Origin of the sequence: Halogranum amylolyticum (genome assembly GCF_900110465.1) — an archaeon.
Taxonomy (GTDB): domain Archaea; phylum Halobacteriota; class Halobacteria; order Halobacteriales; family Haloferacaceae; genus Halogranum; species Halogranum amylolyticum.
The window spans coordinates 57,672-113,800 of record NZ_FODV01000010.1 but is presented as its reverse complement, the minus strand read 5'-3'; the positions used below and the strand labels follow the sequence as shown (position 1 = coordinate 113,800).

General features: G+C 55.8%; 55 protein-coding genes and 1 pseudogene (1 of these 56 only partly in view). 30 read left to right on the top strand and 26 right to left on the bottom strand.

Annotation, left to right across the window (positions count from 1 at the left end; translation table 11 throughout):
• The 4 genes from gcvPB to BSG17_RS16570 all read left to right on the top strand — a co-directional run.
• A protein-coding gene (gene gcvPB, locus BSG17_RS16585) for an aminomethyl-transferring glycine dehydrogenase subunit GcvPB (protein WP_089826080.1) crosses the window boundary here: on the top strand, positions 1-981 show its 3' portion. The gene continues 447 nt to the left of window position 1, outside the view; only the last 981 of its 1,428 coding nucleotides appear in the window; its start codon lies off the left edge, out of view; its stop codon occupies positions 979-981.
• Positions 982-1,208: 227 nt separating this feature from the next.
• Positions 1,209-2,459 carry a serine hydroxymethyltransferase gene (locus tag BSG17_RS16580; protein ID WP_089826079.1) on the top strand — a complete coding sequence of 417 codons (1,251 nt, stop codon included), beginning with the start codon at positions 1,209-1,211 and terminating at the stop codon, positions 2,457-2,459.
• 101 nt (positions 2,460-2,560) lie between these two features.
• On the top strand, positions 2,561-3,808 hold the full coding sequence (ilvA, locus tag BSG17_RS16575) for a threonine ammonia-lyase (RefSeq protein WP_089826077.1): 1,248 nt from the start codon (positions 2,561-2,563) through the stop codon (positions 3,806-3,808).
• Between the two features lie 115 nt (positions 3,809-3,923).
• Positions 3,924-4,733, top strand: a complete 810-nt coding sequence (locus BSG17_RS16570; protein ID WP_089826075.1) for a lipoate--protein ligase family protein — start codon at positions 3,924-3,926, stop codon at positions 4,731-4,733.
• 128 nt (positions 4,734-4,861) lie between these two features.
• On the opposite strand, the gene lpdA is transcribed toward BSG17_RS16570, so the two are convergent.
• Both lpdA and lipA read right to left on the bottom strand, forming a co-directional pair.
• On the bottom strand, positions 4,862-6,286 hold the full coding sequence (gene lpdA, locus BSG17_RS16565) for a dihydrolipoyl dehydrogenase (protein WP_089826072.1): 1,425 nt from the start codon (positions 6,284-6,286) through the stop codon (positions 4,862-4,864).
• 317 nt (positions 6,287-6,603) lie between these two features.
• On the bottom strand, positions 6,604-7,536 hold the full coding sequence (gene lipA / locus BSG17_RS16560; protein ID WP_089826070.1) for a lipoyl synthase: 933 nt from the start codon (positions 7,534-7,536) through the stop codon (positions 6,604-6,606).
• Positions 7,537-7,661: 125 nt separating this feature from the next.
• On the opposite strand from lipA, the gene BSG17_RS16555 reads away from it, so the two are divergent.
• The 5 genes from BSG17_RS16555 to BSG17_RS16535 all read left to right on the top strand — a co-directional run bounded on the left by BSG17_RS16555 (position 7,662) and on the right by BSG17_RS16535 (position 13,565).
• Positions 7,662-8,039 carry a Rid family detoxifying hydrolase gene (locus BSG17_RS16555; protein ID WP_089826068.1) on the top strand — a complete coding sequence of 126 codons (378 nt, stop codon included), beginning with the start codon at positions 7,662-7,664 and terminating at the stop codon, positions 8,037-8,039.
• Between the two features lie 765 nt (positions 8,040-8,804).
• Positions 8,805-9,554: a DUF5058 family protein gene (locus BSG17_RS16550; protein ID WP_244531567.1), complete on the top strand. Its 750-nt coding sequence runs from the start codon at positions 8,805-8,807 to the stop codon at positions 9,552-9,554.
• A gap of 1 nt (position 9,555) precedes the next feature.
• Entirely contained in the window at positions 9,556-10,323 is a 768-nt protein-coding gene (locus tag BSG17_RS16545; RefSeq protein ID WP_244531566.1) for a hypothetical protein, read from the top strand.
• Between the two features lie 86 nt (positions 10,324-10,409).
• The gene (locus tag BSG17_RS16540) at positions 10,410-11,675 is read left to right on the top strand and encodes an amidohydrolase (protein WP_089826065.1); all 1,266 of its coding nucleotides are present in this window, start codon (positions 10,410-10,412) and stop codon (positions 11,673-11,675) included.
• Between the two features lie 960 nt (positions 11,676-12,635).
• Entirely contained in the window at positions 12,636-13,565 is a 930-nt protein-coding gene (locus BSG17_RS16535; protein ID WP_089826063.1) for a carbohydrate kinase family protein, read from the top strand.
• On the opposite strand, the gene BSG17_RS16530 is transcribed toward BSG17_RS16535, so the two are convergent.
• Positions 13,562-14,356, bottom strand: coding sequence for a BtpA family protein (locus BSG17_RS16530; RefSeq protein WP_089826061.1), 795 nt, complete (start codon positions 14,354-14,356; stop codon positions 13,562-13,564). The two genes, BSG17_RS16535 and BSG17_RS16530, sit on opposite strands and share 4 nt — an antisense overlap.
• A gap of 597 nt (positions 14,357-14,953) precedes the next feature.
• Between BSG17_RS16530 and BSG17_RS16525 the strand changes: the two genes are divergently transcribed.
• Positions 14,954-16,210, top strand: a complete 1,257-nt coding sequence (locus tag BSG17_RS16525; RefSeq protein WP_089826059.1) for a chloride channel protein — start codon at positions 14,954-14,956, stop codon at positions 16,208-16,210.
• 148 nt (positions 16,211-16,358) lie between these two features.
• On the opposite strand, the gene BSG17_RS16520 is transcribed toward BSG17_RS16525, so the two are convergent.
• The 5 genes from BSG17_RS16520 to BSG17_RS26120 all read right to left on the bottom strand — a co-directional run bounded on the left by BSG17_RS16520 (position 16,359) and on the right by BSG17_RS26120 (position 19,818).
• Positions 16,359-17,573: an MFS transporter gene (locus tag BSG17_RS16520; RefSeq protein WP_139246665.1), complete on the bottom strand. Its 1,215-nt coding sequence runs from the start codon at positions 17,571-17,573 to the stop codon at positions 16,359-16,361.
• A 140-nt stretch (positions 17,574-17,713) separates the two neighbouring features.
• The gene (locus BSG17_RS27110) at positions 17,714-17,872 is read right to left on the bottom strand and encodes a hypothetical protein (RefSeq protein ID WP_170864831.1); all 159 of its coding nucleotides are present in this window, start codon (positions 17,870-17,872) and stop codon (positions 17,714-17,716) included.
• A gap of 413 nt (positions 17,873-18,285) precedes the next feature.
• A complete protein-coding gene (locus tag BSG17_RS16515) occupies positions 18,286-19,146 on the bottom strand; it encodes a VOC family protein (protein WP_089826054.1) in 861 nt (286 codons plus the stop codon).
• A gap of 10 nt (positions 19,147-19,156) precedes the next feature.
• Positions 19,157-19,576 (bottom strand): DoxX family protein, encoded by a 420-nt coding sequence (locus BSG17_RS16510; RefSeq protein WP_089826053.1) that lies wholly within the window; start codon positions 19,574-19,576, stop codon positions 19,157-19,159.
• A complete protein-coding gene (locus BSG17_RS26120; protein ID WP_139246663.1) occupies positions 19,576-19,818 on the bottom strand; it encodes a hypothetical protein in 243 nt (80 codons plus the stop codon). The genes BSG17_RS16510 and BSG17_RS26120 overlap by 1 nt, the downstream gene beginning before the upstream one ends.
• Positions 19,819-20,116: 298 nt before the next feature.
• Here BSG17_RS26120 and BSG17_RS16505 point away from each other — a divergent pair.
• A pseudogene (locus BSG17_RS16505) lies at positions 20,117-20,542 on the top strand (RNA-guided endonuclease TnpB family protein); the annotation flags it as partial.
• A 68-nt stretch (positions 20,543-20,610) separates the two neighbouring features.
• On the opposite strand, the gene BSG17_RS16500 reads toward BSG17_RS16505, so the two are convergent.
• Together BSG17_RS16500 and BSG17_RS16495 are read right to left on the bottom strand one after the other, a co-directional pair.
• Positions 20,611-21,102, bottom strand: coding sequence for a DoxX family protein (locus BSG17_RS16500; protein ID WP_089826051.1), 492 nt, complete (start codon positions 21,100-21,102; stop codon positions 20,611-20,613).
• The gene (locus BSG17_RS16495; protein ID WP_280141187.1) at positions 21,102-21,782 is read right to left on the bottom strand and encodes an SDR family NAD(P)-dependent oxidoreductase; all 681 of its coding nucleotides are present in this window, start codon (positions 21,780-21,782) and stop codon (positions 21,102-21,104) included. The genes BSG17_RS16500 and BSG17_RS16495 overlap by 1 nt, the downstream gene beginning before the upstream one ends.
• Positions 21,783-21,865: 83 nt before the next feature.
• Between BSG17_RS16495 and BSG17_RS16490 the strand changes: the two genes are divergently transcribed.
• Positions 21,866-22,222 (top strand): winged helix-turn-helix transcriptional regulator, encoded by a 357-nt coding sequence (locus BSG17_RS16490; protein WP_089826049.1) that lies wholly within the window; start codon positions 21,866-21,868, stop codon positions 22,220-22,222.
• 142 nt (positions 22,223-22,364) lie between these two features.
• Here BSG17_RS16490 and BSG17_RS16485 read toward each other — a convergent pair whose 3' ends face one another.
• Complete coding sequence (locus BSG17_RS16485; RefSeq protein WP_089826047.1) at positions 22,365-23,036, bottom strand: trimeric intracellular cation channel family protein; 672 nt, start codon at positions 23,034-23,036, stop codon at positions 22,365-22,367.
• A 328-nt stretch (positions 23,037-23,364) separates the two neighbouring features.
• Between BSG17_RS16485 and trpD the strand changes: the two genes are divergently transcribed.
• Both trpD and folP read left to right on the top strand, forming a co-directional pair.
• Complete coding sequence (gene trpD, locus BSG17_RS16480) at positions 23,365-24,366, top strand: anthranilate phosphoribosyltransferase (RefSeq protein ID WP_211609169.1); 1,002 nt, start codon at positions 23,365-23,367, stop codon at positions 24,364-24,366.
• 47 nt (positions 24,367-24,413) lie between these two features.
• The gene (gene folP / locus BSG17_RS16475; RefSeq protein WP_211609168.1) at positions 24,414-25,253 is read left to right on the top strand and encodes a dihydropteroate synthase; all 840 of its coding nucleotides are present in this window, start codon (positions 24,414-24,416) and stop codon (positions 25,251-25,253) included.
• A gap of 150 nt (positions 25,254-25,403) precedes the next feature.
• Here the strand turns inward: folP and BSG17_RS16470 are convergent, their stop codons facing one another.
• A complete protein-coding gene (locus BSG17_RS16470) occupies positions 25,404-26,465 on the bottom strand; it encodes an NAD(P)-dependent glycerol-1-phosphate dehydrogenase (protein WP_089826045.1) in 1,062 nt (353 codons plus the stop codon).
• A gap of 981 nt (positions 26,466-27,446) precedes the next feature.
• Between BSG17_RS16470 and BSG17_RS26115 the strand changes: the two genes are divergently transcribed.
• The 3 genes from BSG17_RS26115 to BSG17_RS28625 all read left to right on the top strand — a co-directional run bounded on the left by BSG17_RS26115 (position 27,447) and on the right by BSG17_RS28625 (position 31,791).
• Complete coding sequence (locus tag BSG17_RS26115; RefSeq protein WP_139246661.1) at positions 27,447-27,827, top strand: hypothetical protein; 381 nt, start codon at positions 27,447-27,449, stop codon at positions 27,825-27,827.
• A 970-nt stretch (positions 27,828-28,797) separates the two neighbouring features.
• On the top strand, positions 28,798-30,462 hold the full coding sequence (locus BSG17_RS16465; protein ID WP_089826043.1) for a transposase: 1,665 nt from the start codon (positions 28,798-28,800) through the stop codon (positions 30,460-30,462).
• A 1,188-nt stretch (positions 30,463-31,650) separates the two neighbouring features.
• Positions 31,651-31,791, top strand: a complete 141-nt coding sequence (locus tag BSG17_RS28625; RefSeq protein ID WP_089826041.1) for a hypothetical protein — start codon at positions 31,651-31,653, stop codon at positions 31,789-31,791.
• Between the two features lie 457 nt (positions 31,792-32,248).
• On the opposite strand, the gene BSG17_RS16455 is transcribed toward BSG17_RS28625, so the two are convergent.
• Together BSG17_RS16455 and BSG17_RS16450 are read right to left on the bottom strand one after the other, a co-directional pair.
• Entirely contained in the window at positions 32,249-33,061 is an 813-nt protein-coding gene (locus BSG17_RS16455; RefSeq protein ID WP_089826039.1) for an enoyl-CoA hydratase/isomerase family protein, read from the bottom strand.
• Positions 33,058-33,942: a 3-hydroxyacyl-CoA dehydrogenase family protein gene (locus BSG17_RS16450; protein ID WP_089826037.1), complete on the bottom strand. Its 885-nt coding sequence runs from the start codon at positions 33,940-33,942 to the stop codon at positions 33,058-33,060. The genes BSG17_RS16455 and BSG17_RS16450 overlap by 4 nt, the downstream gene beginning before the upstream one ends.
• Before the next feature lie 145 nt (positions 33,943-34,087).
• Here BSG17_RS16450 and BSG17_RS16445 point away from each other — a divergent pair, with 145 nt between their 5' ends.
• Both BSG17_RS16445 and BSG17_RS16440 read left to right on the top strand, forming a co-directional pair.
• Positions 34,088-34,594 (top strand): gamma carbonic anhydrase family protein, encoded by a 507-nt coding sequence (locus BSG17_RS16445; protein WP_089826129.1) that lies wholly within the window; start codon positions 34,088-34,090, stop codon positions 34,592-34,594.
• A gap of 55 nt (positions 34,595-34,649) precedes the next feature.
• Positions 34,650-35,612, top strand: a complete 963-nt coding sequence (locus BSG17_RS16440; RefSeq protein WP_089826036.1) for an MBL fold metallo-hydrolase — start codon at positions 34,650-34,652, stop codon at positions 35,610-35,612.
• A gap of 434 nt (positions 35,613-36,046) precedes the next feature.
• Here BSG17_RS16440 and BSG17_RS16435 read toward each other — a convergent pair whose 3' ends face one another.
• The 4 genes from BSG17_RS16435 to BSG17_RS16420 form a co-directional block, all read right to left on the bottom strand.
• Positions 36,047-36,823 (bottom strand): enoyl-CoA hydratase/isomerase family protein, encoded by a 777-nt coding sequence (locus BSG17_RS16435; RefSeq protein WP_089826034.1) that lies wholly within the window; start codon positions 36,821-36,823, stop codon positions 36,047-36,049.
• Positions 36,824-36,902: 79 nt separating this feature from the next.
• Positions 36,903-37,718 carry an enoyl-CoA hydratase/isomerase family protein gene (locus tag BSG17_RS16430; RefSeq protein ID WP_089826032.1) on the bottom strand — a complete coding sequence of 272 codons (816 nt, stop codon included), beginning with the start codon at positions 37,716-37,718 and terminating at the stop codon, positions 36,903-36,905.
• 60 nt (positions 37,719-37,778) lie between these two features.
• Positions 37,779-38,486 carry an ABC transporter ATP-binding protein gene (locus tag BSG17_RS16425; protein ID WP_089826030.1) on the bottom strand — a complete coding sequence of 236 codons (708 nt, stop codon included), beginning with the start codon at positions 38,484-38,486 and terminating at the stop codon, positions 37,779-37,781.
• Positions 38,483-39,241 (bottom strand): ABC transporter ATP-binding protein, encoded by a 759-nt coding sequence (locus BSG17_RS16420; protein WP_089826028.1) that lies wholly within the window; start codon positions 39,239-39,241, stop codon positions 38,483-38,485. The genes BSG17_RS16425 and BSG17_RS16420 overlap by 4 nt, the downstream gene beginning before the upstream one ends.
• 124 nt (positions 39,242-39,365) lie before the next feature.
• Here BSG17_RS16420 and BSG17_RS16415 point away from each other — a divergent pair, with 124 nt between their 5' ends.
• The 4 genes from BSG17_RS16415 (at position 39,366) to BSG17_RS16400 (ending at position 44,326) form a co-directional block, all read left to right on the top strand.
• Positions 39,366-40,622, top strand: a complete 1,257-nt coding sequence (locus tag BSG17_RS16415) for an ABC transporter substrate-binding protein (protein WP_089826026.1) — start codon at positions 39,366-39,368, stop codon at positions 40,620-40,622.
• A gap of 1 nt (position 40,623) precedes the next feature.
• Positions 40,624-41,499, top strand: coding sequence for a branched-chain amino acid ABC transporter permease (locus BSG17_RS16410; RefSeq protein WP_089826024.1), 876 nt, complete (start codon positions 40,624-40,626; stop codon positions 41,497-41,499).
• On the top strand, positions 41,499-42,578 hold the full coding sequence (locus BSG17_RS16405; RefSeq protein ID WP_089826022.1) for a branched-chain amino acid ABC transporter permease: 1,080 nt from the start codon (positions 41,499-41,501) through the stop codon (positions 42,576-42,578). Before BSG17_RS16410 ends, BSG17_RS16405 begins: the two co-directional genes overlap by 1 nt.
• Before the next feature lie 101 nt (positions 42,579-42,679).
• Positions 42,680-44,326: an acetate--CoA ligase gene (locus BSG17_RS16400; protein WP_089826020.1), complete on the top strand. Its 1,647-nt coding sequence runs from the start codon at positions 42,680-42,682 to the stop codon at positions 44,324-44,326.
• 438 nt (positions 44,327-44,764) lie between these two features.
• Here BSG17_RS16400 and BSG17_RS16395 read toward each other — a convergent pair whose 3' ends face one another.
• Genes BSG17_RS16395 through BSG17_RS16385 form a run of 3 tightly spaced genes read right to left on the bottom strand, consistent with a single transcriptional unit; the run spans position 44,765 to position 46,458 of the window.
• Positions 44,765-45,046, bottom strand: a complete 282-nt coding sequence (locus tag BSG17_RS16395) for a 2Fe-2S iron-sulfur cluster-binding protein (RefSeq protein WP_089826017.1) — start codon at positions 45,044-45,046, stop codon at positions 44,765-44,767.
• 1 nt (position 45,047) lies between these two features.
• A complete protein-coding gene (locus tag BSG17_RS16390; RefSeq protein ID WP_089826015.1) occupies positions 45,048-45,530 on the bottom strand; it encodes a GNAT family N-acetyltransferase in 483 nt (160 codons plus the stop codon).
• A gap of 40 nt (positions 45,531-45,570) precedes the next feature.
• Positions 45,571-46,458, bottom strand: coding sequence for an amidohydrolase family protein (locus BSG17_RS16385; protein ID WP_211609166.1), 888 nt, complete (start codon positions 46,456-46,458; stop codon positions 45,571-45,573).
• Positions 46,459-46,575: 117 nt separating this feature from the next.
• Between BSG17_RS16385 and BSG17_RS16380 the strand changes: the two genes are divergently transcribed.
• Genes BSG17_RS16380 through BSG17_RS16360 form a run of 5 tightly spaced genes read left to right on the top strand, consistent with a single transcriptional unit; the run spans position 46,576 to position 49,022 of the window.
• Positions 46,576-47,496: a Phenylacetic acid catabolic protein gene (locus BSG17_RS16380; RefSeq protein ID WP_089826011.1), complete on the top strand. Its 921-nt coding sequence runs from the start codon at positions 46,576-46,578 to the stop codon at positions 47,494-47,496.
• Entirely contained in the window at positions 47,493-47,867 is a 375-nt protein-coding gene (locus BSG17_RS16375; protein ID WP_089826009.1) for a metal-sulfur cluster assembly factor, read from the top strand. The genes BSG17_RS16380 and BSG17_RS16375 overlap by 4 nt, the downstream gene beginning before the upstream one ends.
• Positions 47,864-48,073 carry a phenylacetic acid degradation PaaB family protein gene (locus tag BSG17_RS16370; protein WP_089826006.1) on the top strand — a complete coding sequence of 70 codons (210 nt, stop codon included), beginning with the start codon at positions 47,864-47,866 and terminating at the stop codon, positions 48,071-48,073. Before BSG17_RS16375 ends, BSG17_RS16370 begins: the two co-directional genes overlap by 4 nt.
• Positions 48,070-48,834 carry a Phenylacetic acid catabolic protein gene (locus BSG17_RS16365; RefSeq protein WP_089826004.1) on the top strand — a complete coding sequence of 255 codons (765 nt, stop codon included), beginning with the start codon at positions 48,070-48,072 and terminating at the stop codon, positions 48,832-48,834. Before BSG17_RS16370 ends, BSG17_RS16365 begins: the two co-directional genes overlap by 4 nt.
• Positions 48,835-48,839: 5 nt before the next feature.
• A complete protein-coding gene (locus BSG17_RS16360) occupies positions 48,840-49,022 on the top strand; it encodes a PaaD-like zinc ribbon domain-containing protein (RefSeq protein WP_089826127.1) in 183 nt (60 codons plus the stop codon).
• On the opposite strand, the gene BSG17_RS16355 is transcribed toward BSG17_RS16360, so the two are convergent.
• Positions 49,019-49,453, bottom strand: coding sequence for a pyridoxamine 5'-phosphate oxidase family protein (locus BSG17_RS16355; RefSeq protein WP_089826002.1), 435 nt, complete (start codon positions 49,451-49,453; stop codon positions 49,019-49,021). The genes BSG17_RS16360 and BSG17_RS16355 overlap by 4 nt on opposite strands.
• An 80-nt stretch (positions 49,454-49,533) precedes the next feature.
• Here BSG17_RS16355 and BSG17_RS16350 point away from each other — a divergent pair, with 80 nt between their 5' ends.
• Positions 49,534-50,379 carry an enoyl-CoA hydratase/isomerase family protein gene (locus BSG17_RS16350; RefSeq protein ID WP_089826000.1) on the top strand — a complete coding sequence of 282 codons (846 nt, stop codon included), beginning with the start codon at positions 49,534-49,536 and terminating at the stop codon, positions 50,377-50,379.
• Positions 50,380-50,596: 217 nt separating this feature from the next.
• Here BSG17_RS16350 and BSG17_RS16345 read toward each other — a convergent pair whose 3' ends face one another.
• The 4 genes from BSG17_RS16345 to BSG17_RS16330 all read right to left on the bottom strand — a co-directional run bounded on the left by BSG17_RS16345 (position 50,597) and on the right by BSG17_RS16330 (position 55,362).
• Entirely contained in the window at positions 50,597-51,751 is a 1,155-nt protein-coding gene (locus BSG17_RS16345) for an acyl-CoA dehydrogenase family protein (protein WP_089825998.1), read from the bottom strand.
• A 102-nt stretch (positions 51,752-51,853) separates the two neighbouring features.
• Positions 51,854-53,236, bottom strand: a complete 1,383-nt coding sequence (locus BSG17_RS16340) for a UbiD family decarboxylase (protein ID WP_089825996.1) — start codon at positions 53,234-53,236, stop codon at positions 51,854-51,856.
• Positions 53,233-54,732 carry a UbiD family decarboxylase gene (locus BSG17_RS16335; protein ID WP_089825994.1) on the bottom strand — a complete coding sequence of 500 codons (1,500 nt, stop codon included), beginning with the start codon at positions 54,730-54,732 and terminating at the stop codon, positions 53,233-53,235. The genes BSG17_RS16340 and BSG17_RS16335 overlap by 4 nt, the downstream gene beginning before the upstream one ends.
• On the bottom strand, positions 54,733-55,362 hold the full coding sequence (locus BSG17_RS16330) for a hypothetical protein (RefSeq protein WP_244531563.1): 630 nt from the start codon (positions 55,360-55,362) through the stop codon (positions 54,733-54,735).
• Positions 55,363-55,429: 67 nt separating this feature from the next.
• Here BSG17_RS16330 and BSG17_RS16325 point away from each other — a divergent pair, with 67 nt between their 5' ends.
• Entirely contained in the window at positions 55,430-55,867 is a 438-nt protein-coding gene (locus BSG17_RS16325; protein ID WP_089825993.1) for a MaoC/PaaZ C-terminal domain-containing protein, read from the top strand.
• Positions 55,868-56,129: the final 262 nt, after the last annotated feature.

Genomic DNA, 56,129 nt, shown 5'->3' with positions numbered 1-56,129 from the left:
AAAGCGTACCACGAATACAACGGCGAAGCAGCACAGCGAAACGAAATCATCGTTCCTTCTAGTGCTCACGGGACGAACTTTGCCAGCGCTGCGATGGCCGGGTACGACATCGTCGAGCTTCCGGCAGACGAGGATGGACGAGTCGATCTCGATGTCCTCTCTGCAGCAGTAGGCGAGTCGACGGCAGCATTGATGTTGACCAATCCGAACACACTCGGACTGTTCGAACGAGAGATCGAGGAGATCGCGGACCTGGTCCACGAGGCTGGAGGGCTCCTGTACTACGATGGTGCCAACCTGAACGCGCTTCTCGGTCGTGCTCGACCAGGTGACATGGGGTTCGACATCATGCACTACAACGTTCACAAAACGTTCGCCACACCCCACGGCGGCGGAGGTCCGGGGGCGGGACCGATCGGTGTTCGTGAAGGCCTTGACAAGTTTCTCCCGAACCCCCACGTGAGAAAGGAGGAGGGAGAGTATGTTCTCACAACCCCCGAGGAATCTATCGGAAAGGTCCACGGAGGAATGGGTAACTGGCTCGTTCTTCTCAAGACACACGCTTACATTTCTCGGCTCGGTGACTCAGGCTTGTCCGATACGAGCGCGAAAGCAGTCCTCAACGCGAACTATCTCGCCTCTCAGCTCGAGTTGGACGTCCCGTTCGAACCGTTCCACCACGAGTTCGTAGCAAGTGCCGGTGAGAAGGACGCTGCAGACTTTGCGAAGAAAATGTTAGATTATGGAGTACATCCTCCGACAACAAAGTGGCCCGACATCGTCGACGAAGCTCTGATGACAGAGCCTACAGAGGCCGAGAGTAAAACGACGTTGGACCGATTGGCAGAGGCCTTCAACGCGGTACTCGATCAGAGTGACGACGCAATCGAGGCAGCACCAAACGAAACCACTGCGAAACGCATAGATCAAACGCAAGCCGCACGAGATCCGGTCCTGTCCTGGCACCAGATCTCGGATTGATCTCCCGTTTCTGAACTTCTACTCGTCCCCGCTATCTGAATAAAATCCGCGTCCTAGAGGTCGGTAAGATACGGTTGGGACTTCCCGTCGATTCGCGTCTTTCCGTGACATCTACCGAATGGGGTCCCGTAGAGCGTAGCCGGCGAGAGTAACGTTTGTATTCAAATTTAGAGGGTAATACTGCCTATTCACAACGATTTGTATAGTATCGATTGAAAGTGAGTTCTATGGTTCGTAGTAACCACCTTGAGGAGACTGACCCAGCGGTCTATGCTGCCGTTCAAGACGAGAGACGTCGTCAGGAAGAGAGTCTCGGGCTGATCGCGTCGGAAAATCATGTTTCGGAGGCGGTTCTCGAAGCACAGGGTTCGGTGTTGACGAACAAGTACGCCGAAGGATATCCCGGCTCTCGATACTATGGTGGTTGTGAGCACGCCGACACTGTCGAACAGTTGGCGATCGACCGTGCGAAAGAACTCTTCGATGCAGAGCACGCGAATGTTCAACCTCACAGTGGCACGCAAGCGAATATGGGTGTCTACTTCGCGATGCTCGATCCCGGTGACCGAATTCTGTCCTTGGACCTTACTCACGGTGGACACCTCTCACACGGGCACGACGTCAACTTCTCCGGCCAACTCTACGATATTGAGCAGTATGGCGTTGACCCTGACAGTGGATACATAAATTACGAGTCGGTGGCTGAACACGCTACAGAATTTGATCCCGACCTCGTCGTCAGTGGAGCGTCGGCGTATCCGCGGGAGTTCGACTACGAGCGTATCCACGAAATCGCATCTGACGTCGACGCGTATCACCTCGCGGATATTGCTCACGTTACTGGTCTCATCGCGGCCGGTGTACACACGAATCCGATTAGCAACGCAGACTTCGTCACTGCAAGCACTCACAAGACGATCCGAGCAGGCCGAGGAGGATTAATTCTCACGTCGGATGAATTTTCTGAACAGATTGACAAATCTATCTTCCCCGGAAGTCAGGGTGGACCGCTCATGCACAACATCGCTGGAAAAGCGGTGGGATTCCAAGAAGCACTGACGCCCGAGTTCACTGAGTACGCTAAGCAGGTAGTAGCGAACGCAGAAACCTTAGCTACCACCTTTTCCGAACACGGGCTGTCCCTCGTGAGCGGAGGTACTGACAAACACTACGTCCTCGCGGATCTGCGAGACTCTCATCCAAACGTGACTGGAAGTGACGCCGAAGAATACCTTCAAAACGTAGGAATCACTGTCAACAAGAACACTGTTCCCGGTGAGACCCGATCGCCTTTCACCACCAGCGGTATCCGAGTTGGGACACCGTCGCTCACAACTCGTGGGTTCACGCAATCAGAGATGGAAACTGTCGGGCACGCGATCGTCGACGTCATCGAACACCCTGAGGACCAAGACGTGATCGAGGATGTCTCATCGTTAGTTGATCGCCTATGTGAAGAGTATCCAATCTATGATTGACCGACAGCGTCACATCCTACGGAGCTGCCACGGTGATATCAAACTCACCGTTAATCGCGTAACGACTGAGTCCGTTTCAAAAGTTCCAATCCAGACCACCGATGACCGTCTCAATTGAAGACATAGAGCGTGCGAGAAAGCGTCTCGATCAATCAGCGGATATTCGTCAGACTCCTGTCGAAGAGAGTTCGACGCTTGGCAGAGCAGTGAACGCTGACGTCTGGTTCAAGTACGAACACTTCCAGAAAACAGGGTCGTTTAAACCCCGTGGGGCATTCAACAAAATTTCGCAAGTAGCGCAAGGAGACGCGACCCGGGTGGTCGCCGCGAGTGCAGGGAACCATGCACAGGGTGTCGCATTCGCTGCAACCGAACTCGGACTCGAGTCGCTCATCGTTATGCCGGAGACTGCTCCGCAGGCAAAAGTGGATGCAACGGAAGGGTACGGGGCAACTGTCGAGCTCACAGGGAAGACGTTTGCCGAGGCGATGGACGCTGCACGGTCGTACGCTAACGATTCTAACACGGAGTTCGTTCACGCATATGATGACCCCGCTGTTGTCGCTGGTCAGGGTACGATTGGGCTCGAATTGACCGAACAAGTGCCGGACCTAAGCGTTCTCACCGTCCCAATCGGTGGTGGGGGCTTGATCAGTGGTATCGCAACGGCGGTGAAGTCGTACGACGAGTCAATTCGCGTTGTCGGTGTTCAAGCCGAATCCGCTGCTACGGTCCCTCAAAGCCTCGACAAAGGGCACCCAGTCGAGAATGAGACTCCCGACACGATTGCCGACGGAATCGCCACGGGGGGTATCTCAGACCTCACATTCGGGATCATTCAGAACCACGTTGACGACGTAGTCACGGTTACGGATACCGAAATTGCGCAGGCAACATTGTGGCTGTTGGAACGCACGAAACAGATGGTCGAAGGGGCCGCTGCGACGTCCGTTGCGCCACTTCTCTCGGGGGCGATCGACTGCCGAAGTGAAACGGTCGTTCCGCTCCTCTGTGGCGGTAACATAGACATTGCAACGCTTCAAGATATGCTCACGCGAGCTCTCGTCGATCGACGTCAGTTCGTTACGCTTTACGTTCGTATCGACGACCACCCCGGAGTTCTTGGGGAAATCGCGGACATTATCGGTCGCCACGATACAAATATCCGGAGCGTACGCCACGATCGCTCTGAGGAGGGACTCCCCGTCGGCAAGGCAGACCTGGTCATTCGAACGACGACTCCTGGTGAGAATGCGATGAGACAAGTCGTCTCCGATATCAAGGAGGCCGGGTATACCATCAAGCGGGTTGTTCCCACTCCGGAATCAGTCGGGAGTCACGATATCTAACGTCGATTCAGCGAAGGATTCTCTTCCGATTTCCCATTGATTCCACTGTTATTGTCACCGTATTGACGACGACACTGACCAAACAATTTTACCCTACCGACATGGAGTAAGCGTGATGCCAGACATGGCCGAGTACGAGTGGCGACTCATTCGAGAAGAGCCCCGGTCGGGCCCGATGAATATGGCACTTGATGAGATTGCTGCAGAGACAGCTGCATCAGGGGGGCCGAGGACGGTACGAGTCTATCAGTGGGAGCCGAGCTGTCTCTCGTTGGGTTATGGACAAGATCCGACTACCGTCGATTGGGACTACTGCTCACGCGAAAAAATCGACGTGACGCGACGTCAAACCGGTGGTGGTGGAATCTATCACGATCACGTCGGTGACATCTCCTACTCGATTACCGCCCCGAAGGACGAACTCCCGGGTGACCTCTTGGAGTGTTACCATTTGCTCTGTAAACCCGTCCTCAAAATGTTCAGAAACCTCGGAATACCCGCCGGTTACGCCGATGAACCCCGTCCAGCGATCTATCACCCGGCGTGCTATCTGCGGGACCTCCATCCGGCCCACGATATTCTCGCTCAGGGACGGAAAATATCCGGCAATGCCCAATATCGACAGAACGATGCAGTGATTCAACACGGTTCGATCACCTTCTCGTCGCTCCCAGAAGACCACCTAGCGGTGTTCTCCGAGCCAGATGTGGTGGATGAGAGATTCGACAAACGAGTAGTCGGTATCGACGAATTCGTGGACATACGTCGGGGGCAGGCCGTTTCAGAACTTGAATCCGAACTCGCAGCGTTCGTTGATGCGACCGAGGGTTCTTGGACCGACGGTGAACTGGAGCAGGCCCGAGAGCGCAGTACAGCAAAATATGAGGCCGACGAGTGGGTTCACAAGAGTTCACCCGAACCCTGACAGAGTCTACGCGTACGGCGTGAAGGTTTCATTCGAAGGGTTCACTGGACTCGTCTCTGATATTCACGCTTTCTCACACTATCGGTCGTGTGCCGTAGTTCGCTCCGGCTCTCTCACCGAAGTTCGAATTATCGATTCAGCGTATGAATCGCGTGTCCCTGTGCGTTCTCGGCAGCCTCCATGACTGCTTCTGAAAGCGTCGGGTGTGTGTGAACCGTCGTTGCGATGTCCTTCAGCGTCGCTTCCATATCGATAGCCAACGCCACTTCAGCAACAAGTTCTGAGGCTTCCGAGCCCACGATTTGTGCGCCGAGGATAGCTCCACTCTCACCATCAGCGACAAGACGGGCGAATCCGGCCGTGTCACTGGTCGTTAGTGCACGCCCCGATGCTCTGAAGGGGAACTTCCCAACAATGGGATTGTAGCCTTCCTGTTCCGCTTCATGTTCTGTTAGTCCGACAGTTCCTATCTCGGGGTCCGTGAACACCGCAGCAGGAATTGACCGAGTGCCACTGGAGGGTGAGTTCTCTGCCAGGGCAGTGGCTGCAATGATTCCTTCGTTGCTGGCCTTATGTGCAAGCATCGGCTCCCCAGCCACGTCACCCACAGCGAAGACGTGTTCGAGGGACGTACGCCCATGACGATCGGTCTCTATGAACCCCTGCTCGTTCAGTTCTACTCCGGTATTCTTCAATCCGAGAGTATCGGTTACAGGCTGACGACCGACTGCGACTAAGACCCTATCCGCCGAATAGATTGATTCCTCTCCATCCTTGGTTTCGGTAACGACTTCCATACCGTCGTCAGTATCGCGCCATTCAGTTGCACCTTCACCGAAGTGGAAGTCGATATCCAATTCGCTCGCACGTTTTCGTACGACACGTGTGATGTCGTCTTCATATGCAGGAAGGGCGTCGTCGAGCATCTCGACGACATCGACTTCCGCTCCAAGCTTTGCAAACACGGTTGAGAGTTCCATTCCGATGTAGCCCGCTCCGACAACTACGAGACGGTCTGGAACCGATTCTGCCGCGAGTGCATCCCGTGAAGACCACACTTTGCTGTCTGCAAAGTCGAACCCTGGAATCTGAATTGGGCGTGACCCTGTCGAGATAACGCAGCGGTCGAACGTGATCGAACTCTGCCCCGACTTTTTGCCCTCAGACGTAACTTGTATTTCATTCTCGTCGACGAACGACGCCAGACCTTCGACGAGGGTAACCCCGTTTGCCTTGCAGAGTTTTTCGACGGCACCAGTGAGTTTGTTAGTTACGTTCGACTTCCACTCTTGCATCTTCGCCATGTCGATTGTCGGGTCTGCAAAAATCCCCATCTCCGACGCTCCTCTCGCCTCGTACGCAAGGTCTGTGGCACTGATATAGGCCTTCGAAGGAATACAACCATGATTGAGGCAGACGCCGCCGTACGCGTCTTTTTCGACCAGAGTTACGTCGAGACCGTGTTGTGCGGCGCGAATAGCAGCGACGTAACCTCCGGGTCCTGCGCCGATAACCAGTACATCTGTTTCGATTGAATCATTTTCAGCTGTCATTTTTTGACATTATCTTGAATTAGTTGAACGCTCTGTCTGAGGTCTGCAAACGTGAGGTTTGGTGGGTTTTCGCTAGCTTTGATCTTTCGGCCACTTCGCTTCCGAGTATCTGTCGTGCTGCATGCCCCTTGTCTGTGGACACATCAGTCGTTATGATGGCTCTTTCACGACAGATACTGAGTGGCTGTACTTGGTCCATCTTGTACATTTCGGTAGACACCAACGATACTCTGCTGACGCTCCGTACCTCTCTCCTCTTCTTTCGTTTACCACTCGGACATGATCGTGGTTCTATTCAATCTCGTTGGATAGCGGCATCAATCGCTGCTGACACGTGCCTGCTTTCGTGCTTGTTCGACACTCCTGCCGTCTCGGAGCAGTGCATCAACGAAGAGTTCACCCGCTCTGTAGGACGAGCGAACCATTGGCCCCGAGGCACAGTACAGAAAGTTCATTTCTTTTTCTGCGACCTCGCGCCATGTTTCGAATGCGTCGGGGTGGACATACTCGAACACATCTATGTGTGAACGTGAGGGTTGAAGATACTGACCGAACGTGACGATATCGACGCCGACTTCGCGCAGGTCAGAGAGCGTCTGATAGACCTCGTGATGGTACTCGCCGAGACCGAGCATGAGGCTCGTTTTCGTGTATACGTCGGACTCTTCACTTGCTTGCTGAAGAACGTCGAGAGTCTGTTCGTAACCCGCGCGACGGTCTCGAACCGGCCATTGAAGACGCTCTACTGTCTCTATGTTATGAGCAAATACATCAGGGCCCGCGTCGAGAATCCGCTGAACTGCATCCGGGGACCCTTGGAAATCCGGGGTAAGTACCTCGACGAGGATACTGGAATCACGTGTTTTAATCTCTCGAATTGTCTCGGCGAAGTGAGCCGACCCCCCGTCAGCTAAATCATCTCGGTCAACGGAGGTCAAGACGACGTAATCCAAGCCAATCTCGGAGACCGCCTCTGCCACGTTCGCGGGTTCGTTCGGATCAAGTGGTTCCATGCCTCCAGTCTGGACGTCACAGAAGTTGCAACCTCTTGAACAACGATTTCCCATCAGCATGAACGTCGCCGTTCCCGGCCCCTCGCGTCCACTCCAGCACTCCCCAAGATTCGGGCAGTTAGCCTCCTCACAGACTGTATGGAGATTACGACTCCGAAGATTCTGCTTTATTTCGGTGAAGCGCTGACCAGATGGCGGACGCATCTTGAGCCAGTCGGGCTTTCGCCTACCGGTCATACCGGAATCTATCGTCGAATCGTGATAAGCTTGCGGGTGGGCTCAATCGGTTCCTAGCTTTTCTTTTTCTGCATCTGAATCGACATCTGCAGGAAATTTTATGTGTATTCGAGCAACTGGACCAAATGATGCGCGTTATCCAAACAGCCGAAGCACCCTCTGCAGTCGGAGCCTACAGTCAAGCGACGACGAACGAAGAGATTCTGTTTACATCGGGTCAAATCCCGATGACGGCAGATGGGGAATTACTGGCCGAAGCGAGTATCGCCGAACAGACCGAACAAGTTTTTGACAACATCGTGGCCATACTCGATTCGGAAGGGGGCACACTCGAAGATGTACTTAAAATGACAGTCTATCTCAACGATATCGATGATTTCGATGAGATGAACGAAGTCTATAGTGGTTTCTTCGACGATTCTCCACCTGCCCGAAGCGCTGTCGAAGTCGCTAATCTCCCGAAAGGCGTTGACATCGAGATTGAGGCCATAGCGAGTCTCTGAGACACTCTTTTTGACTCGGTAAGGTCCTGTTTTTCGAATAGACCTCTGTAATCTGATTCCCGCACCACTCTACCTGGCGTTCTCATAGAACGTGTTCGTCATACGGTCAGGTTCAAAGTAGTCAGGGGACGATCATAGGCGAGTCGCGTCGTCTGGCCAATCTCGCTATCGCTATTTACACATTAGAATTTCCCACACTGGGAAATTACTCTCTGCTGGTTCTGAAAATCTGCAATCTATTTGAGTAAATCATTCTGGTACAACGGGCTCGTATTTGAGCTATGGATAAAGATGACACCGCTAGTGCTGTAATCCTATCCGTACTGAGCTGCCATCAGAATCGAACGGCCACGATCCGAGTAGATGACACACAGACCTTCCTCCGTGTATTTCCCAACAGCCGAAACAGGTGCCTACACGGTTCTTCTCACCAAGTCATGTACTCCCTGACGAGTTTACGGTAGACGTTTACATGTGTACTCAGATTATCGGGAATGCTCTACTTCCAGTAAGATCGTTACCCAGAGTGCTGAGTGAAAGTCATCACTCATTCAGTCGCATGCATGCGGTCGGGTAAGTGACCAGTCGCACGAACCCTTGTGGGGGTCGTATATGTGAAGCTTATCAATGTTGACGGTTGGTGCCTCCCTCTGATCAGCATCGATGACGTCCTGCCGCTTGATTAGCTGTTACTGAGATGCGACAGAAAATGGCTGAATCTCACCAATAATTATTTATAGATTGGGTCGAATGGGACTATTTAGCATGGTCGGATACCAAACAATAGCGACGGTGCCGATTTATATGGACATTGCCAATAGCACTTGGCTATGGCTTGCAACGGTACCGGTAGTACTAGTTGTCCTATTACAAGCTGGGCTGTTCCTCCAGCGTGCGTGGAAAAACGGGAACGAGATGGGACTGTCAGATGAACAGTTAAAAACCGGGCTCAAAACGGGAGTGATCTCGGCTATTGGCCCTGCTGTAGCTGTTTTAGCCGGTATGCTCGCTCTGATTGCAACCGTAGGTGGTCCAGTCGCGTGGATGCGACTCTCTGTGATTGGATCAGTAGCATTCGAGTTACCGGCTGCCGAACTCGGTGTCTCTCAATTCGGCTACAGTTTGGGTGATGACGGCATCTCCGAACAAGCGTACGCAACCGCAGTATGGTCAATGACTCTTGGTGGAACAGGCTGGCTATTGGTCTCGGCACTAGGCACCCCGCACATGGAGAAGGTGAGACAAAGGATCGGGGGCGGGAAAGAAAAACTCATCCCGATTATCAGTTCGGCGGCTATGCTCGGGGCCTTCGCTTATTTCCTCACAGGAGAGGTGACGGCCGGTACCCCGGAAACTGGATCTGTAGCCGCTGGTGGTTTGGCGATGCTTGGGCTGTTACAAGTCGCAGATAAAAAAGATGTACAGTGGATCAGAGAGTGGGCGTTAGGAATTGCAATGGTAGTTGGTTTAGCCGTCGGAATCATTATTCAATTATCGATTGGAAGTTTGTGGTAGTATGTCTGAACAACAACAACAGCACGATACGATTGACGCCAGCGAAGTAGTAGAGGAGGCAGCACAGGACAAAAGCATCTACCAAAATCGGTTCATCCCGTATATCAATAAGTGGGGACGACGGACCAACCTGCTTGCGGTAGCACTATCTTTGGGACCTGCGCTAGTCTTGCTCACAGTTTTCGAGATCGTTCCTCCAGTGGGAGCGATCACTGGGGCGTTTGTATCGGTAGTCGCCACATTCGGGATCTTTTGGATCGTCGAACCGGTATCTTACTACCCCGTTTTGGGGATTCCGGGTACGTACATGGCTTTCTTGTCTGGGAACATCTCGAACCTTCGGCTGCCATGTGCCGCCGCTGCCCAAGAGAGTGCCGACGTAGAACCCGGCACGCCACAGGGTAGTTTGATTTCGACAATAGCGATCTCTGCATCGATAGCTGTGAATATCACGATATTAGCAGTGGGCGCAGTTGCCCTCGTCTCCGTCTTCCAAGCACTTCCAGAGCTGTGGCAAAATGCACTCGACTCCTATCTCGTCCCCTCCGTATTCGGTGCGATATTCGCACAGTTCGGAAGAGATTATCCAAAGCTCGCGGGTGTAGGGTTTACAATTGCACTGGTCATGACGCTGTTGATGGACTTCGGCCTGCTCTCGTTCCTTCCGGGCCTTCCGCTGTACGCCGTAATAATAGCCTCTGTATTCGGAACGATGTACGTTGCGCGGGCGATGTGGGAGAGAGGTATGATCAGTTCGTCAGACGAGTAAAGGAATCCATGTTGTGATATCTTTCAATTAGAATATATCCGATTACATCGATAACTAATATATGGGATATCGATATTAGTTTAGATATGCCAGAGGAGATGGATTTGGTTGAGCTGCGACGACAGTTCCATCAGTACCCGGAGCCGGGATGGTGTGAATTCCTAACCACGGTGAGCATCGTCGAAGAACTTGAACGTCTCGGAGTGGATGAGATACACGTAGGCCCCGACGCGTTGGAAACCACCGAGCGATTAGGCGTTCCGGACGAGGAGGAACTCTCACAGTGGTTCGAAAAAGCGAAATCCGAAACCGACCGGATGGATATTTTAACGCACATCGAAGGAGGAAATACGGGTGCCGTTGCAGTCGTCGATCGCGGTGAGGGACCTACTATCGGGCTTCGCGTTGATATCGATGCACTTCCGATTGAAGAGTCACGTGACAGCAAACATACACCGGCGGCCAAGGGATTCCGGTCAAATAACGTCGGGTTCATGCATGCTTGTGGGCACGATGCGCATATCACATTTGGTCTAGGTACGCTTAGGGCGGTTTTGGAAAGTGATTTTAGCGGAACGTTCAAGGTATTCTTCCAACCTTCTGAGGAACTCCTCGGCGGCGGAAAACCGATGGCTGCAGGACCACATATTGACGACGTAGAGTATCTGATCGGTGCTCATATTGGACTTGATTACCCAACAGGGACCGTTGTTGCGGGACTCGACGGGGCACTCGCTCTATCTCGGTTCGATATTATTTTCGAAGGAGAGTCTGCGCATGCTGGGTTCGCACCTAACGATGGTCGGAACGCAGTACAAGCGTTAGTGACCGCTGCGAATGACATGTATGGGATTCCTCGGCACAAAGAGGGTTCAACGCGGGTGAACGTCGGGAACATCCACTCCGAGAATCCCGCTAATGTGATTGCCCATCGAGCGACCGCCAATGCGGAGGTTCGTGGGGAATCGACCGAACTGATGGAGTATATGCGTGATGCCGTCTATCGGTGCCTTAATTCGGCTGCGGATCTCCACGAATGTACTGTGGAGGCCTCGCTTATCGGAGAATCGATTCGGCAAGATTGCGATGAAGAGTTGGTCAGTCTCGTGAGTGACGTCGCAGAGAGTATTGATAGTACTTCCACAGTTCTCCGACGTGATAACTTAGGAGCCAGTGAGGATGTTACGTATCTACTGAAAGCAGTCGTTGAAAATGGAGGAAAAGGAACGTACATCGGTATCGGTGGCAGTAACCCCAGTGGACACCACACCCCCACGTTCGATATCGACGAAGAAAGCCTTTCAATCGGAGTGTCGGTACTTTCCCAGACAGCACTCGAACTGCTCTCCTAACTACACTGCGACACCATTTCTCGTCGCTAACGTGACACACCCTCGGGTTTTGAGATACCGTACGATGCGGTTATCATGGTCCCCGTGTCATTTTTGTCTCAACTTCTAGCTGTATATCGACCAAACTGAATTCTCGGACTTGGCTCAGACTTACTTTCAGTACGCCTGTTACGTTATAACCCACGTATTAGACAAATATTCTAGGATATATCGAAACGTTATTTTTTGATTCAGTCTCTGTGATGAGTGTGGTTGAGTTAACACCTCCGTACTGGTTGGCACAACGAGGATGATTCTAAGCAGATCGCCTTTATCTATCGCTGACCGATGCTTAGATTGCCAGCAAACCCGATGCCACATCATCAGGAAGAGAGCAACATCTGTTTCTCTCTTCCACAGTGAAATAGTAAAAAGCCTCTATCGGTACCAGAAACCTCCCTGTGAACGAGAAGGATAACGAGACCGTCTACTTCGAGGATATCGAAAAGGACCGTAGTATCGTGTGGGTCAACGATAGTTTCGGAACAGGAAGTCATCGACTTCGCAACGGAGTTCGGCCCGCTGGATCACTACACTGATTCCGACTCGGTAGCAGAGAGCCGGTAGGATATGTGTCGTTCACCACATCAAGTGTGCCGCGAAACAGTGAACTCAACCGCTGTCTATCGGTTCACTAGTGTCAATTTTCTTTATACTCTGAGCCTCTCGTCCCGAGCTTTGAGAGTGGTTCGCTACAGATACGGTCAAATACCGATTTGTCGGTGTGAACAGTAGGAATGTACATAGCCCAAATCTATGTTAGTATCTAATATCCTTGGTCTCAATGGAGATGCTGTTCGATAATTCATCTGCCTCTACTGTGAGAAAGCGGATAGTCAGCAACCGACTCCCACGCTGTGTCGGACAACCCGCAGAGAGAAGAACCACATATTCAAGCAGACAGCGGAACGAGTAGGTGTCATGGCTTCACTGGATGTCGTTACGGTTGGAAGCGCTCTTATCGACCATGTTTACACGCTTTCAAACCTACCGAAACCAGATGGCGGGGCGTTCGTCCACGACTATACCACTACTGTCGGTGGCGTCGCAGCAAACGTTGGCTCTGGACTCGCCGCGCTCGACCGTGACGTCGGGATTGTCACGCGTCTCGGAGAGGATGCCACCGAAGAAATCAAAACCACGTTGCGAACGCGCGGTCTGGACGTCACCCAGGTTCGCTCCGGTTCGGAAGAGTCCTCGTATACGCTAATCTTGCGGGGCCCTACCGGAGAAAAGATGATCGTTGCTGGCGGGCAGAGTGTGCCACAACTTCAGCTTGATACCACCGACGGAGAATATCTCACCGACGCGAACGTCGTTTTCAGCAGCGCTTATGCTCCTGACGCAGTCGTCACCGAGCTCGTGGCGGCTCGGGAGCGTGGTGAGATTGCACACCTCGTGTTCGACCTCGCAGGACCACTCTCGGAACTCGAGGGACGTGGCACAACTCCGGAAACTATCGACCGAGTGCTCTCAGTTGCTGACCTGTTCGTAGTCGGTGAGGTGGCTGCTCGCTCATATTTTGGTGAGGATTTCGAAGATACTATCGCCGCTCTCAGACAGCGATCTCTCCCGCGTGCGGCCGTCACTCGTGGGGACGAGGGAGCAGTTCTTCTCGATGGTGATACAACAGTCGATATCTCAGCTATTCCTGTCCCAGTTGCGGACACGACGGGCGCGGGCGATGCATTCACTGCAGGACTCATCCATGCATGGGTACTTGGTGAGGCTTCTCCAGCAGATGCGGGACGGTTCGCTGCTGGCGTCGCTGCGCTTAATTGCAGTGCTGAGGGTGCTTGCGGCTGTCTTCCCGATGAAACCAGCGTTCAAGCACTCATTGACGAGTACTAATGGATAGACGCGACGAGGCGTTCGACCGCCGCTTCGTCGACTGGAGCGGTCGTTCTTCTGTCGCGTTTCAGTGCCGTTCCGACAATCGCGCCGTCGGCGACCGAGAGCAGATCGGATGCCGTCTCCGGTGTGACCCCGCTCCCAATCAAGACTGGGACGTCAAACCCGTGGTCATCACGACACTCGACTACTCGATCGAGAACCGTCGTATCAACGGTCGCGCCGGTGCCCGTCCCGCTCACGACGACGGCGTCGGCACCGCCACGCTCGATTAAATCGCCGAAGGTTTCCTCGAGAGTACGTTCAGCAAGCGCAGCGGAGTGTTTCACGTCGATATCGGCGAGGATGGCAACATCGGTATCCAGTCGATCGCGAAGCCGCAGCGTCTCGTGGGCCATTCCCTCGATGATCCCCTGATCGGTGAGACGCGCACCTGTATGTACGTTCACACGGACGAACGTACCCCCCGTCGCAGCGGCGATACCGAGTGCGCTCTGCACGTCGTTTCTAAGGATGTTTACTCCAAAGGGGACCGATACTTGATTGCTGAGTGTTTCAGCAAGTGCAGTAATATCGGCAACGACGTGTCGAGGAACACGGTCTGGATAGAACGGAGTGTCACCGAAGTTCTCGAGCATGATACCGTCGACACCGCCTGCTTCGAGTGCAGTAGCGTCTTGTAAAAGACGCTCACGAATCGCGCTTCGATCCTCATCGTAACCGGGTGCGCCCGGAAGTGCCGGCAAGTGAACCATTCCGATAATCGGCGTTTCGCTACTGAAGACGTCCATATGACTCCATAATCGCCTAGTGGCTTAATTGTACAGAAACTCTTCTCCCGCCCACAGGAAGGATGAAAATAAGGCGGAATACACTGAAGACGAAACCCGGAGGTTTCCGAGACACTTCTCGCATCTTCGGACACTCAGACTCTTGTCGACCTGGGGTGACCGCCTACTCAGCGTCGCGTTTGGCACCGCAATCCTGGCAGACGGGCGAAACCCGTCGTCACCAGGCACCGCTCGCGTGTTGTCGTCTACGTTGTCAATGGAAACTTTCTCCATGTCACATAGTTCGGATATAACCACGGTCTATCTGTATATTCGAAACTTGTTCGCTCAAGTACACCGATTACAGATGGACGCCGCCGGCAACATCGTTCTTCCCCGAATGCAGTAGAGGACGAAAAAAAGGTGATTCAACAAGGTTTCCAGAAGCGTGTGCTCTGTGCAGATCTGAAACCACCGCACAGTATTCAGACAGTGACCTGAATTTGACCCTCTCTTTTTCAGCAGCAGCTGTTCATCCACTGTTCAGAGATATCATTCTACGTTGTCTAAAACGGAACTGATTTGCCCCCATATCCCGTTCGTCTAGAGTGCAAAACGATGGTAGGTGAATCGAAACACCACCGCCAAGGAATCGCCATACCGCTCGCTGTTCGTAACCTCTCTCGCGTTCTTGTTGTGGTGATATGTCTCGCTATACCCGTTGGTCTCGTTACGGGAATATTCCTTCGAGCTCTCTATTGGCTGATGACTATCCTCTGGGAAACGATTCCGGAGGCAATCACAGTGTTGCCGGGTCACCCATTATATACGATTCTTGTCTGTACTGTCGGAGGTGTCACGCTCGGGCTGGGGCGCATCCATCTCGGCGACCATCCAGGCGACGTCGAGAAGCTACTGTCGGAAATCCGCGGTGGCCGTACCATCGATCACGACGAAATCTCAAAAGGAGCAGTCAATTCTCTGATATCACTCGTCTTCGGTGCGAGTCTCGGTCCTGAACTTGCGTTAGTGGCCATCGGAGGTGGATTGAGTTCACACGCTCTCGCGAGGCTGAACACCGCGATTCGTACAGCGTGGTCTGCGACAGTGGCAAATACGAGTGTGTCACTTCGAGATCTGTTCTATCCTGCGACCGACCGATCTGCCCAACCCATTGGAAAGAGTGACATCCCACCCATCCCACGATGGTGGCGATGGATTCCGGGGCTCGCGGCTATCGTCCTCGGGCTCGTGGCTCTTAAAGTAGCTGCTGGAAACGGACTGAAGTTCGGATACGCTGTCCCGGAATTCCAATCGGCGAATCTGATGTGGCATCTAGGAGGGGCAATTCTCTTTGGGGCAATCGGTGGTCTCGTTTCGGTGTTATACCTCCGATTTCGACATCAGTTACAAGACCGTCGAGGAAACGAGAATCGCCTCGTTCGATCGGCAGTAGGAGGTTTTACATTGGGATTCGCTGGAGCTGTCGCGCCGGGTATTCTTTTCTCCGGCCAGAACGCCATCAATGCGCTCTTTACTGGACTCCCACTTCCAACAGAGGCATTGCTCGTAGCCGGTCTCACCAAAATCATGATGGTGAGTGTGATGCTGGAGACGGGCTGGAAAGGCGGTCCAATCTTCCCGCTCTTGGCCGGAGGTGCTGCCATCGGCGCAGCACTCGCTCAGGTACTCCCTGGCATTGGTACTATAGTCGGATTAACCGCAACGATGGCAGGGGTGCCGACCGGCGAATTGCCTCGACCACTGATAATCGCTGGGTCTGTGGCCCTCTTCTACTCGAGTTCGCTGTTCGTTGTTGCAGTTCTCGGTGCGGTTGCTGGCACGCTTGTCGTTCGAACGACGCGGATGATGTAATATCCTCCTCGGTGTAAATTCGGGGCTTCTCGTACCGCAGGTGGTTATTTGCCGGTCTCCGACTGCGGTTACGCACGGATCAAGAGATTCCTTGTTGTATGCGTATGAGAGAACATGAATATGCTGAGCGGCGATTAATATGAATGGTTTAATCTTCATCACTGCTCGCCGAGTTTGTACCCCAGTAAAAGAGGGCAGCTCCGAGACCGACAATGGCACCCAGCACGACGAAAGGAAAGATAGATTCGTCGGTCACGCGGTGGAGTGCACTTACGATGAGCGGTGCGAGGAACGCGGAGCCAGCCACGGCAATATTCATCAAGCCGACCGTCGCAGTTGCATTCTCGGAGCCGAAACGAGTGAGGACAATCGGTGACCAGAGCGAGGCGAGAGGTCCGAGGGCGATACCAAACCCGAAGAGGACGATATAGACTAGGAGATTTGAGTGTGCAAATGGGAATACAAACGCGCATAGGCTAGCGAGAACCACACTTGTCACGAAAGTCTCACGCTGACCTACACGGTCTCCAATAACTCCTCCTCCGATACGGGTAAAAACGCTAACACCACCGATGATACTGAGTCCAGTAGCGGCGATCTGGCTATCGATCCCATTCGCTGTGAGAATCCCGACGAGGTGGGCAGAGAGTACGTAATACCAGCTAAATGTGAGAGCGAACCCAATCGCCGTGCTGAGAAACCGCGAGTCGCTAATCCTTGCGCGGATCCATGCAGCGTCAACGGTGGTTGAATTCTGCGAACCTCTCGGCGGTCGATGGTAGACGAGGCTCGATACGAACACAAGAAGGGCAGTTACCCCAATGACGACAGCGAAGGCGGGTCGGAGGTTGATCTGGTTGAACAGCCAGAGCCACACGAATGGCAGCACCAGCGGGCCGAGACCAATCCCCGTCATCGTGATACTCGTCGCAAGCCCTTGATAGACATCGAACCATTGCGGCGCGAGTGAAACGACGATCGTAAACGCGGTGCCTCCTGCCGTGCCGAGAAGTGCAAACGCTACAACGACCCCGATATACGAGTTGACGATTTGAAGAAGTGCGGTGGCAATGGCGAGTCCGATGCCAACCATTGCGAGGACGGGCCGGAGGGAGAACCGGGTTGCGAACACACCGAAAAGTCCACCGCCCATAAGGAAGAATGCAGTCGTAATTGAGAATACAGACGAGACCTGCAACGAAGAGAGGCTGAAGGTTGCAGCGAGGCGGTCGGCATAGACAGTGAAGGTAAAGACAGCCCCCCAGATCATCGTGAGGATACAGATTCCGAGCCCGACGATCAGCCACCCTTGCGTGGAATCGAGAGCCTCCTCGCGCGCGCTGGATACTTCGGTTGTCGTCACTCTCCACACCTCTCACTGAGGTAGCGGCCCGCCGTAAGTCTGTAAAGTTCGATCATTCTTCGAGAGAGTTGTTCGTCCGAGTCGGAAACTTGTGCCAAGTTAACAACTGAATCATTCCTTTAGTAACCATTTTATTGCAACTACAGTCTGTTGTAGTCGAACTGGCTCTCGAGCAGTAGTACCGCCGTCGGTATTACTAACTCAACGAATTCATCGTAGCGATTTAGGATTGTTGAAATAATCTCCTCAGTGACAGCCGAGAATTCAGATACGGTAGCTTCAATCTCTGAATCAGTCATCGCCAGCTATTGTCCTAACAACGGTTTCGCCTAGGTCAACTTTGGATTCGGCCAGATTACTCTCGTGCCACGTCGGTACCAGACGAAGGTGATTATTGCCCCCGCGGCGTTCGAGACGGCGAACGACAGCCATAATTCTATTAGTCCATTCGCGACAGCGAACACCCCAGACCCCTAGTGCCATGACGAGGAGGCCAAGAAACACAACGCTTCGGCGACCAAACTAATCTGATACCTGACCAAAGATGAGATGCCCAGGAACGATTGGGAGTGCGTACACGCTAAAGATTAACGTGAGTATACCACCTTCTGAATGAACCCTGGGCATTCGCTGCGGGTTCAGGGTACCTCTAGGTCGAAATTTAACGATCAACTCGTCTCCTAACATGGTAACCTAGACCGTGCTGTCTGGCCTATTGAGTCGACGAGTCGACTCGAATGCGAATCTCGATTTCATCGGGGTCGTGAACCACGAAACCATCATCTGACTCGGTGAGCGGAATGTCACTGGCAATGAGACGCCCCCGAACGGCGTCAAGTGATTCTTCGTCTGGGACGAGCACCTCGAACCACGACAGTCCGCGCCCACTGATTGGACCCGTTCTGTGGTTCCACGTGTTCGCAGCGATATGGTGGTGGTAGCCACCAGCACCGACGAAGAGCGCGGCTGGTGCTTCTGTTTGGACTTCAAACCCGAGGGTGTCCACGTAGAAGTCGCTGAACGCCTCCAGTGAGGACATTTCGAGGTGAAGGTGCCCCATGTTCGTTCCAGCAGGAAGTCCTGAGTCACCTGCGGCAGCAGCTTCAACCGGGTCAAGATCGAGGGGATACGTACCCATTCGGATGCGGCCGTCGTCGCGGCGAGGCCAGTCTTCACGTGGGTAGTCACGATAGATTTCGATACCGTTGCCTTCGGGATCAGTCAGGTACAGCGCCTCACTGACGCCATGGTCGGATGCGCCGCCGAGCTGCCAGAGATCCCGAATGCGCGCTAACGCGTCGCCCAACGCCTCACGCGAGGGGACTCTGAAGGCGTTGTGAAAGAGTCCTGCTCCCGAACGGTGTCGTTCGAGCGCATCTTCATCATTCTCGAGGACGAGCAGCGGGGTTTCTCCGGCACCCAGAACGGAACTGGTGTCGGACCGACGTTGTACGCTGAGTCCAACGACATCGCGGTAGAATTTGGTTATCTCTTCGAGATCGTTGACGCGGAGTGCGGTCTGTCCGATATGGGTTTCTTGCGGAATCATGTCTGGGTTTGGTTGGGTAGTCATAGGTGAGATTCTAGAGGCTGATGTTGAGCGCGTACGGCCAGGCAGTTCCACCAATTGCGACCAATACGAGCGCCGCGCCGAAGAGCGTGGCGTTCTTTAGAAAGTTCGTCATCTCGGCCTGTCGCTGCTCTGGGTCATCGACTGTCCAGAAGTCGTGCATGACAGGCGTAACACCGAGGAAGAACAGCGCAATCACCGCTGCACCAACCAGTGGGTAGACACCGAGCGCGATGGCAAGCCCGCCCAGGATGAGCATGAGACCGGACACGATGACGGCGAGCCGCGGAGCGGGAATGCCTTTGGCTTCGGCGTAGCCGCTCATCCCGTCGAGGCCCGTGAAGTGATTGAGTCCCATGAACCCAAGCAGGACACCGAAGACGACGCGGCCCACCAGGAAGGCGAGGCCGCCGACCGTAGTCTCCAGCGCCATCAGTTCTTCACCTCCGGCTGGCCGCCGACCGTCTGCACGGTCTGTCCCGCCAGGTCTGCGTGCGAACGTACATGGCTCTCTTCGCCGACGAACTCATCCGCTATCTCCGGGCTAATGTTTCCGGCTGCACCAGTTATGGGTGCAGCTGACCGCTTTAGTTCCATTACAATACCTAGTTTGTTCTCAAACCTATATATAGCTCTGGCAACACGAGTGTAACCAAGTAATGGTGACCTAACCACCGAAGACAGATCTCGAAATGTCTCTGAAAGTGAACGGTTGAATACAGACTGTTGCGATGTCGTTGAACTGTCGAGGGGAGAGCGCTGAGGGAGACAGTTATCACCTTCAACAACTTGTGTGGGCGTCGCTTCGCGAGTCCCAGCGTTTATAAAAAGTAAGGAGAATTCCATGCCTTTAGGTGCGGGATGAATCCGATATCCAATTCTACACTCCACCGATCTATCGCCCGTTTGGATATTCCACGTCGAATATCACTTCTAATACATAGTTACTCATAACTAGTTATAAGATAGTTCGATGCTGGAGACAGCTCGCACCTCCGTCGCACGCAGCACGAACTACAGTCAGGTTCGTGGCAATCTTGACCAGTACGGGTTCTCTGTACCCAAACTGTTGGAATGTCAGACGCTACTACATCCAACAACGGTGAAACGACGACAGTGAAATCTCGGATGAATTCGGGCTGAAGTTGGAGTTAAAAGGCCACGAACGCTACAGTGACCTGCACTCGCAGTCAAATCAGCGAGTTCTCGAAGAACTTGCTGAGGCGTTCACCGGTTGGTACAACTCCGACGACGGCAACAACCCACCAGACTACCGGAAACACGGCGACAATCACCCGCGCTCCACCGTCACGTGGAAAAAGGAGCTATCAAACACGACGATAAGCACGGCCAACTCCGGCTCTCGAAAGGCTTCAGCCCTCCGGAGGTACGAGGTAACGAACGTTGCAGGCCAGGAGGAGACTGCCGACAGCCGACCCCCAGTTTTCGATTAGTTCTCCGCGTGGATTATCCCTCCGTACTTCTCGACTGCGAAGAGTCAGAGGAGAGGTCATCCTGGTCGCGAAGCGCGTATTCAACCGAGAGCGCACCGGGGCCACTCACGACGAGCGCGACTGCGACCAAGGTCAGCGCAAGCGTCAATTCGATACCGCCGCTTGTGGCCGGGTACCCGTTCGGAAGGTGAACCAGAACCGTCGCGACGAGCATGTTGATGGCAACCAACGCACTCGTGACTCGAACAGCCAAGCCGACCAGCAGCAAGATGCCGCCAACGAGTTCGAGGAGACCGACACCCCACGCAGCAATCGTGGGAAGTGGAACGCCAAGGCTGGCGAGGAAGCCTGCGAATCCCGCGATGCCCATCGATTTCGGCCCGATTGCCAAGACTTTGCCGACGCCCGAGATAAGCATCGGAATCCCCAGCGCGAGGCGGACGAATACCAGACTCCACCGGCTAGACGTCGCGGGCAGCCGTTGACGTGATGCGGTCTGTGACATTACACACCCACGTCCGGTTGGCCACCAGTCATCTGGACGATCTGTCCCGTGACACCTTCGTTCGAGAGCAGGTGAAGCACTTCGTCGGCGATGGCTTCAGGAGCTGTCCACTCCGAGAAGTCGGCATCGGGCATCGCCTCACGGTTAGCGGGCACATCGATGAGGAATGGGGCAATCGCATTGATCCGAGCCTCAAGTTCGACATCGAGCGACTCAGTCAACGTGCGAACCGCGCCCTTGCCAACGTCGTACGCGAGCGTACCGCCGACGGGCTCGATGGCGCGGTCGGAACTGAACAGGACGACGCCGCTGTGCTCACTGAGGTGATCCGCGAAGACCTTGACGGTCAGGAACGCCGTCACCGCGTGACGATTCAGTGCGGCTTGGAACGCCGCACCGTCGGTATCGCTGACGCCGCCCATTGAGAAGCCCCCAGCGAGACCGACGATATGATCGACCGCTCCGTGGTCGTCGATAACCATCTCGGCGAAGGCTTCGACTGCTGCTTGGTCGGTCAGATCGACTTGGTAGTACGACACCGCGTCGGCATGCTTAGCGCGGTTCTCGATGTCCTTTCTTGACGCTTCAGTGACATAAGTACCGACAACGTCGGCACCGCTGTTGACGAGCTGGTCGGTCATGTATGGACCCATGTTACCGGTAGCGCCGGTAACGAGCACCGTCGCATTCTGTAGTTCTATCACAGTACCTAGTTTGGTCCCAAACCCATATATAGCTCAGGCAATAATTGTGTAACCAAGTAATGGCAACCCAACCACCAACGGCCGATACTAACGAAGACACCGAGATTGAACAGCGAAATGCGGACCTTTGCAATGTCGTTGGATCGATTGAGGAGATTGGTTCGAAGTGGAAGCTCATCATTATCAACGACCTGCGCGACGGCGAGAAGCGGTTCAACGAACTCAAGCGCTCGACGGGCGCGAGCTCCTACACGCTTTCCCGTGTGCTCGATGACTTAGAGAAGCAAGGGTTCGTCGAGAACCGAAAGGAGTTCGAATCACCGGTCGCGAGCTACTATTCCCTGACTAACAAAGGCGGTGCGCTCTGTCCCGTATTCGACGCATTGGACGACTGGGGTGGGAACTGGCTTGAATAGGCTCGCAGCTGATTTGTGAGTGATCTTGGTATCGAGCACGAATTCGTCCAAAAAAGAGGTACGGTCGTATACAGTAGAGATGACTTCCTGTCGTGATTGTTTTGGCTTATGGATTACTACCGACATGAGAAAGTCAACGCAGTTATTGGTCATCCATTCGCTCGCTCAAGACTCCTAATGTCTGTACTGTTGGGAGATTCCAGCTGTAAGTAACTGCGACTAACCGCGCCACAACGGTCACTGCTGCACATACCCCGGCAGCGGTACTTCCAGTTGCTCCTACACTTCCCATTATCCAATATGCACTTCCACCTAACACTGCACAACTCGCATAGAAATCATCAAAGAGGATGAACGGAGATCGATCAAGAAGAATATCTGCAAACGCCCCACCACCTACGGCATTGATTGTCCCGATAACAACGACTCCAAATACTGACACAGTGGCCTCGGTTGCTACGATGGCACCGGCTGTAGTGAAGGCAGCGAGACCGATAGCATCTGCGACAAGAGTAATTGGATGATTCTCTGGAGATCTCAATACGACACTCAACGCAACTGCTAAGCCGACTCCAAGCAGTCCTAAGCTTACTTCGACTGGCGACTGAAGTACTAATGGAACTCGATTTACGAGGAGGTCTCGTGTAGCCCCACCAGCAAATGCCATTGCCAGTCCAACGACAGTAATCCCGAAGAGGTCGAACTCCTCACGGATCGCCTTGGCTGATCCAACGAGTGCGAATGCAATCAAGCCAATCGTATTCATAACAGCAAATGGGCTATCGAACAGTACCGTGACGAAATCTAGACCCATGCTTTTCCGTAATGATGTTGAGTCTCTTGAGCGCTACGTATTGTTGCTCTTGCCTTCATTGTTAATTGCCTTATTGTGTCTGGTTCGGACAATGGATAATCTGTACTGACGGTGTAGATGGATTGTTGAGGTGGCGAGTTCATGGTTTCGTAGTGACGTTAGTCCGTGGATCATGCAGAACCTCTTTTCAACGAACTTCTCACTCGGTATACAACCTCAGATTGGCTGCATTCCATCGGATTACACTGTTCATCCTCACATTCAGTCTCTGTTGAGAACGACACATTAATCAGCTCTTATGCCAAGTAGTATACTATAGTAGACATCAATGAGCACTATTGAACAATATTTGGAGCTAGTGGTCAACGGAGAAACACTCAGCGTGGACGAGGCACGTGAAGTCTCTCACATGCTATTCGAAGATGCCACAGGAACTCAGATCGGCGCAGTACTAGCAGCCCTCCGAACAAAAGGAGAGTCGGAAGCCGAGATTGCTGGATTCGCAAAAGGAATGCGTGATACGATGCGAACAATCGCTCCTGAGGTGTCTCCACTCGTCGACATCTGTGGTACTGGTGGTGACGATTTCGATACAATCAACGTCTCCACAACCAGCGCGATAGTTGCAGCAGGAGCAGGGGTATCAGTCGCAAAGCATGGGAACTATTCTGTCTCTTCTTCTTCTGGAAGTGCTGACGTACTCGATGCAACAGGCGTACAAACCGAGGCAGAACCACCGAATATCAAAGCTGCAATCGAAGACACCGGAATTGGGTTCTTACTTGCACCAGTCTTCAACCCAGCAATGGAGCGAGTTATCGGGCCACGGAAGGAACTTGGAATACGATCCATTTTTAATATTATCGGCCCGTTGACTAATCCCGCTGGTGCCGATGCACAGGTAGTTGGCGTCTATGATCAAGAGCTGGTACCAATGGTGGCCGAAGCGCTGTCTAGGTTAGACGTCAAGCATGGACTCGTAGTGTACGGGTCCGGCATAGACGAGATTGCAATTCACGGTGAGACGGCCGTTGCTGAAGTAACTTCCAGTTCAATTGAAGAGTATACAATCACTCCACACGACCTCGGGTTGAAGACTCACACCATCGAATCAGTCTCCGGTGGGACACCGGAAGAGAATGCGGCCGATATGCGCGGGATACTCACTGGATCAATCACTGGTGCGAAGCGTGACATCGTGCTCGCGAACGCCGGTGCGACAGTCTACGTCGCCGGCCTTGCAAAGACGCTCGAAGAAGGAGTTAACCACGCACGCAAGGCAATCGAGTCGGGTGCCGCCGCCGCCAAACTCGAAGACCTGCGCGCGTAGCCTTCAAAGTCACCACGCTTATTTCTACCAGCGGTCGAGATACGAATATGAGCAGGATGCAGACGCTTGGGACCACGGACTATACGCAAGTGATGGGTATTCTGAATGTCACTCCAGACTCTTTTTCTGATGGCGGCCGCTATACGACACTTGAGGAGGCCGTCGCACGGGCAGGTGCAATCGATGAAGTGGGCGCAGACATCATCGACGTTGGCGGAGAGAGCACGCGGCCCGGAGCAGACCCCGTTTCAGTGCAGGAGGAACTGGAGCGCGTTCTTCCCGTCATCGAGCAGATTACCGCCGACCCAGATATCGACGCGCTAGTTTCTATCGATACGTACGAACCGGACGTTGCCGAAGCGGCCCTCGCTGCTGGGGCTGATATCGTTAACGACCAGAACGGGCTTGATAACCCCGAGATGCAGTCACTCGTCGCCACCCACGGTTGCAAAGCAGTGCTCATGGACGCAGTTAACCTTCCTGTCGACGCCGGATACAATCCGAAGTCGGACGACATCGTCGTTGATGTCTACGAGCGTCTGCAAGACCGTGTCGAACGCGCTCGCGTTGCAGGCGTCTCCGACGACCAACTCATCATCGATCCCGGAATCGGCTTTGCAACCGGAGCAGAGGACGACCTCGAGTTACTTGCGCGAACTGGTGAATTCGTTGACCTCGGGTTTCCAGTGCTCGTCGGCGCGTCGCGTAAGTCCTTCACCACGGAGTTCGTCGACCTCCAACCGAACGAGCGAGTTGCGCCAAGTCTCGCCGCTCACCTTGTCGCTGCGGAGAATGGTGCGAATATTGTGCGGGTTCACGATGTCGCCGAAACCGTGGCTGCGCTTCGTACCGCAGAGGCGCTGTGGAGTCGCCAACGCACGCAGTAGTACACAGACTCTTTTCTTCTCCACTCCGGAAAACGGATACGTTCGTCGATTGGGTCACCGAGCAGGCATTTTCTGGCTCCGGTCGACAGAAGAACTGTTCTGCCTCTCGTCGTTGTCGCCCGCCCACCCACTAACCGTTGACCTCTCCCATTAGGAGATAACACCCGTGTGGGACGCAATCTCCCAAGCGGCCTGCTCATCGATACCGTCTCCGAGAATCGTGTACCGGTTCCAAATCTCGTGACAACTATTTAGTGCCTCGATTACTGTTCCATCGTCGATGCCTAACTCTGCAGCTGTTGTCGGGGCATCGATGCTAACGAGTGCGTTCCGTATGTTCGTCCAAGATCCACGGTCACCATCGTGAAGGTAGGCGGTCATGATAGAACCAACGCCGACCTGGTGGCCGTGGAGTGCGGGTTCGGCGGCAAGCTGGTCAAGTCGGAACGAGAAGAGGTGTTCCGCTCCACATGCTGGTCGCGAGGTTCCCGCGATGGACGTCGCAACTCCCGTCGAGATGAGGGCCTTCGCGACAATCCACGCTGATTGTTCGATCCCCTGATGGAGCAAATCGACGTTGGAGGCGACCATCTCAGCAGTCATCTCCGACAGCGCTGCTGCGTATTTTGAGAACGGGACATCCCAAGTTCGATGGGCGACTCTCCAATCCATCACCGCTGTATAGTTCGAGATGACGTCGGCGTAACCAGCACTCATGTGGTCACTGGAGGCGTCCGCAAGGATTTCTGTATCTGCGACAACTGCGAGTGGGGATTTGGTTAGGAGACTGTGACGTTCCTCACCGTCGATGAGTAAGCTTCGGTCACTGGCAATCCCGTCGTGGCTCAAGTTGGTAGGTACTGAGACGAACCCTTTCCCCTGGCTGTCGCTCACCATCTTGGCTACGTCGAGTACCTTCCGGTCCCCAACGCCGATCAGATAGTCGATGTCTTCTGTTCTGGCTGTATCCCGAACCTCCGCTACGGCATTGAAACTAGCCTCTTCGACGATGACAGTAATCGGGTCGTGATTCGCGGTCTCTAAATCATCTACAAGGCGCTCCGCAGCTAACTTTTGCTGAATCGGACTGGTAACGAGTAACGGTTGCCCACGGAGCGAGAGACCATTGATGAGATTGACAGCTTCCGAGAGAACATCACTGCCGACGACTATCTCCCGCGGGAGTCGCGTCTGATTGACTGCGTTGAACATACGTACTAGGTTTTGTGTCACCGTTTCTACGTTGCGAAATCTAATCCAGATGGCGATGTTCCCCTGTTTCAGAGCTGTCGATGTGGGATCTCACATACTACGACAGCTCTCTTCGACGGCACTCACACCTGTCATTTGTTCCAGATTCCTAAACCTGGGGCGATGATGGAATTCACTGCTGCCTGTATCATACAGGAGTGCCCGCGTATGAGCAGACTGTAACTCCGGCTTATCACAGATCAGTAGTCCCGAACACTGGTCTCTGTGCATTAGTCTGTCTACCTGCAAGAGATCTTCTCGGTGGTCTGTTTCGACTGTTAGTGGTCCGATGAGAATATCTGATAGGTAGTAAGAACAATTTCAAACCTAGCAATATCAGACATCATTCAACCGAAAAAAAAAAAATATCTGCATAAATTTATTTGTAATTAGATTCGCGTTTTTCTTACCCTGGGTATTCCCAACAATAAAAACTATATTACCGGATCACAAACAGACTGATATGGTCCTAAATAATCGTCAACGCTCGGCCCTAACCTGGGTACTTGGAAAGGAGATAATCGTCTCATTTGTAATTGTACTCGGGTTAGTCAGTATCACTACTACGATATCTAAGATACCATTTGTTTATCTCCCAGGATATCTGATTATTCAAGGATCTGAACTTATACAAAGCCCTCTCCTTCCTCAGTTTACCGGTTGGGCATATCTGTTATTTTTCAGTATGTACCTCTACGGTATCGCAATCATCCTCGGTAACATCTATCGATGGATACGTTCACGTCACAGATAGCGAGTTGAGCAGGGGTGTAGTTGCTGACTCAGTATTGTACTGCTACATTATGTGATTCTGAGAGTCACTGTCTTTTTATTCAATTAACAAAACCGTTTGGCAATATGGCACTCAGATAGAGTTACTATTCAGAAAATATGTCTGCAATGAATAGGTTTAATATGAAACATATAAATGTAAAATTGTAGATGAAAGAAGACAAGACTAAATCGAATATAGGCAAGTTCAAAGAAGATAGTCGTTTGAAATCTCGACGTAGTCTTCTTAAGGGAGTAGGATTCGGCCTCGCAACAGCCCCATTAGCGAGTGGAGTTGTAGCTGCTGGCAAACCTTCCTCTCGTGAAGTCTATGAGAAATCACTCAGACTTCGCGAACGGGCCTCATGGAATAATGAGAAATGGTACAAATACCTAGAAAAACGAGGGTTTGATGTGAAATACAATAAGGAGGTGAGGAAGGTTCCTCTCCAGTCGCAAAGCTCCGGTCCTACCATTCAAAAATACAATTATGCAGATTTCGAATTTATTGTAACTTACGTTACAGATTATTCGGGGGCAGCATTCAATTGATTTCACTTGGAAACATCATGCTTATGATTTTGATCCAGACACTGGTTCCGGCCCCGCGGATCGAGTAGGTATAGGGTACAACAACGATCATTACACAAAAGCCGGAGATCGATACTTTGGGCCATACTGTGAGAATGACATAAGTGTTGATAGCACAGGGCCTGGAGGAGTCGGTGCTACCTATCGGGACCACGACCATTGGAAAAACCGAGACACAAGTACTCAGGGAGTGAAATCGTGGTTTGGAGTCCCCGTCGATCCTAATAACAATTTGTCGCCGTCCGAGCGACGCATCTACCTAGATTATAAACATCTGTACGGGACTGCTTCGTTTGATCAGTACGGATGGAATCCCCTTATCCAAATCATTCTAGACGTAGAGAATGACACGTGGCATCAAAGTGATGATATTTGGGAGAGTGAGTGTACGGACGTGGCATACCACAACAAAGGCAGCGACGTATAATACAAAATAATTATTTTTGCAGAATCACTTGGACGAACAGCATCTCTATTTCTTGTGTCCGCTGGCCGATGCTCCTGTGTTTTTCTGCTGAGTCTCCATGACAGAAGGGTCCGAATGCCTTCTTAGAAGGAACGTTTGTTGTCGTTGTAAAGTGAATTTTCTCGTTAAATCATGGTTCCAAGAGCGCCGTTTGCAATCCCGAGCGTTAGAGAGTACAAGCTAAAACCAAACTGTTCCAATTAGCTAAGGTATCAGACATAGAAAAAGAGGCGAAAAGATTTCAAGTTAAATTAGAACTGAGTGAAATACAACAAAGAAATTTCAAATATCTGTATAGAAATAACAGCCTTACTACGAACTCTCTCAGAGGAATCCCTTACTAAATTGAAATACCAATTGGGATGTCGAATATCCTATAATCGATTCGTGCATGTGAGTGTGCGGCTCAACGATGCACAATACCTCATCTCACAACGTTTCAATTTTGGTGAATAGATAATCTCGATGAATCGGACACTCGAACAAGCTCGAACGAGCATCGAACAGCAGGCGTTCGACCTCCTCGAAACTGTCAACGACGCAACTTCGCTCGCAAGTCAGTTCGAGTTAGGCTCATTGAATATCTACGAGGATCGACGAGCTGGCTGGCATCACAAATACTCTCTCGAAGCACTCGTCCGGGTGATGTACGTCCGAGAGTTCACTGGCTATCCGTGGAAAAAGCTCCACGATCACATATCGGAAGATGGCCGAGCAATTAAACTCGGATTTGACCCACAGAAGTTCGCTAATGGCCAATCAGCACCCGCTCGCACGACTCTCTCGCGTGCATGGAACGAGTACTTCGGCCCGGAACTCAAACGTTACATCTCGAACACGGCCACGTGGGTACTCGAACTCGCTCACGAGCAGGGCAATCCACTCGGAATGCGTTCGCTGGAACCAGAGGACAAGAGCGACGTCTCAGAAGTAGGAGAGAAGCAGTACACGCGCAAGAAGATCCGTGAGGTCACCCAAGAGATGAAGCAGCTCGCCTACCCAGCAATCGAACTTGGGCGACCCGACGAAGAAACCAGATACCACGACAACGCGTTCCTCGACCTTTGCGTTCTCATGAGCCTTCAGAACCTCGCCGCAGAGGATGGAACCACAATCTACGGTGATACGACGACCCGAGAGAATGGGTCTCCCGATGGTGATACGGTGCTGCACTGGTTCAAACAACTCAAGCGCAAGAAAATCGTCGGCTTCGTCGACGACTGTATAGGGCGAATGATCAAGCCTGCAAAGCGCCATCTCGAATTCACTCGCCCCGCTGACGTAGCTATCGACATCACCTATCTCGCGTACTATCCAGACAAGGACGAAGTCGTCCTCTTCACCGAGGAAGACGAGGAGATGGTCCAAGGGACGCCGGACTCGAAAGAGTACGAGCTGTGTTACAAGATTGCGACGTGCTGCATCGTCGGTGAGAACGTCAAATTCACTCTAGGAGTAGAACCAGTACCACTCGGGCACTCGATGGGCAAAATCGTCCGGTCGCTCATCTGGAAAGCCAAAAAGCACGTCAGCATCGACACGGTGTATGCGGATCGAGGATTCGACGCTGCCGACGTGATTCGGTCACTAAACGAGGCTGGCGTGGATTACGTGATTCCTCGACGGAAGACGAGCCGGGTGAAGAACTTCATCCGGCAGATGGAGCACGAGGTTGAAGTCGAACAGAACTACGCGATATACGGAGATATCGACGGTGACGCAACGAATGCGCGGGCAGAGACGAATTTTGTGGCAGTGCCGAAGAGGAACGCGAATGAGGATGACGACAAAGTCGAGGAGACGATTGGGTTCGTCACGAACAAAGACGTCGACGACGAGATTCGCCTTGACCGTGTAGAAGCGAAGGGAATCGTAGACCGGTATCGGCGGCGTTGGGGAATAGAGAACTCCTACAGGTCAATCAAGCAGTTCCTCGCATGGACGACCTCGAAGGAATACTCGGTGCGGTTGTTCTACTTCGCGTTCGCCGTGCTGCTGTACAATATGTGGCTGTTGGTTGATTTCTTGGTTCAGGTGAGCCTAGACAACCCTGAGGAGTATCGTCGAAAACCAAGGATGACTGCGAAGCGCTTCCTGAACGTAGCGATAGAGGAGGTCGGCGTCGACTAGGCAGCCTCAGACCGGCGCGTTCGCCCGGTCGATAGCCGCAGCACTCACCAAACGTCCGATTTTTCAGAGTGATCTGACACCTGTCGTTCACTTACCGGATTTGGAGCGACAGCGGGCGGCTCTCCCCAATGGACTCACGCTCTGAGCGTGCTGAATAAAGTCGAATTTGACCCAATCTCGTGCACATTCGGAACTCCCTACAGATATGGGTTCTCAATTCAAGTAACACTAGCGTCTGCGTTCCACTCCTTTTCTGGGTCTGCGCGGTCGGAAGCCGAGGTAACTTGACTGACTACCCGACGTGAGTAATCTTGATTAAACCAGTCAGTACTAGTGGTGTACGTAGACGGGAGACAGAGGGATGGAGTAGGGGCTTTTGTGTGGTTGACTAAGGTCCGATCCCGCCTACGAATTAGATTAGGCCTCCCTGGCAGTATCAATATTATCATCTCAGAAAGTCTTGACACTATATTGCTGGATAGGAGTTCAGTATGTATTATATGTGTAACAGTATGTGGTACATCAGCAAGTCTAATAGTAGTTCTATCTGTGTACGTGACCACTCCGTCTCATGTGTGCGATAAACGGGAGAGAGGAAGGAGTGAGTTGAGTACAAACGTTATCTGTGTACTCAGGATTTATTTCCACCTACACGTGGTCGCGGTCCCTCGCTTGTATTCAACTTACCTGATTTCCTCACTTCGATATCCCCGAAGTCTTTCCAGTGTGGTCTGCCGTCTTTCCTAGCGGTACACCGTGACTCCGTATCTTGTTCGGGATCCAACTGTGACTCTCTCTCGACAACTCTTGAGGGTCTGCTAGTACCGGAATTATTGCTTCGATGGTCCATTGAACCATCCTCTGGCTACTTCTACGTATCCGAACCTGTGTCGTTCTACCCCTCTTTTCCCACAGGAGCGCCATCGAGTACTTCCGAAATATCGAACTCACATTTCAACTTGACTGGCCGAATCGTTACAGAACTAGAATTGTAATCTCCTGTGGGGAGGGTTGCGATGATGCATAGATGAGCAACCCCCTCCATGATTACCTTTACATTGCAGATGTGTGGGACAGACAGACTGTCTGACCTGCAGCAACAAAAACAGTGGTCCCAATATTCGCACGGTTGATATCGTTCAGTAGTTGGTCGAAGCAGCGTTAGCCAAACTATCCGACCATATAGATATGGCAGAAAGTACGCTGTACGACTATCTAACGACACTCGTCCATCTGGGGTACCTTGTCAAGGATAACGGTAAGTATACACTTACGCTTCGGTTCTTGGATCACGATATGGCTGCTCAAAGTGAGGTTCGATATATCTGAAGTCGAGAAGACCCCCCAAACAGTCGGCCGACGAAAGCGGTGCTTCAGTGTGGCTAGTAGTGGAGCAAAGCGCTGTATATCGCGGAGGAATTAAGTGAGCGTCCATTAAGACCCACCAATGTCTCCGATAACACGAGTATCTGCACTCTCTGGCCTCGGACAAGGTGATAGTGGCTTTCTCCTCCGACTACCTCGACGAGTGAGAAACTTGCTGAGGCACTCGCCAAGTTTTCAATTCTGACAGGAGAGATGGTGTCGACTTGAGTGTAAACAAACCTGTTTTCGTCTACCAGTGGTCGAAGAGGCTCTTTCACTCAGCTTTGCCTCAGTACTTCGTCGGTGAGCCATCATCGCTATCGCTGGCCGCTCGGACTGAAAGAAGCTCGTACCGTCGTTCGCAGATGTGCCCGTGGACTCTCCACCGAGAATCATCTCCTTACCGAGCGGAAGACGTGCCTCACCGGCCTTTCCACTGCGGGTCACGCCCCTCAAAGAAGGCGTCAATACCCTCGTTCTTGTCCTCGGTGGCGAACAGTTGGACGAACAACTCTGCCTCGTAGTCGATACCCTCGTCGAGACTCATTCGCGAGGCTGCCCGGATGCTCTCTTTGGCGTGCTCAAGCGCAAAGGGGCTCTTATTTGCGATCGACTCGGTGAGTGTGGCGACACGTTTATCGATGTCCTCGGGTGCACAGACTTCGTCGACGAGTCCGATGTCGGCTGCCTCCTCGGTGTCGATGAGTTCACCCGAAAGAATCAGTTTCATCGCCTGTCCCTCGCCGACGAGTCGAGGCAACCGCTGTGTCCCACCGCCACCGGGAATGAGACCGAGGTTAATCTCGGGTTGTCCAAGTTTCGCTCCGGACTGGGCGATGCGGATGTCACAGGCGGTTGCTAACTCCAACCCTCCCCCAAGTGCGTGACCGTTGATGTGGGCGACAACTGGCGTCTTGAGTTCCGCGACGACTTCGTACACCCGAGGACGCTCGCTTGCACGCCGTTGTTCAATCATGCCTCGTTCGCGGAGTTCACTAACATCGGCACCGGCGACGAAGGCGCCACATTCTGCTGAACCGGTTATAACGGCGACGCGACTGTCAGATGCTTCAACGGCCGGCAGTACAGTCGAGAGTTCTTCACGAACGGTTCCGTTCAGTGCGTTGCGAGCGTCCGGTCGGTCGATGGTGATGGTGGCGACGCCGTTGCTGTTGCGTTTGACATGAATTGATTCGTAGCTGGCCTCCAGCACGGCGTTCGGGTCATCGGTCATTGTTCACTCCACTCGCCGCTCATCCCAATAGGCTCACCGTCCTCCCAGACGTAGAACCCTTCGCCGGACTTTTTCCCTTCCTTTCCAGCCCGTACTTTCCGTTTGAGTAACTGCGGCGGCCTGAACCGTTCGCCGAGTTCTTCTCGAAGGTACTCGAGAATATCGAGACGGACGTCCAGTCCAACGACGTCTGTCAGTTCGAGCGGTCCCATCGGATGGTTGTAACCGAGTTCCATCGCGTTGTCGATGTCTCGCGGTGACGCGACACCCTCTTCGACCATCCGAATCGCCTCGACGCTGAGCGCGACGCCGAGTCGGGAGGAGGCGAACCCAGGCGCGTCACGCACCACAACCGGAGTCTTCTCGATACTGTCGACGTAGTCGGTGGCGAACTTGCGTGTCTTGGCGGTCGTTCGCTCGGCGATGATGACCTCGACGAGTGGCATGATGTGGACGGGGTTGAAGAAATGCAATCCGACGAACTGACCGGGGCGTTCAAGCGTGCTTGCCAGATCGGTCACGGAGAGAGACGAGGTGTTCGTCGCGAGCACGGCACTCTCGTCGAGGAATTCCTCCGCCTCCGACAGGACGCTCTTCTTCAGGTCGAGTTTCTCCGGCACCGCCTCGACCACGAGGTCACTCCCGTCGATTGCCGTCTCTAAGTCCGTCTCGCCGGAGATACGTTGGAGCGTCGCTGTCATCTCCTCTCGGGACACTTTATCTCGTTCTACCCCACCTTCCAGATTTGTCCGGATGGCGTTGATCCCGTCAGAGACCAACTCCTCTTCGAGGTCACGGAGTACCACTTCGTGACCCGCCATTGCACTAACCTGTGCGATGCCATGGCCCATCGTACCTGCTCCTAGCACGGTAACTCGCATACGTCTAAACGACACAGCGGCTAACTTAACTTTTTGTGTTAGACAGTAGATGATTTGTCTTCAGTGCCGACAACGATTCGGAGTATAATGCAATCCGTCATCTCCCAGCGCAAGAATCATGTAGGTAGTCAACAAGTGTATGGGCATGCAAGAATCGATATTCGGAGCGTCACCTACAGTGGCAGACTCAGCGTTTGTTTCCAAGATGGCCTACCTCATCGGGGACGTCACTGTGGGCGAGGAGTCGAGTATCTGGCCGTTCGTCTGTCTTCGGGGAGACGAGGACGACGTTCCCACGACTGTCGGCGACGAGTGTAACGTCCAAGAGTTCACGATGCTCCACGGAGCTACCCTCAAAGACAAAGTATCCGTCGGTCACAGTGTCGTGGTCGACTACGCGACTATCGAGGAACACTCGCTCGTCGGAATCAACAGTGCGGTACTTCAGGGTGCGACAGTCGAAGCGAACTCTCTCGTTGCAGCAGGGAGTCTCGTCAGACAGGATCAGACCGTGCCGGAAGGACACCTCGCCTACGGGGTTCCAGCAGAAACACGTCCATTGAGCGACGCCCAGCGAGCAGAGATCGAACTGGTACACGAACACTACCTAGAGTACGGGCAGGAGTACAAACAGACCGGGAGATTCGAATGACTAGGAGAACAGCAAAGACCGAACGGTGCACCGATCCAAGCGTGTTCACGCGACCATGACTGTATTCCGTATCGCTCACGAGCACGGCAGTCCCGAAGGTAAGAACAGTACGTACGTGTTTCCCGAACACGGGGTTGTCGTCGACCCCGGACCACCGGGTGATGCACCGTACGAGACGCTCCGCGCCGGGTTCGCCGATCGTGGAGTCGATCTCTCCAATATCGACGACGTAATCGTCACTCACTGGCACTCCGACCACGCGGGTCTCGCACCACGTCTGGCGACGGCCGCCGATGCGACTCTCCACTTGCACGCCCGGGACGCTCCGCTGATTCGCGACTACGCGAGTGAACGGGAACGTCGACTCACGCGAGACGTGGAAACGCTTGACCGGTGGGGAGCCCCAGACTGGATTGTCTCCGACGTTCGTGAGCGTGATACGCCGTCGTCGATGCCCGAGTCCATTCCAGTCACCGAACACGAGGACGGGGATCGTGTCGCCGGTCTCACGCTTCGACACACACCGGGCCACACGTGCGGTCACGTCGCCGTTCAGGCGGACCAAACCCTCTACACCGGTGACGCGGTCCTTCCGATGTACACGCCGAACGTCGGTGGAAGCGACACCCGTACCGACGGTGAGAACCCGCTGGCGATGTACCTCGACACCCTTGACAGTCTCACGACGTTAGATGTCGACCCTCATGCACACCCCGGCCACGGCCCGTCGGTTCACCTCCCCAAGCGTATCGAGACGACGAGACAACACCATCGAGAGCGCGTTCGCGCTGTTGCCGAAGCGACGCCTGTAGAAGGCGTCGCGACGCCGTGGGACGTTGCTCGGACGCTGTTCGGAGAGATGTCCGGCATCCATGCGAAGATGGGTGCAGGTGAGGCCGCCGCTCACCTCGCGTACGCAGAGACGATTGATCTCGTCAAACGAGTCGGTACCCGTCCACTTTCCTATCGAGCGACGGTAGAGTCAGCTGACGCGGTGAAACTGTCCACGCGCTTCTGAGACGCCGTTCTTTTTGGTGTAGACATGGTTCATTTTTGGATTTCTCTACTTTTCTTCCTCTAGCCTCTCGTTTTCATCATTTGTAAACTGCATTCTGACGGCTGTAGGCGGCGCTCTTTCGCTTCCACCTTCGGATGCTCGAGTGGTCAGTGTGACAGTTCTAGACTTGTTCTTCTCGACCGTACCTCCATCTCGGCTCGCAGCGCGCCCAAGGGGTACCGCGTTGGACTCGTGGTCGACTGACTCTGTCACCGGTGGGAGTACGCTTGCCGTAACAACGGGTGCCCGTACACAACTTCGATTTCGGAATACGTAAACGGTGAATCTCGGTTGCACGATTTGTTGGGAAGCTTGTCGAGTCACACCTGGTGAGACGCTGGCTTACGCTCGGGTAACGTCATCTATGTCGAGAAAACCGTTTGTGCGAGCGACCGCTACTTCCCTTCGAACTCAGCGTCACGCTTCTCGCGAAACGCCTGGAGTCCTTCTGCGTGATCTTGCGTCTTGATGAGTGTACTCTGGGCGAGCGACTCGACAACTCCTGCCGTCCGAGTGTCGGTGTCTCGAGCCGTGTTTATCACGCGCTTTGCGAGGCCGAGTGCCTGTGGTGGCTGGTCAAGCAGGTTCTCGGCGTATTCCTGCGCCGCCGCCGCGGGGTGGTCTGCTAGTCGCTCAACGACGCCGAGGGTACGGGCCGTCTCTCCGTCGAATAGTTCACCGGTAAAGATGAGGTCTTTCGCCTTCCCCGCACCGACCATCTGGACGAATCGAGAACAGCCACCGAGTCCAGGGATGAGACCGATGTTGTGTTCCGGGAAGCCGAGCGTCGCATCCGGGCTCGCGATTCGAACGTCACACGCGAGGGCGAGTTCGAGGCCGCCGCCGACACAGGTACCATCGATTGCAGCGATTACCGGCTTTTCCAGGTCCTCAATTCCGGTGAACACCCGTCCCAGTACTCGCGAGTTCGAGCGGAACTCCTGTGTCGTCCAGTCTTGAGCCTCCTCGAACAGGCTAATATCCGCACCGACAGAGAATACCTCGTCCGCGCCGGCGAATACACCGACGCGGACGCTGTCGTCGCGGAGTTCTTCGACCGCATCGGCGAGTTCGTATCGGACGTCCTGACTAATGGCATTGACTGGTTCGTTGTCGAGCCGAATCGTCGCGATTCCGTTCTCGATCGTTACGTCAAGCGTCTCGTAACTCATTACTCACATCGAGTATGGCTACTATAATCATTTTTTCGGTTAAAACGGTGTATCAGGCCGATTTGGGGAGGTTAGGGTCTCACGTCCACTCCGGTGATCGCTTCTCGAAGAACGCGGTCAATCCTTCGTCGAAGGACTCGGAGTCGCTAATTCGTTTGATGGTATCACGCTCCCGTTCGAGGTGTTGGTCGAGATCACCGACGAATGCGGTGTCTACGAGCGTCTTCGTCTCCGCTTGCATACTCTTCGGCCCGGTTACCATCGTCGTCGCGTACTCCATCACTCGGTCTTCGAACTCGGTGGACGACCCCCCATAGATGATGTTCGCGAGACCGAGATCCTTCGCTTCGTCCGCTTCGACCGGACGAGGGGAGAACAGTAGCTCTCGGGCGCGGTACGGACCAATCGTCTGCGTCAGGAAGAACGGGGTCGCGTTGTCCGGTGTAAGACCGATTCGGGCGTACGCCGTGTCCAGTACGGCCTCTTCGTGCATGACAATAAGGTCACAGGCGAGTGCGAATCCGAGTCCACCCCCTGCGGCCGTTCCTCCGACTGCGGCGATGACCGGTATCTCTGCGGTGCGGAGCGCTCGGATGAAACGATTCGAAGCCGCGGCCGTCTGATCGATCATCGATGGTCGCATCTCGCGCGGCGTCTCTTCGAAGCTACGAAGATCGGCACCGACAGAGAATTCTCCCTCGCCGGTCAGCACCAGCGAGCGAACGTCTCCGATCGTTTCTTCGACCGCCTCGGTCATCGCATCGACCATCGAGGGCGTAAACGAGTTCGCTGTCTCGTCTCCGCGCTCCATCACCAACTTTCCGACCCGCGTGTCGTCTATCGACTCGACGTGCCTTACGACCCGTTCGTGGTACCGGTCACTTTCCAGACTCATTGCTGATCCTCTCGATCATCACTCGGATTCTCTTCGCCGACCGAGTTAATAGTTCGGGCATCAGTGGACTCCGAGGTACGACTCCATAATCTCGCGCTCCGCGAGCAGTTCCGCTGCCGGCGACTCGTGGACGATACGGCCCGTCTCCAATACGTATGCGTAGTCTGCGATATCAAGTGCCATCTCGGCATTCTGCTCGACGAGCAGTATCGTGGTTCCGTCTTCGTTGAGTTCCCGCACCGTGTCCATCACATCGTCGACAATCTGCGGGGCAAGCCCCTCGGACGGTTCGTCAAGCATGAGGAGATCTGGCGTCGGCCCGACCATCGCTCGGGCGATGGCGAGCATCTGTTGCTCACCGCCACTCATGGTGCCGGCGAGTTGTTCTCGCCGTTCGTCGAGTCGGGGGAAGCGGTCGAACACGTCGTCGTGGAACTTCGTCTCCTCGACGTTGGCGGCGAGTGCGATGTTCTCCTCGACGGTGAGGTTCGGGAAGACGCGTCGGTCTTCGGGGACCCACGAGACGCCCTTGCGCCGGACTTCGTGCGGAGTGAGACCCTGCATCTCGCTGTCGCGGAACCGGACCGTCCCGTTCGTCGGTGGTGTGAGACTCATGATGCTCCGAAGCGTCGTCGTTTTCCCGGCTCCGTTGCGGCCGACTAGCGCGACGACGTCGCCCTCGTTCACCTCGAGTGAGACGTCGTAGAGAATGTGACTCGGTCCGTAGTGGGTGTCGACACTGTCGACCTTGAGAATCGGTCGGCTCATCGTGCCCCTCCACCGAGGTAGGCCTTCTGCACCGCTTCGTTCGACTGGATATCCTGTGGAGACCCGGTTGCGAGGAGCGACCCGCGATTTATCACGGCGATGTTGTCCGCGACCTCCATCACGACTTCCATGTCGTGTTCGACGATGACCAACGTCAGGTCGTCGGCGAGTTCCTGAATCAACTCCTTCGTCTCGCCGGTCTCGTCGGGACTCATCCCGGCAGTCGGCTCGTCCATCAGCAACACGTCGGGTGCGACGGCGAGCGCGATGCCGATCTCGAGATGTCGCTGCTGACCGTGTGACAACGTACTAGCGACCTCGTTGGCGATACTCTCGAGCTCCAGTCGCTGGAGCACGTCGTAGGCAATCTCGAGCGGTTCGTCCAGGTCGGTGTAGTGCGAGACGAAGTTCTGCGGTGCGAATCCCGAGTACCGTGCTTGCGCGGCCAACCGGACATTCTCTAGTGCGGTCAACTCGGGGAAGAAGTTGGTAATCTGGTACGACCGGGCGAGACCCATCTCGACGATCTCGTGGGGTGGACGGCCATCTATCCGTTCTCCGCGGAAGGAGATCTGCCCCGCCGTGGGACCGAACTTCCCCGTCAGGAGGTTGAACAGCGTCGTCTTGCCGGCCCCGTTCGGGCCGATGATCGCTGTCACCTCTCCCGCCGGGATTTGGAGTGAGAGATCGTGGATTGCTCTGATGGATCCGAAGTCTTTGTCGACGCTATCGAGTTCGAGGAACGGCTCAACCATGGGCCTTGTTTGATGTTCTCATACATATATTCTTTTCCCGACCTCTCTCGACGGATTGTTTAATTAACGCTATTCGACCCTGGAATATCACAATTTATAAGTATGGTTGTCGGAATGAGAGACTATGGTTCGCGAAAGCATACCATCCAGTGAGTCGAGTGCAACGGCCGACCGACGGACCGTTCCGATCTCTCGCCGACAGTTCCTCGCCGGGGTCGGTTCTGCCGCTTCGGTCTCCGTCGCCGGCTGTACCGGCGGCGGTCCCGGCTCCGGTTCGGAGACGGTCAAGGTGGGGTTCGTGCTCCCGTTCTCGGGGACGTACTCCCTCTTAGGCGAGAGCATCCGAAACGGGTTCAAACTGCGCGTCGACCAACTCGATGGCGAAATCGGCGGTTCCGAGGTCGAGTACGTCCAGAAGGACACGAGCGCGGACACCGGCACCGGCGTCTCCATCACGCGGGAGTTCATGCAGAAAGAGCAGGTCGACTTCCTCGTCGGCCCCGTCTCGAGCGCCGTCGCCGCGGCGATGCTCCCCGAGGTACAGAAGCAGGGATCTGCGGTCTGGCTGAACGCCAACTCTGGGAACTACAAACTCGTCTCCGAGGGATGTAGCGAGTACCACTTCCGGACCGGGTTCAACTCTTGGCAGACGAGCGCCCCGCTCGCCCAGTACGTGCACGACAACGTCGCGGACAACGTGTTCCTCGCGTACGCCGACTACGCCTTCGGCCAGCAGTCGAAGACGTTCTTCAAGGAGGCGTTCGAGGAGGCTGGCGGCACTGTCGTCGGCGAGGTGGGTGCGCCGCTCGGCACGTCGGACTACTCGTCGTTCCTGCAGAAGATCGACAACAGTGGCGCCGACGCGGTCTACTCGTTCTTCGCCGGAGGCGACGCCGTCAACTACGTCAAACAGTTCTCGGAGTTCGGACTGCGAGAGAAGATGACCCAGACGGGTAGCGGCTTCCTGCTGTCTGCGGACACCCTCAGCGCACAGGGTGAGGACGCACTCGGCATGTACTCGCTGTTGCACTACACGCCGACGAAGCAGACCGACCGGAACACGGCGTTCGTGGAGGCGTACCGCGGCACCCACGACACGGCGCCAAACGTGTACGCCTGCCAGGGGTACGACTCCGCGTTGGCCGCCGAGAAGGCCGTGGCGGAGGCCGGCGGCACCGACGTCGACTCGCTCGTGAGCTCACTCTCAGGGGCCAGTATCGACAGTCCCCGGGGCAGCTTCACGTTCAGCCAGCAGACACACGATCCGATCCACGACCTCGACGTGCGGCAGGTGGTCGAGGGCGACGACGGCGGTGTCACGAACGAAGTCGTTGAGACGATCGAGGGCGTCGAAGGACCGACGTGGGGTTGCAGCCTCTGAGATGATCGGACTCGACGCATTCGCGAAGGCGACGCTCCTCGGGGTCGAGATGGGGATGACGCTCATCCTCATCACCGTCGGACTGACCCTCATCTTCGGAATGATGGACGTCATCAACTTCGCACACGGGTCGCTGTACATGCTCGGCGCGTACTTCGGGTTCGCAGCGGCGACTGAACTCGGGAGCTTCTGGCTCGCGCTGCTCGTCGCTCCCGTCGCCGTCGCTCTCGTCGGCGCTCTCGTCGAAGTGTTCACGATTCGGCCGCTCTACGGACGAAACCCGTTGTACCACATCCTCCTCACCTTCGGCCTCGCCATCGTCGTCCAAGGGTTGGTGACCGAGATGTGGGGCGGGCAGGTCAGAAACATCGAGACGCCGGCGCTCCTGAGCGGAACGCTCGATCTGGGGTTCCTCACCTACCCGACCTATCGTGTGTTCCTGCTCGTCACGAGTACGCTCGTCGTGTTCGCGTTCTGGGTCGCGATTACTCGCTCCAACTTCGGCGTGCTCATGCGAGCTAGCGCCCACGACTCGGAGATGGTCGACGCGCTCGGCATCGACGTCGCGAAGGTCTTCACGGCAGTGTTCGTCCTCGGGTCGGCGCTCGCGGGACTCGCTGGCGTCCTTCTCGGGGCCGCCCGCGCGGTCGATCCTTCGATGGGCGTCGGAATTATCATCCAGGCGTTCGCCATCGTCGTCATCGGCGGTCTCGGAAGCTTCCGGGGGGCCGTCGTCGGCGCACTCGTCGTCGGACTGCTCAACGCCTACGGACCGATGTTCGCCTCGTCGCTGACGGATACGCTCATCTTCGTCCTGATGGCAGTGGTGCTTCTGATCAAACCGACTGGTCTCTACGGCCAACCGGAGGGTAGCTGATGGCGACGAAAGACGTCGTCGATCGGCATTCTGCGATGGAGAGCGAGGACGTCAAGATCGTGGGTCGAACCGGCCGAGTCGCGCTCGTCGTCGTGGGCGTCGTCCTCGCGCTCTTCGCACCGGTCGCACAGATGGTCCAGCCGTTTTGGATGAACCTCATGACAACGGCGCTCATCTTCGCGCTCTTCGCGCTCAGTCTCGACTTCGTCTTCGGCTACGCCGGGTTGCTCTCGTTCGGGCACGCGGCGATGTTCGGGGCCGGCGGGTACGCGGTCGCCCTCCTCCTCGAACACGTAACCCAGAGCGCGCTGGTCGTCCTCCCGCTCGCCGTGGTGGCCGGCGTCGTCGTCGCAGCGTTGATCGGGTGGCTAAGCGTCCGGACGAAGGGTATCTACTTCGCGATGCTGACGCTCGCGTTCGCCCAACTGCTCTACACGACGGCGTTCAACGATATCCTCGCGACCGTGTTCGGCGTGAGCGAGGTGACCGCCGGCGACGACGGACTCGTCGGCATCCCGTCGTACGAACTGGCGACATTCACCGTCGACTCGTTGATGACGTACTACTATCTCGCGCTTGTCATCGTCGCGCTCTCGTTCGTCGCGATCCTCCGTCTCGCGAACTCCCCGTTCGGGCGGGCGCTGGAGGGCGTCCGAGAGAACGAAGAGCGCATGGCGTTCGTGGGTTACAACGTCCGCCGCTACAAGATCGTCGCGTTCGCAATCAGCGGCGGGTTCGCCGGTCTCGCAGGTGGGCTGTTCGTCCCCTTCCAGAGCACCGCCCACCCCGAGATGCTCCACTGGATGATGAGCGGGGAACTCATCGTCATGACGCTGCTCGGCGGGATGGGGACGCTCTGGGGACCGATGGTCGGCGCGGCGACGGTCATCTTCCTGGAGGACGTTCTCTCCAGTGTCGGTAACTGGGAGATCATCCTCGGCTCTATCTACGCGCTCATGGTCATCTTCGCGCCGACCGGTATCGCCGGTGCCGTCAAGTCCCTTAAACAAGATCCGCGGGCGGCGGTCGCGAACGTCCCGACGGTCCTCCGCGACTACGTTGAGAAGGTCCGCGGATAGGTTGGTCGCGGGCCCCTCTTCTCGTCGTTCTCGCTTTCACTGTCCGCTCGCTGTTTTCACCGCAAGCTATTTCTTGGTAAACCAGTATGGTCTAACCGGCTATGCAAGAGAATATCCCACAGGGGTATCTCCCCGACCAGGATACCACTCCGGACTTCGTTCACCCACTCCCCGAGCTACACTACCCACATCAGATCAACGTCGCCGCAGAACTCGTCGATACCCACGTCGACGAAGGTCGTGGTGAGAATGTCGCCATCAAGTTTGAAGAGATGGAACTGACGTACGCCGAGTTAGAAGATCGAGTGAACCGACTCGGCAACGCGCTTCGGGAACTGGGTGTCGAGTCGGGCGATCGCGTGCTGGTCCGGTTCTCGAACCGACCTGAAGCCATAATCTCCTGTCTGGCGGTACAGAAGATCGGTGGCGTCGCACTCCCGTCGATGAAACTGCTCCGAGCGAAGGAGTTGACATACATTATCAACGACGCTGAGGCGACGGCCGCCATCGTCTACGACAAACTGTTTGATGAACTTGACGCCGCACTCAACGATTTGGAGACGCTTGAAGAGGTAATCGTCGTCGACCGAGACGGGACTGGCCACGATCACGATCACCGTGATTTCGACGACCTTCTTGAGGCGGCCTCTCCGGACCTCGAACCACACGAGACGGAGCGTGACGACCTCGCGTTGATGCTGTACACTAGCGGGACGACAGGCCGTCCGAAGGGGACGTTCCACACGCACCGCCAACTGCTCGCGACCGCCGACAGCTACGCGCGATACTGCCTTGAACCGACTGAGGACGACGTCTTCGGCGGGAACCCACCGTTGCCTTTCGCGTACGGTTACGGCGGTCTAGTCACGTTCCCGCTCCGGTTCGGGGCGAGCACGGCTCTCGTTGAGGATGCGACGCCTGAGTCGCTGCTTGAGGCCGTCGAATCCCACGGCATCACCGTCTTCTGTTCGATTCCCACGGGGTACAACCAGATTCTCGCGAAGCATCCCGACGGTCCCGAACAGTACGACGTCTCGTCGCTCCGAGTGGGAATGAGCGCGGGCGAACCGCTCACGCCGACCACGTTCGAGGAGTTCCAAGACGAGTACGGTATCCCGCTGCTTGACGGCATTGGGACAACAGAGATGCTCCACATCTTCGTCAGTCACCGACACGACGGCCAGATCGATCCGAGTGCGACCGGGTTTCCGGTGCCTGGGTACGAGGCGAAGATCGTCGACCCGGACACAGAGGAAGAGGTCCCCCGGGGAACGCCGGGTCTCCTCGCCGTCCGCGGTCCGACTGGGATGACCTACTGGAACCGTCCGGACAAGCAGCAGGAGGTCGTTCTTGACGGCTGGTCACTCCCGGGCGACATCTTCGTCCAGCGCGAGGACGGTCGCTTCGAGTACAAATCACGCCGCGACGACCTCATCATCTCCAGCGGTTACAACATTCCCGGCCCCGAGGTCGAGACGGTGTTGGAGGGACACGAATCGGTCGCCGAGGTGGCCGTCGTCGGCGTCCCAGACGAGGAACGAGGCCAGATCGTCAAAGCGTTCGTTGTCGGGACACCCGATGTCGAGACGGGTGACGGGCTGGTCGAAGAGCTGCAGAACCTGGTAAAGAACACGCTCGCACCGTACAAGTATCCGCGCGAGGTCGAGTTCGTGGAGACACTCCCACGGACGGAGACCGGTAAGATCCGACGGACAGAACTCCGAGAGCGCGAGCGACAAGTGGTCTGATTGGACGTTCCCGCTCGTACGTCGACGCCCTCCTTCCGTGGAGACACTCGTTTCGCGACAACTGGTTGGTAGTTGTTGCCCTGTCCGTCTCGTGATTTTCGGTCCCGATTCTGCCGAACGTTAACGAATGATGTATACAGACGTGTTTACGCCCGTTGAGTCATCGTTTTCTCTGCGATCTCGGTTGTTTTTTTCCGACAGTCGGTAGTCGACGTCTCGCACCATCGTTGTAATCGGTGATTGTCTGACGGGTGCTCTTCTCGCTACAACCCTCCTCTCTAACGCAAATAGGGCGTTACAATAGTAGTGGTGTAATGACTTGCTAATCAGGCTGTAAACACTAGGTGTAAACAGCAAACATGGACGTTGACTGACGTCGTCGTTACTCGCCGGTTCGAGGATGGAGTCAGAAGGAAGGGTGATTCGGACCCAGTTCGACTACGGACCAGTGTTGGTCTCGATTCGCAGATCAGAGCGAGGTTTGGCGATACACGTCAGTACGTATCCTTCCTCTCGTTCGCTGTCTGAGAGGAACATTCCCTCTGTCTGATCGACTTCGCCCTCGAGGACCATCCCCGAGCAGACACCACAGACGCCCATTCGACACTGGTAGTTGAGGTCAAGGCCGGCCTCCTCTGCTGCTTCGAGCAACGGTTTGTTGGCCGGAACCTCGAGGGTGATTCCTTCATCAACGAACTCGACTTCGTACGTTTCCACCATGTTACTCGAGGCGCTTTTCGTAGACATGTTCGACTGGGCGGAGTCCGAGTGCTTCGTAGACATCCTCTGCGGTGTCGTCGCCTTCGATCGTATCGATCCTATAGAAGTCGACGTCGCGTGGCGGACTCGTGAACCACTCTGCTGCGGCGTTGAGGAGAGCTTCGCCGATTCCGTGTCCGCGGTGGGACTCGGCGACGAAGTGGCCGTTGATGTAGCCGTGATTTTCGAGTCGGAAGATCGGGTGATTTCCCATCACCCGTGCTTCGGCGATACCGACGAGTTCGTCCTCGTGTTCGGCCACGAACACGGTGCCGTACTTTGAGTCGACGAGTTGGTTCTCGAAGTACGACAGCCACCGATCGTTCGCGCTCTCTTTGTGACGGTACCGCTCGTCGTACTCCGAGAGATGTGACGTGAAGCCATGCCACAACTTGAGTAACTCATCTCCGTCGCTGGGACGGGCTTGTCTGACAGTGAATTCCATATCAGATGGTCGGCAACCTACAATAAATATGTTCTCCCTCTCAGAGATTATACAATTCTTCAGCCGTACCACGGAGAATCGAGTCGACGACGTCGTCGGGAAGGTCGAGTTGTTTCACTGCCTCAACGTTGTCCCCGATGTCGGGCACCATTGGGCCTGGCCAGTCACTGCCGAACAAGACTCGTCCGGACACCTGTTCGATGTCCGGGAAGTAGTCGAGCAAGTTCTGCGGCGGAAACGACGAGATGTCGAGGTAGACGTTGTCGTGTCGGAACAGCAGGAACCACGCTTCGTCGGTGTACATCGGCCGACCACCGTGAGCCATGATGAGCGGCAGGTCCGGGAAGTCGACGGCGACGTCGTCGAGCGGCATTGGGTCGGCATACCGTGAGCGTGCACTGGGAAAGATACTCGTTCCCGTATGGACCATGACGGGAACGCCCGCGCTCTCACACCGCTCGTAGAGGATGCGCAACCCGTCTAGTCCACGTGTATCGGGGTCGTCGCGGTAGTCGTTCGCGTTGAGTCCCTGATGGGGTGGGTGAATCTTGATACCGTCCAATTGAAGATCATCGACCGCGCGTTCGACGACGCCTTCGGGGTCGTCGGTGAGACGCGGGTCGAACCCGCCGAACGCCATGATTCGGTCCGGATGTGAGTCGCGGAATTCGGCTGCCCACTCGTTCGTGTCGTGCGTGTACCCCATACTTGCCGTGACGTAGTTGATGATCGCTGCCATGGCGACGCCCTGTGAGTCAAGGTAGGCGACGAACTCGTCGGGATTCTTGGCGAGTGCGCGTTTCTCCTCGAAGTTTGCCGAGTGTGACTGGAGCGTCGACCGAGCGTCGTCATTCAGTCTCCAGAACGGGTTCATGTGGACGTGCGTATCGATGACACCATCCGGTGGTGTTCTGTCTCTGTCTGCCATGGTATCTTGTCTCTCCATCTGGATAATAAACCCTTGTCCCCAGGCACTCCTGACAGTTCTATTATGCTAGAAAGAGTTATTAACGATGACTCCACATGATTAGTCGAGGCAATCCCTATGGTCAGCGAGAAGCAGTTCAAGAAGGAGCTGCAGAACGGACGGATGATCGAATCGACCGACGAGATGACCGACGGCTATCTGGAGGCACTGAAAACCATCCTGAAGGTGTCTGGCGACACTGAACTCATGAGCGCACCCGCGTACTACGAACAGTCGCTCAACGCACCCAGTCTGGACGCCCGCACGTCGTGTGTAAGCGTCATTCAGGACGAACTCGGCCACGGACACATCGCCTACCGGCTACTGGAGGACCTCGGTGTCAGCCGCGAAGAGCTGATCTACGAGCGAGAACCCCACGAGTGGCGGAACACGTACGGGTTCGACCAGCCCATCGACAACTTCGCCGAACTGGTCTCCGCACATGGGATGTTCGACCGAGCGGGTATCGTCCTCCTCGGTGATATCCACGAGAACACCTCCTACGCGCCGTGGAAGCGCGCGCTGACGAAGGTGAGCAAGGAGGAACAGTTCCACCTCCGTCACGGCGAGACGTGGATGCGTCGGCTCGCCCGGAAGAACGACAAGACGAAACAGAAGCTACAGGAAGCGGTCGACTGGATGTTCCCCATCGGCATCGAGTGGTTTGGCCTCCCGGACGACCAGAAGAAGCACGACGACCAGTTGGAGTACCGCATCAAGGGGAAGTCGAACGACGAACTCCGACAAGACTGGATGGACAGCACCGTCCCGCTCTGTAACGAACTCGGACTGGACATCCCCGCGCACTACGACGAGGAAAAAGAGGAGTACGTCCTTGAGTACGACATGCCGATCGCGTTCGACGAGGACAACAAGGAGTGGTTGTACGACCAGCCCATCTCCTGGTCCGACGTCATCGACCGTTGGCGCTCGCGCGGTCCGGCGAACGAGAAGTACGTGAACATGCTCCAATCCGGCAAGCTGGAGGTTAAGGCATGAGTGTAAACGCGGCTGCCAACGAGAACAGTACGGTTGAACTTGGTCCCGACGATGAGACGACAGCGTTCGAGCGCGAACTGTGGGACCTCATCGACGAGATCCCCGACCCGCACATCCCCGTCAGCCTCGTGGAGATGGCAATGATCTACGACGTGCAGGTTGACGACGGCGACGTAACTGTCGAGATGACGTTCCCGTGTATGGGATGTCCCGCCTACGAGTTCATCAAGTCGGATATCAGGAGTATCCTCCGTCCGGTGTCGGGCGTCGATTCCGTGACGGTCGATGTCGTCTGGGACCCGGTCTGGACGAAAGACATGCTCACTCCCGAGGTGCGCGAAAAGATGCGCGAAGCAGGTATCAGTCTATGAAGTACGAAGTCTTTGCCCGACTCAACGCGGGAGACGAAACCATCCACGTGGGCCGTGTCGAGGCGGACAGCGACACGCTGGCGAAGTCGTACGCGCGGACCACGTTCGACGAAGAGAGCTGGGATTACATGATTGTCGTGAGACGGGAGCACATCGTCGAAGTGACGGGCGAACACGCGGTACCGTCGCCGGAGGTGGATGTATGAGCGAGTGGCCGACGGAGGCGGTCAACTACGTTCAGGCTATCGCCGACACGAAGCTGGTGCTATCCCACCGCTACGCCGAGTGGATGCTCGGCGGCCCAACTCTCGAAGACGACATCGGTGGCGCGAGCGCCGCTCAGGACGAGGTCGGCCATGTCCGTCAGCTGTTCCGCCTCCTCGAGCAGCAGGGGCGCGACTCCGAGTGGTTAGCAGGAAACCGCAGTCCCGACGAGTTCTGTAACGCGGAACCGCTCGATGACGCTCCCGACACATGGGTCGAGTACGTCGCAACAATCTCCGCCGTCGACAGAGCGACCTGGTACATGCTCGACTCGATCACTTCTGAGGACTTCCGCGGACTGACCGAGAAGATCGGTGAAGACGAGTTCTTCCACCTCGAGTATCAGGATGCTCGACTAGAGACGCTCGCCGACGAGAGCCCCGAGGAATTGCAGGCGGCGCTCGAAGCGGTGCTGCCACAGACGCTAGCGTTCATCGGTCCCGCGGAGTACGATGCCGACTCCGATCCAGTCGTCCAGGATGGATTCACCGATCGCTCCGCGGTGGAACTCCGTTCCGCACTCATCGCCCACTACGAGACGCTGCTCGATGGGACTGACGTCTCACTCGATGGCGTCGACACCGAGGGACCGACGGCTGACAAGTGGGACAGTAGGCGCCGACGGGTCAGTACCGACACAATCAGCCAGTCGGTCGTCGACTCGCTCGTCGGAGTCAAGAACAAGCAGTTCGCGGCGGAATGAGCGCCATGAACGACGAGTCCGACGCAGAACAGTTCGTCCCGACGTGCCCCTACTGTGGGTCACAGGACGTCGAACTAGAGTCAGCGTTCGGGTCGGAGATCTCGAAGAGCCAGTACTACTGCAACGGCTGTCACACGATGTTTGAGCGACTCAAGTACGACGGTGAACGGCCCGACACCGGTCGCTAAGGTGCGAGCTGCCTGAAGTCCCACGTGACCTCGGTCCGTGGATCTAACGCGATCTTCACTCGATCGTGTCCGTCCGCTCCATCTATTGATTTCACCGTCCCAAACAGCGCCCGCTCGATCTTTTCTATTGTCTCTCTGTCATCGACGACGCGTGCGTCGCCGCGCCACATGATTCCCCGATGTTGGATGTAGTCGTGGCCGCCGGCGTCGACGACCGCCGCAGCCTTCCCGGTCGCTCTGACATTCTGTGTCTTGATCGAGTCGTCGTCGGTCTCGAAGCAGATCGCCCCCTCTACCTCGGCGAACTGGACCGGAACCACGTGCGGGAGTCCGTCAGCGTCAACGGTCGCAAAGCGCATGACTGGCACTTCTTCGAGGAGCTCTGCTCGCTTCTGGTCGCTAAGTGCGATCTTGTCGTAATCTCGAGGCACACTCTCTGTTGGGGGAAGTCCAACATGATTCTTACTCTATGGAAACTTATATGTGGGTGGGTCGTGATGACATGCATGTAATGGACGCGTTTAGCGACCTCGAGCTAGAGAACTTTACGACCGAGATGGACGGCCACGTGGGCATCCTTCGGATCGACCGCCCGCCGGCGAACGCACACGATCTCGACATGATCATCGAGCTCCAGTCGGCAGTGGAGAGCATCCGCTTCGACGAGGAGGTTCGTGTGGTCGTACTCGCGAGTGGGAACGAGAAGTTCTTCTCGTCAGGGTACGACATCCAGGCACTGCAGGACGAGACCGGTCGTCACATCGGGAAAGCCAGCCAGACGAGCAAGGAGACGATCATGAAGATGCGGACGACAGACACGCTGTTCATCGCCGCAGTGGACGGTCACTGTATGGGCGGCGGTCTCGAGTTCGCACTCGCCTGTGACTTCCGATACATCGGTGACGACGACTCGTACAACGTCGGTGTCCCGGAAGTCGAACTCGGTCTCATCCCCGGAGAGGCCGGTACTCAGCTGCTCCCGCGCTACATCGGCCGCTCGAAAGCCCTGAAGATGATGGTGACCGGCGAGACGCTCAACCCGCAGGAGGCGCTCGACGTCGGCCTGTTCGACGAGATCCACCCGCCGGAGGAGGTCGAAGAGAAGGCCCTCGAGTTCGCCCACCAGGTGGCCGAACTTCCGAACCGCGCGGTCGGCTTCGACAAACTCGCCGTCAACGAGGGGATGGAGCTCCCACTCTGGGACGCACTCGCCCACGAGCGCGAACTCCAGAACCAGCTCTTCGAGACGGACGGCGCGAAGGAAGGTATCTCGGCGTTCCTCGAGAAGCGCGAGCCCGACTTCATCGCGGCCGAACTCGGCGACAAGGAAGTCGAAGACGTCACCGCAGACGACTGATTCACCACCGGAGACGCACAGACGCGACCGCCTAACCTTTTTTCCAGCTGCAAGTCCCGTCAGTGACAGCAACATCGGCACTCACCAACGACCAGTCGTGACTCCAGACGTCGTGACCATCGAGGAAGAAATCAACCGAGAGACATGCGAGAAGCGAACGAGAAACGAGCAAGAAACGACTGAGCGTGTACCGGACTATACCTGGACGCCGCGTGTCTTAGAGGCCGAGCGCTTCGCGAGCGACCGTGGTCTTCTGAATCTCCGAGGTGCCACCGATGATACTCAGGATCTTCGCGTCTCGGTAGTAGCGTTCGAGCGGTAGATCCTTCTGATAGCCTTTGCCACCGTAGATCTGCATCGCGTTCCGCGTGACGAACTCAGCGGTGTGACTTGCGACGAACTTTGCCTTGCTGGACCGGCGGGTGTTACCCTCGCCGGCCGCAATCGACGCCGCCGAGTTAAACGTCAAATGCCGGGCACTGTCGAGTTTTGCGTCCATCTCCGCGACGAGTACCTGTACGGCCTGGTAGTTCCCGACGGCTTGGCCACCCTGCTCTCGTTGCCCCGCGTAGTCGGCGGCGCGGTCGAATGCCGCCTGCGCGATTCCGGTTCCGATGGCAGCCAGCCCCGTCCGCGCCATGTCAATCGTCCCCATCGCGATACGGAATCCTTGCCCCACCTCGCCGAGCAGAGCGTCCTCGCCGACGGTCACACTATCCATCGTCGAGTCGCCGGTGACGTGTCCACGCATTCCCATGAAGTCCCGTCGCTCGAACTCGAACCCGTCGACATCGTCCGCGCTCGGCGCCAGCAGGACGCTTACTCCGTGAGAGTCCTCCGGCGTCGGGTCGACGCGAGCGACGACCAGATGGACGTCTGCGACCCCCGCGTTCGTCCCGAACGACTTCTCGCCCGAAAGAACGTACCCACCGTCTCGGTGTTCGGCACGCGTCTCCAACTCGGTCGGCGAACTCCCCGCACCGGGTTCCGTGAGCAGCATCGACCCGATCTGCTCGCCGGCGATCATGGGCTCGAGATACTGCTCGCACTGCGCTTCCGTACCGAACTGTGCGACAGGGAGTGCGGCGAAGGTATGCCCCTGGATGCTCTCTGCGACCGCGCCGCTCGCTTGTGCGATCTGTTCGACCGCGAGACAGTAGGAGACGAAGTCGGAGTCGAGCCCGCCGTACTCCTCGGGGAGGAGGATGCCGAGCAGGTCGTACTCTGCGGCAGCCTCCATCACGTCTCGCGGGAACTCGTTGGACGACTCGATCGCTTCGGCTCGGGGTTCGACGACGTCTGAGACGAACGCGGCAGCCTGGTCACGTACCTCTCGGTTCTCTTCGGAGAGAGAGTTCTCTATGAGCGCCATGTGAGAACAACACACGCCAGGACTCATAAACCCTTCCGATGCGTCACGCAACTTAAACGTCGGTTTCGGGTCGACCGTCAACGGTCGCCGCTCGATGGAGCGTCACTCGAGGGGGTTCTCGAACCCCATCTCGTTCCACTGCTCGGTGACGAACTCGCGGACGTCCTCGGGGAACGACGCCTCGAACCCGACCCGTGGCGCGATGTACTCGTCGTTCCACCGCGGGTCCCACGTCGCGTCGATGTAGAGGCGTGACCCGGTTTCGCCACCGCGTCGGTAGCGTGTTACTGTCGCGGCCGGCGCAGAGGGGTCGCTGAACTGCCAGTCGTGCGACGGGTGTGCCTTCACCCAGATGTCGTCGAACGCTCGGGCGAGATTCGCAGGCGGCGTATCTTCGTCGAGGACAATCACCTTATCGAATAGTTGGGAGAACGAGAACAGCGTGTTCGCGAGTTGCCACTCGAAGCCAGCGTAGAGGATCTCACTGGAGATGAGACAGACACCCAACTTCGTCTCCACGGGGATCGAGACCCATTTCACCGGTTCAACACCCCAGTAATGGTTAACACGCCGGAACAGTCGGGCGGATTCGACGAGACTCAGAAGATGCACGTCGTCGGCAAGCGGTGCGCCGAGCGGCGAGAACGGGACGATGGGATCCTCTCGGGTGGCGACTGATGACACTTGGAGGGCTACCGTCGACGTCGACGTCGCGTGCTCCCAACTCTCCACCGGCCCGTCGCCGCCTTCGACGTCGGCGTTGGTCACCGTCCCCTCGAAAACGAGCTCGCTGCTCGCCGGAACCAGCCCTCCGTCTGTCGTCGCGAGCGGGAACTCGTCAAGCGCGTTCGCGATTGCGATCGGGTTCGAGAAGCCGGTGTCGCCGGTCCATCGAAGCGTCGCAGCGACGAGACTCGCCAGCGGCACGCCAAGTGCGACCGTCACCGAACTCCCGGCTGATAGCGACTGTGCGAGTTCTTCGGGGAGGACGGCTTCGAGACGGTCTCCCCGCGTCACCTCGGCGCTCACCGGAGCCCACGTAGGTTCGTCGCCGGTGGAGACTGCGAGCAGGCCGAGCGATATCGTCGGCGTGTTCGAGTCGCCGAGACTGGGGAGTCCGAGCGCGAACAGGTCGCCGTCTCGTGACTCTGCGTTGAGCTCTCCTTCGCGAAGCGACGAATTCGACGGATCGGCCTGCGAGATGTGCCGTACGAGCGTCGTGTACTCGTCGTCGACGTCCAGCGCCAGCGCCGTCCGCGACCACGGTTTGACGGCACGTGGTTGCATCTGGTCCGGTCCGCCGTACACGCCGCTCACTACCCGCGTCCGCTCGGAGACGTTCTCGAAGCAGAGCGCCGGACCGCTCTCCCGGACGGCCTCTGCCGCCATCGCGGGTAAGTCCGTCGTCCAGTGGACCGACTCTTCGATCGTGAGCAGCGCCCCAGCTTCGTCGAGCGCCGCGACGTGGTCGCGGAGGGAGGTCATCGGTCTCCCTCCGTTGACGACGCCAGCGACAGCCCCGCTCGCGAGAGCGTCTCCCGGGCATCTCGTTTCAACTCCTCGTCACCGAGATATGGCGGTACTGCCGTGCAATCTTCATCGCGCGTCGCATCGATGTACGCCTTCGCCGTTTTGGTCTTCGAGGTGCCAGTCTCGGCGTCGCCCTTCTCTTCGGGTGTCTGGTAGATGTTGAGCGGCACTTTCGGCATTGTCTCGACGCCGAACTGATAGAAGTCCTCGTCCGGGTCGGCGTTGAGTGCGATCGCTTCGAGCACCGCCCGCTGGTCCAGCGGGTCGACGTCACTGTCGACGAACACGAAGAAGTCTACATGGAGCATCCCCCACGTCGTGAAGATGAAGTTCGCGAGGTCGTGAAGATACCCTTGCTGAGATTGGTCAGTCGCGACGGTGTACACCGTCCGCGGCGTGAACCGCCACGGCGCGCATCGCTCGACGTTGAACCCGGCGGTGCGGAGTCCGAGCGTCGCGTCCGGTCCGACGCAGGCCAACTCCATCGTGCTGCTTGAGTTGAGGTCGTGTCCCGTCCCAGCTCCTTCGACACAGAAGGGGATGTAGGGTTTGCTGCGGTGCGTAATCGCGTCGACCTTGAGCACCGGCATCGACCGTCTCGGCCCGTGCATGTAGCCGAAGTAGTCGCCGAACGGTCCCTCGTCGAGTCGCCGCTCGGGCAACACCGTCCCCTCGATGATGACCTCTGCACTCGCCGGCACGTGGAGGTCGTTCGTCTCACACTGGACGAGTTCGATCGACTCCCCTTTGAGTCCACCCGCGTAATCCGCTTCATCTCGTCCGGTGGGGATCCACATCACCGACGAGAAGTACACTGCCGGTTCCGTTCCGATGGCGATAGCGACCGGCATCGGTTCGTCTCGTCGCTCGTACTTGTAGTAGTAGAGGTTCGGCGTCTGTTCACCGGCGAGAAACAGGACGCTCGCCTTTGTCCCCGAGTGGATCATTGTCCGGTGATACGACCAATCGACCCACTCGGAGTCAGGGTCGGTGGTGATCATCGTATGTAGGTTTGAGTACCGTCCACCGTCGCCCGCGTGGATGTAGGGCCAGGGGAACTCGAACAGGTCGACGTTCTCGCCCGTCTGTACCACCTCTTTACAGGCTGCAGCCTCCTTGTCGACGACCGTCGGCGGAATCGGTGACTTGAGTCGGTCGATGACTGTCTCGTAGTATTCGTCTCCGGTCAGTCCGTCCGGAAGTCCGAGCGCCGCTGCGATTCTGTCCCAGGGTCGTCGTCGGGCCCCGCGGTAGGGGTCACCAACCAGCCTTGCATCCGTCTCTCCGGGATTCGCGATGGTCTCGAAGACAGGGACCGTGTCATCTGTCTTATCGGCCATCATTGTTACCGCGCTGGCCTGCAGGTTCCAGGAGACCTCCTGTGAGATACGGTTCAGCTCGTCTCGCGAGTCGAGGAGTTGGAGATAGTCACGAAAGCTTTCGACGGCCATCTACTCTTCACCTCCCAACCGGGTGGCCAACTCTTCCCGTTCGAGTTCCGTTCGGACATCGACGTAGCTGTCGACGAGCTCAGGGTATCGGTCGGAGAGATACTCGCCGAGTATCGACCGAACCGCCTCAGACACCGACTGGTACCGGCCCGTTTCAACCAGATACAGCAGCAGCGCACGGAGCTCATCCGACCGGGCGTTGACGACGTTCGACTCGTCTTGACTCCGCTGGATACAGTCGCGTAAGACTTCCGCGTCGATGTCGGCGAGCGTTACGTCGGTTTCGATAATATCGATGTACCACTGCTCCTCGACGTTCTCGTGTGGCCCCCGGACGATTGTCAACGAATCGGGCGACTCCAGGGTGTCTGGACTCCGATCGATTCGCGCTCGAGTGGTGAAGATCTCTTTCGTCTTCGAATCAGTTACCTGGATTGTAACTTCTCCCGTGAGATCGTCCGGGAGGTGTTCCTCGGAGGTGACATACTCGGCTGTCACCGCCACCACCTCGATAGTTGCGGGAGAACGCTGTATTCCATACGTGTAAACAACTACACGATACCACATAAGTCCTTCCCGGTTCTTCAGTATGGATTCATCTCCCACATGTGTCGACAGCGACCCTGTCAACCGTTCCACCCTCGGTCGAGCACGAACATTTTTGTCCACTGAGACGAGTCACTACAGACAGTTAACCATGATATACTACGAAGATCTCGAAGTCGGGCACGTCCACGAACTCGGCAGTCACCGCGTAACTCGAGACGAGCTAATCTCGTTCGCCGAACAGTACGACCCACGACCGCAGCACGTTGACGAGTCAACGCAGACTGTGGAGAACCAGCATATCGTCGCCAGTGGGTGGCAGGTGTCAAGTATCTGTATGCGTCTCTTGGTCGACGAGTTTCTCTCAGAGACGGCTGCATTGAGTTCATTCGGGCTTGATGAGTTGCGATGGGAGCATTCAGTTCAACCGGACGATACGATCACGGCGTACTATACGATCGTGGATAAGCGAGTGTCCGAGAGTCAAGATGACCATGGATACGTCGACAACGAAGTGGTCGGCTACAACCAGCACGAGGAGGAGGTTGTCTTCTGGCGGGCGACGACGATCTTCAAGCGACGGGAATAGCTGCGTCTCACTCTCGACAGCCACCAGCGGCTAGTCGCTTGCGAGTGCTCTCCGAAGTCGCACGTAGACGGGAACGAGGAGAAAAGCAGGTTCGATGAGCTACCTGCGGTGCATGTCAAAGGTAACCTAGTCCCGTCTACAGTGGTACTCTACCTTCCGCCAGAATCAAGCATGACGTTCTGACAAAATTCGCGCGGACCGTAATCAGCTATCGGCAGCCTGTTCGAATTCATCGGTCCTTCCCAGTGACGAGGCTGATAAG

What these genes read in the sequence shown, in the direction of transcription:
- BSG17_RS16525 (WP_089826059.1), top strand. Translation starts at nt 14,954, where the DNA reads ATGGTAGGTGAATCGAAACACCACCGCCAAGGAATCGCCATACCGCTC.
- BSG17_RS16405 (WP_089826022.1), top strand. Translation starts at nt 41,499, where the DNA reads ATGGCGACGAAAGACGTCGTCGATCGGCATTCTGCGATGGAGAGCGAG.
- BSG17_RS16430 (WP_089826032.1), bottom strand. Translation starts at nt 37,718, where the DNA reads ATGAGTCTGGAAAGTGACCGGTACCACGAACGGGTCGTAAGGCACGTC.
- BSG17_RS16440 (WP_089826036.1), top strand. Translation starts at nt 34,650, where the DNA reads ATGACTGTATTCCGTATCGCTCACGAGCACGGCAGTCCCGAAGGTAAG.
- lipA (WP_089826070.1), bottom strand. Translation starts at nt 7,536, where the DNA reads ATGACCGGTAGGCGAAAGCCCGACTGGCTCAAGATGCGTCCGCCATCT.
- BSG17_RS16370 (WP_089826006.1), top strand. Translation starts at nt 47,864, where the DNA reads ATGAAGTACGAAGTCTTTGCCCGACTCAACGCGGGAGACGAAACCATC.
- BSG17_RS16465 (WP_089826043.1), top strand. Translation starts at nt 28,798, where the DNA reads ATGAATCGGACACTCGAACAAGCTCGAACGAGCATCGAACAGCAGGCG.
- BSG17_RS26115 (WP_139246661.1), top strand. Translation starts at nt 27,447, where the DNA reads ATGAAAGAAGACAAGACTAAATCGAATATAGGCAAGTTCAAAGAAGAT.
- BSG17_RS16380 (WP_089826011.1), top strand. Translation starts at nt 46,576, where the DNA reads ATGGTCAGCGAGAAGCAGTTCAAGAAGGAGCTGCAGAACGGACGGATG.
- BSG17_RS16500 (WP_089826051.1), bottom strand. Translation starts at nt 21,102, where the DNA reads ATGTCACAGACCGCATCACGTCAACGGCTGCCCGCGACGTCTAGCCGG.
- BSG17_RS16540 (WP_089826065.1), top strand. Translation starts at nt 10,410, where the DNA reads ATGCCAGAGGAGATGGATTTGGTTGAGCTGCGACGACAGTTCCATCAG.
- BSG17_RS16325 (WP_089825993.1), top strand. Translation starts at nt 55,430, where the DNA reads ATGATATACTACGAAGATCTCGAAGTCGGGCACGTCCACGAACTCGGC.
- BSG17_RS16365 (WP_089826004.1), top strand. Translation starts at nt 48,070, where the DNA reads ATGAGCGAGTGGCCGACGGAGGCGGTCAACTACGTTCAGGCTATCGCC.
- trpD (WP_211609169.1), top strand. Translation starts at nt 23,365, where the DNA reads ATGAGCACTATTGAACAATATTTGGAGCTAGTGGTCAACGGAGAAACA.
- BSG17_RS16555 (WP_089826068.1), top strand. Translation starts at nt 7,662, where the DNA reads ATGATGCGCGTTATCCAAACAGCCGAAGCACCCTCTGCAGTCGGAGCC.
- BSG17_RS16445 (WP_089826129.1), top strand. Translation starts at nt 34,088, where the DNA reads ATGCAAGAATCGATATTCGGAGCGTCACCTACAGTGGCAGACTCAGCG.
- ilvA (WP_089826077.1), top strand. Translation starts at nt 2,561, where the DNA reads ATGACCGTCTCAATTGAAGACATAGAGCGTGCGAGAAAGCGTCTCGAT.
- BSG17_RS16345 (WP_089825998.1), bottom strand. Translation starts at nt 51,751, where the DNA reads ATGGCGCTCATAGAGAACTCTCTCTCCGAAGAGAACCGAGAGGTACGT.
- BSG17_RS16350 (WP_089826000.1), top strand. Translation starts at nt 49,534, where the DNA reads ATGGACGCGTTTAGCGACCTCGAGCTAGAGAACTTTACGACCGAGATG.
- BSG17_RS16580 (WP_089826079.1), top strand. Translation starts at nt 1,209, where the DNA reads ATGGTTCGTAGTAACCACCTTGAGGAGACTGACCCAGCGGTCTATGCT.
- BSG17_RS16550 (WP_244531567.1), top strand. Translation starts at nt 8,805, where the DNA reads ATGGTCGGATACCAAACAATAGCGACGGTGCCGATTTATATGGACATT.
- BSG17_RS16435 (WP_089826034.1), bottom strand. Translation starts at nt 36,823, where the DNA reads ATGAGTTACGAGACGCTTGACGTAACGATCGAGAACGGAATCGCGACG.
- BSG17_RS16510 (WP_089826053.1), bottom strand. Translation starts at nt 19,576, where the DNA reads ATGGCGCTGGAGACTACGGTCGGCGGCCTCGCCTTCCTGGTGGGCCGC.
- BSG17_RS27110 (WP_170864831.1), bottom strand. Translation starts at nt 17,872, where the DNA reads ATGACTGATTCAGAGATTGAAGCTACCGTATCTGAATTCTCGGCTGTC.
- BSG17_RS16425 (WP_089826030.1), bottom strand. Translation starts at nt 38,486, where the DNA reads ATGAGCCGACCGATTCTCAAGGTCGACAGTGTCGACACCCACTACGGA.
- BSG17_RS28625 (WP_089826041.1), top strand. Translation starts at nt 31,651, where the DNA reads ATGGCAGAAAGTACGCTGTACGACTATCTAACGACACTCGTCCATCTG.
- BSG17_RS16455 (WP_089826039.1), bottom strand. Translation starts at nt 33,061, where the DNA reads ATGACCGATGACCCGAACGCCGTGCTGGAGGCCAGCTACGAATCAATT.
- BSG17_RS16390 (WP_089826015.1), bottom strand. Translation starts at nt 45,530, where the DNA reads ATGGAATTCACTGTCAGACAAGCCCGTCCCAGCGACGGAGATGAGTTA.
- BSG17_RS16375 (WP_089826009.1), top strand. Translation starts at nt 47,493, where the DNA reads ATGAGTGTAAACGCGGCTGCCAACGAGAACAGTACGGTTGAACTTGGT.
- BSG17_RS16400 (WP_089826020.1), top strand. Translation starts at nt 42,680, where the DNA reads ATGCAAGAGAATATCCCACAGGGGTATCTCCCCGACCAGGATACCACT.
- BSG17_RS16335 (WP_089825994.1), bottom strand. Translation starts at nt 54,732, where the DNA reads ATGGCCGTCGAAAGCTTTCGTGACTATCTCCAACTCCTCGACTCGCGA.
- BSG17_RS16420 (WP_089826028.1), bottom strand. Translation starts at nt 39,241, where the DNA reads ATGGTTGAGCCGTTCCTCGAACTCGATAGCGTCGACAAAGACTTCGGA.
- BSG17_RS16535 (WP_089826063.1), top strand. Translation starts at nt 12,636, where the DNA reads ATGGCTTCACTGGATGTCGTTACGGTTGGAAGCGCTCTTATCGACCAT.
- lpdA (WP_089826072.1), bottom strand. Translation starts at nt 6,286, where the DNA reads ATGACAGCTGAAAATGATTCAATCGAAACAGATGTACTGGTTATCGGC.
- BSG17_RS16410 (WP_089826024.1), top strand. Translation starts at nt 40,624, where the DNA reads ATGATCGGACTCGACGCATTCGCGAAGGCGACGCTCCTCGGGGTCGAG.
- folP (WP_211609168.1), top strand. Translation starts at nt 24,414, where the DNA reads ATGAGCAGGATGCAGACGCTTGGGACCACGGACTATACGCAAGTGATG.
- BSG17_RS16515 (WP_089826054.1), bottom strand. Translation starts at nt 19,146, where the DNA reads ATGACTACCCAACCAAACCCAGACATGATTCCGCAAGAAACCCATATC.
- BSG17_RS16385 (WP_211609166.1), bottom strand. Translation starts at nt 46,458, where the DNA reads ATGGCAGACAGAGACAGAACACCACCGGATGGTGTCATCGATACGCAC.
- BSG17_RS16485 (WP_089826047.1), bottom strand. Translation starts at nt 23,036, where the DNA reads ATGGGTCTAGATTTCGTCACGGTACTGTTCGATAGCCCATTTGCTGTT.
- BSG17_RS16530 (WP_089826061.1), bottom strand. Translation starts at nt 14,356, where the DNA reads ATGGACGTCTTCAGTAGCGAAACGCCGATTATCGGAATGGTTCACTTG.
- BSG17_RS16570 (WP_089826075.1), top strand. Translation starts at nt 3,924, where the DNA reads ATGCCAGACATGGCCGAGTACGAGTGGCGACTCATTCGAGAAGAGCCC.
- BSG17_RS16360 (WP_089826127.1), top strand. Translation starts at nt 48,840, where the DNA reads ATGAACGACGAGTCCGACGCAGAACAGTTCGTCCCGACGTGCCCCTAC.
- BSG17_RS16450 (WP_089826037.1), bottom strand. Translation starts at nt 33,942, where the DNA reads ATGCGAGTTACCGTGCTAGGAGCAGGTACGATGGGCCATGGCATCGCA.
- BSG17_RS16415 (WP_089826026.1), top strand. Translation starts at nt 39,366, where the DNA reads ATGGTTCGCGAAAGCATACCATCCAGTGAGTCGAGTGCAACGGCCGAC.
- BSG17_RS16395 (WP_089826017.1), bottom strand. Translation starts at nt 45,046, where the DNA reads ATGGTGGAAACGTACGAAGTCGAGTTCGTTGATGAAGGAATCACCCTC.
- BSG17_RS16470 (WP_089826045.1), bottom strand. Translation starts at nt 26,465, where the DNA reads ATGTTCAACGCAGTCAATCAGACGCGACTCCCGCGGGAGATAGTCGTC.
- BSG17_RS16340 (WP_089825996.1), bottom strand. Translation starts at nt 53,236, where the DNA reads ATGACCTCCCTCCGCGACCACGTCGCGGCGCTCGACGAAGCTGGGGCG.
- BSG17_RS16545 (WP_244531566.1), top strand. Translation starts at nt 9,556, where the DNA reads ATGTCTGAACAACAACAACAGCACGATACGATTGACGCCAGCGAAGTA.
- BSG17_RS16490 (WP_089826049.1), top strand. Translation starts at nt 21,866, where the DNA reads ATGGCAACCCAACCACCAACGGCCGATACTAACGAAGACACCGAGATT.